We start from the raw sequence: 57,671 nt of genomic DNA on the forward strand, positions 1-57,671 counted from the left end.
CCACTAACATCATGGTGATCACGGCCTAATACCACAGGGCCAATTTCGCCGCTGTTAATGGCATCATTAAATGCTTTTGCTATTTCAATTCGACCTTGTGCATCAGCATAAAGAATTCGTGCTTGTGAACCAACCACTAACTTGTTTTGCTTGGCGTCTTTAATCCAAGTGATATTGTCTTGCATTTGTTGCTGAATCTCAGCAGGCGACTCTGCCATGATCTTAGTTAATACTTGTGCAGCAATCTCATCAGTTTTATCCAAATCTTCAGATTTACCAGAAGCACAAACCCAACGAAATGGTCCAAATCCATAGTCGAAACACATTGGTCCAAGAATATCCTGAACATATGAAGGGTATTTAAAGTCGATGCCATTTTCAGCCATTACATCGCCACCGGCGCGAGAAGCTTCCAGTAAGAAGGCGTTGCCGTAGTCGAAGAAGTACGTGCCACGAGCGGTATGCTTATTGACAGCATCGGCATGACGTTTCAATGTTTCCTGCACTTTAACTTTAAATAAGTCTGGCTCTTCACGAATTAATCGATTCGATTCTTCATAACTGATGTCTACCGGGTAATAACCGCCTGACCAAGGGTTATGCAATGAGGTTTGGTCTGAGCCTAAATGAACAAATATTTCTTGATCGTAGAAAGCTTCCCAAACATCGACAATATTCCCTATGTAAGCAATCGATACGACTTCTTTATTCGATTGAGCTTCTTTAACACGGGTGATAAGCGCATCCATGTTATCGATAAGTTCATCAACCCAACCTTGCTGATGACGCTTGGTTGCGGCTTTCGAGTTTACTTCAGCACATACGGTAATACACTTAGCGATGTTGCCGGCTTTTGGTTGTGCACCACTCATGCCGCCTAAACCTGCGGTAAGGAAAATTTTACCTTCAGATGTGTCACCTGTATTAAGTACCTTACGGAACGCATTCATCACGGTAATTGTTGTACCGTGAACAATACCTTGCGGACCAATATACATAAACGAACCAGCCGTCATCTGCCCGTATTGAGTAACACCTAAGGCGTTAAACTTTTCCCAGTCATCAGGCTGTGAGTAGTTAGGGATCATCATGCCATTAGTGACAACTACACGTGGTGCATCTTTTGAAGATGGGAATAAGCCCATCGGGTGACCAGAATATAAATGTAATGTTTGGTCACTTTCCATTTCACTTAAATACTTCATGGCTAACAGGTATTGTGCCCAGTTTTGGAAAACTGCACCATTGCCGCCATAAGTAATAAGTTCTTCTGGATGCTGTGCCACAGCAGGGTCTAGGTTGTTATCAACCATCAACATGATAGCAGCCGCTTGTTCACATTTAGCTGGGTAATCAGAGACCGAACGTGCCTTTAATTCATAAGTAGGCTTGAAGCGATACATATAAATACGGCCAAAGTCTTTTAATTCCTGAGCAAACTCTGCTGCTAATTCCTGATGCCATTCTTTTGGGAAGTAACGCAGTGCATTTCTAAGTGCTAGCTGTTTCTCGTCGCTACTAAGAATGTCTTTACGCTTAGGAGCACGGTTAGCATCTACCGGATAAGGTTTAGCTGCAGGTAATTCACTTGGAATGCCTTGCTTAATTTGTTGTTGAAAATTCATTACATTTTCCATTATCTCGGGCTCCTTAATTATTGATCAAAGCTAACTGTAAACGCTTGTGACTTAACCAGTGTTATCATGGCATCGATATCAGGTTTTAATAGTCGGTCTTCTTCAAGTTTGTCGACTTTGCTTCTGATAAGCGCGAAGTTTTTCTCAATCAAATCTGAACATTTATTTGGTCGTCTAAACTCAATTGCCTGAGCGGCATACATTAATTCAATTGCAAAGATTTTATCTACATTGCCTAAAATTTGATTAAGTTTTCTGCCTGATATGCTACCCATAGATACGTGATCTTCTTGACCCATCGACGTAGGTACACTGTCTGCCGAAGGTGGGAAACACAAAGATTTGTTTTCTGTTACTAAGGCCGCTGTCGCATATTGTGGGATCATCATTCCTGAGTTTAAGCCACCAGCTTTGGTTAACAGTCGTGGCAAACCATGCAAGCCTTCCAATAATAAGTAACAACGTCTGTCGGCAATATTACCCAATTCAGCGGCTGCAATTGATGCGTAATCTAACACCATAGCAAGAGGTTGACCGTGGAAGCTACCGCCAGAAATGGCTTCTTCACTACTGATAACAATTGGGTTATCAGTTACCGAGTTCATCTCGATTTCAGCCAACTCTTCTAAATGGTAATAAGCATTGCGCGATGCGCCATGAACCTGCGGAATGCACCTTAATGAATAAGGGTCTTGTACTCGGTCACACTCTTCGTGGTCAGCCATATTTTGTGAGTCTTTAAAAAAGCGTCTCATACGGGCTGCAACTTCCAAGTTGCCTTTAAATGCGCGGGTTTGATGAAGCTCTTCTCTAAATGGTGATTCACTGCCTTGCATGCCTTCGATGCTCATGGCACCTGTTAAGTCTGCTAAGTCCAATAAGTAACGCATTTTGGTTAATGCTGTGATGGCATGAGATAGAATAAATTGCGTACCATTGATAAGAGCCAAACCTTCTTTGGCATGCAAATCAAGAATTTCTAAACCATGTTTTTTAAGCAACTCGGCTGCTGGAACAATTTTATCGTCTTGCCCCTCTTCACTTTGCCAGAATTCACCTTCACCAATAAGTGGTAAGAACAAATGAGAAAGTGGCGCTAAATCGCCAGAGGCTCCTACTGATCCTTGCTCTGGAACAACAGGAATTAGGTCTAGTTCGATAAAAGCTAACATACGCTCAACGACTTCAAGACGGATACCTGAAAAACCACGACTTAAGGCATGGACTTTGGTGATCAACATTAGCTTTGAAATTGCTTTAGCAATTGGCTCACCTACACCTACTGCGTGGGTAATGAGTAGGTTTTTTTGTAATAGATGGGTTTCTGCAGGTGAAATTTGAGTATCACACAGAGGACCAAAACCCGTATTTATACCATATACAGGCTTATCTGAACTTGCCATTTTTTCGACATTTTGTCGACTTTTATTGATTTGATCTAATGCTTCTTGGCAAAGGGTTGCCTTGATACTACCGTCGGCTATGCCGTTCACAATATCAAGTTCTAGACGGTCGACACCATATTTAAACGTCACATTGTTCTCCTAAATATTCTCTTAAAATTTTAAATGTCCACCAAGGCGATACTTATCACCTGGTGAAGTCAAAATAGCTAAACTAACCACACCCTGAGATGACCAGGTGCGGCGCTTCACTTGTAAACATGGTTGTTCGCCTTTAATGGCCAACAACGCAGAAATTGTAGCTTCACTCAAAACTGCCTCAATTTGATGAGTTGCTTCGGTAAGCGGTGCTTCTTTACTTAAATACTCATGCGGAGTAATAACTGAGAAGTCTTGATTAATATAATCAGGCACTAAGGCAGCATTCACATAACGCTGCTCTAGCTGAATTGGTTGATCATCTTGCATATGCAAAATTTTTGAAAAATACGCATTATCACCAGCGGCAATATCCAACTCGATGGCAATCGCTGCATCGGCTGATAATTTTTCAATGCTGATAAGCCGTGCTGAGTAATGATGGCCTGCTTCTGTTACTTCTTCGGCAATATTACGAATTTCTAACAATGACGACTGAGATTTAAAGCTGGAAACAAAGGTTCCAGAGCCTTTCGAGCGATTTAATACACCTTCATCGGTTAACTCTTGTAATGCTCTGCGAGCAGTCATACGAGAAACGTCAAATTGTTCTGCCAATTCATTTTCTGAAGGAACGCGCTGATGCTCAGCCCAGTTTCCTGATTCAATTTGTTGAAAAATGAACTGTTTAATTTGTGTAAATTTAGGCGTTGTCATCATATTCCTTGAGATTTAAATTTGCTTAACTTGTATATACAATTAAAAGCGAAAGGTAATATCGCATAAAAAATCTGTATATACAAGTTGTCGGGCGAATTATTACAGCATTAAATAAATTATAAAAAGATGCATCCTTTTCAAACTTCGTACGTCTTTAGTTGTGAACATACTATTTTTTCAAAGCCTAAAGAGGTGCTAATATGAATACTGCAAATATTGATAATCAAACCAAACTAACAGCATGTAATTGTTGTAACTGTGAATGCTACTGCAAAGAGCAACAATGTAATTGCAATACATCTTGTCAGTCAGAACAAACAAAGTGCGAATGTAGTAACTGCACATGTACAACCAGCCAAGGTTGTTGTGGTTAACTTTTGATAATTTATGCAAGGTAGTAGCCGCCTATATAGGTGGCTACTAAAAGATCAAAACATGATAGAAACCATTTGGAAAAATTTTCATCAACAACTATTTAATTTTATAAATAGTAAAGTAAATGATCCCGCTACCGCAGAAGATATTTTGCAAGAAGTGTTCATTAAGGTTCATAAAAACATTGAGAATTTATCATCAACAGACAAACTGCAATCTTGGCTATACCAAATTTGCAGGCATGCAATTATTGACTATTATCGAGTCAAACGTCTTGATACTACTGATGAGAATTTAGAGCTTATTATTGCCCCGCAGCAAGATAACAATGATCAGGAACAACTTAATCGATGTATCAGAGCATTAATTGCAGATTTACCTGACAAAGTAAGCGATATCTTGATTGAAAGTGAATTGAAACAGAGTAAGCAACAAGCTATTGCTGACAAGCATGAGTTGAGTTTAGCTGCAGTAAAATCACGGATAAAGCGAGGTAGGGAACAGCTAAGAACTAAACTTCAAGCCTGTTGCGACTTTGAGTTTAAAGAACATGGGCCTGAAGCTGATTGTAAAAATAACTGTGGCTGTGAAGGTTAAATTTTAGCAATAGAGTAAATGTTAGTTGGCTCAGGTTAGTTGAAACCAGAGCCTACTGTTGAATAAAACTGATTTTACTGAGCTATTTTTACTCTAATTTTATTCTTGGCAATTCTTTTTTCGTGCAAACTTTTTAATGCAACAGCTGCTTCCTTTTCATCAGGCATTTCTACAAAAGCAAACCCTTTTGATTTTCCTGTTGCTTGATCTAATACTAAAGTACATTCAGTAACGTAGCCATGGGCAGTAAATAGCTGACGAATTTCTTGTTCGGTTGTTGAGCGTGATAGGTTACGAACTAAAAGTTTCATAATGATCCATGTGATAAATAAATATATGCTGAATTATCGCAACTAATTCTGAATATACCAAGTTATTGTTTTAAATTTGGCGTGTTTAGTCATTAAAGGAAGTTATATAAAATAAAGGATTTTTCAAATAAATGATGTAATACCAATCTGCATAAGGAATGAGTCACTCAGCGATACTAAAAGAGCTTTAGGCAAGGCTTTCATTTTGTACTGTGGTTATTCGACTGAAAAAATGTTTAACGAAGTTTAAAACTCTTTTAGCATCGCCCTTTGGGTGATTATCAAACCCACGATAACGGCCCTAAATTTAAAGAAGATAGAATAACTATCTGCTTCAAATTTAGATTGTTCTAGTGCGTTTGATAAACACTGAGTTGACTATATACTTATGCAGGTTGGTATAATATCGCCCCAATAAAAATCGTTTTAGGAATTTTGTACCTCATGCATAAAATCACTTATACCTTAGTGTTAATCTGTACCGTTGTGTTTAGCGGTAATTCGCTAGCAAACGTAAATACATATCTCACCGTTGAAGAAGTCAAAATAGGTAAAGCAAAAAAAGATCTTCCCCAAGTTACGAGTCAGTTTGATGTATTAATTAACCAATTCACTGCCGAACTTGTAAAAGTTGATAATGAAAAAAGTTTACATTCGCTAGCAAGTCAATTTGCCAATACGTTATGGCAGCAAGCCACAGCTCATATGCAAACCAATAAAACCTTTGATGACAGAGCGCTGTATTGGGGACGTTTACAAATGGCTAAGCAGTTAAGAGTATCTGCTGCGTTTTATCAACTTCCGGAAACGGCACAAACTAAACTGATGAGCGATTTTGAATTAGCCAGCCGTGGTTTAAGTGATGTGAAGTTCACAAAAAATACCGATAAAAAAATATTAGTTACCGGCTTTGACCCATTTTATTTGCACCGAAATATTGCTCAAAGTAATCCTTCGGGTATTGCGGCCATCAATTTAGATGGTGTAGTGATTGAACAAGGCGGTGTAACAGCTGAAATACAAACCTTAATTGTGCCGGTGCGTTTTGCCGATTTTGACCAAGGCATGATAGAAACGATGTTAACGCCTTACATTAAATCAGGTGACATCGATATGGTTACTACGATAAGTATGGGTCGTAAAGATTTCTACTTGGAGCGCTTTCCTGGACTTCGTCGCAGTTCAGTTGCACCTGGTAATTTAGGCGTTTACACCGGTGCAAACAGTAAGAATCCTTTAGTTCCTTTTTACCAAGGTAAACCTTTATCTGGTCCTGAATTCGTTGAGTTCAGTTTACCGGTTGCGGCAATGCAAAAAGCAACAGGTAAATATCAAGTTATTGATAACGCAGCAATTGAAACGTTACAAAAGGGTAATTTTGAAGCAAGTAGTTTAGCTGAATTGTCGAACCAAACTGCCGTGCAAGGCTCCGGTGGTGGTTATTTGTCGAATGAAATTTCGTATCGTAGTATTTTAATTCGCAATCAATTTAACCCTGACTTACCGGTAGGACATATACACACGCCACGTATTAAAGATTGGCAAAAAGAAGAAGTAAAAGCCATTGTTGAACAAATTGAACAAATGTTTCTTCATGCAATAGCTGATATTTAATAGAAACTTTACCTTCTTGTATATACAAGTATTGCTAGTCTTGAAGTTTTAAGCTACATTTCGCTTATTATTGCAGTTAATGGAAAACGATATGACCTTACCAAGCGCCAATTGGCAAATGCTATTTATTAATGTAAACATTGCGACTATGAGTCAAGGCGGTACTTCTTATGCCGCTATTGAGGATGGTGCATTGGCAATTAACGACGGTAAAATTGTTTGGCTAGGTAATAAAGAGCAACTTCCTGAATTTGATGAAAGTCACGTTGAAATAATTGATGGTAAAGGTCAATGGTTAAGTCCAGGCCTAATCGATTGTCATACTCATATTGTTTATGGCTCGCACCGCGCTAATGAGTTTGAACTGCGTTTACAAGGTGCAAGTTATGAAGAAATCGCGCAAAGTGGCGGTGGTATTGTTTCAACGGTAAAAGCGACTCGTGCAGCATCAGAAGATGAGTTGTTTGCAAGTGCTTACAAACGCCTTAATGCCTTGCATAAAGAAGGTGTAACCAGTTTAGAGATAAAATCAGGTTACGGTTTAGATTTAGAAACCGAAGTTAAAATGTTAAAAGTGGCAAATCGTTTAAGTGACAGCTTGCCGGTTACTGTGCAAAAAACATTTTTAGGCGCGCATGCATTACCGGTAGAATATAAAGACGATGCTGATGCATACATTAAACTTGTATGTGAGCAAATGATCCCTGAAGTTGCCAAGCAAAATTTAGCCGATGCCGTTGATGTATTTTGTGAAGGGATTGGTTTTTCATTAGCTCAAACTGAAGCTGTGTTTAGTGCTGCCAAAGCACATAATATAAGAGTGAAAGTACATGCTGAGCAGTTATCTGATCTGGGCGGTACTGAGCTGGCTGCAAAATATAATGCCTTATCAAGTGACCATCTGGAGTTTTTATCTGACGATGGCGTAAAAGCCATGCAAGCAAGTGGCATGGTTGCGGTGTTGTTACCTGGGGCATTTTATTTCTTAAGAGAAACCAAATTGCCACCAATTGAAATGCTACGTGCTAACAATGTACGAATAGCCATCGCCAGTGATGCAAACCCAGGTTCATCACCTATTAACTCTATTCAATTAATGCTGAACATGGCTTGTACATTATTTAGATTAACTCCAACTGAAGCATTAGCTGGGGTTACTTGTAATGCTGCAAGAGCATTAGGTATTGATGATAAAGTTGGCGAATTAGCGGTTGGTATGGATGCTGACATTGCCATGTGGGATATCGAACAACCGGCAGAGCTTTGTTATCAATATGGTGTTAATCCATTAATGGGTTTATACAAACTAGGCAAAAAAGTTTTATAAATAAACACACATTACTTACTTAAAATTTGTAAAATAGGGCAAGTTGTTCATCTTACGTTCAGCTTGCTTTTTTAATAATAATCACAATCATCATTTCAAAATTTGGACCCTTTATGTCAACGAAAAAATATATCTTTCCGGTTTTAGCGCTTTCATTAATCTTTTCAGGTTGTGCATCAACTTCTTCTAACGCTAGCAAAGGGGCAGCTATTGGCGCCATCACAGGCGCTGTTTTGGGTAAGTCTACCAGTAACCATAAAAACAAACGTGCCGTTTGGGGCGCAGCCATTGGTGCACTTGCTGGCGCCGCTATTGGTGATTATATGGATAAACAAGAAGAAGAGTTTCGCCAAGAGCTTGCGGGCTCAGGTATAAAGGTTGTGCGTGAAGGCGATAATTTGCGTTTGATAATGCCAGCCAACATTACGTTTGCATCGAGCCAATCTAATATCAACTCAAGTTTTCATACTACCTTAAATGATGTCGCTAAAGTGTTAGGTAAATACGATAAAACGCTATTAAAAATTGAAGGCCATACCGACAGCAGCGGCAGTGAAAGTTATAACCAAACACTGTCTGAAAAACGTGCTGAAAGTGTGAAGGTTTATTTGATGCATCAGGATATTTTAGCCAGTCGTTTACGTACTGTAGGCTTTGGTGAATCACGTTCTATTGTCAGCAATAATACGCCAGAAAATAGAGCGTTAAACCGTCGTGTAGAAGTAAAAATTATGCCTAACGAGGCTTAATGCCAACGCTGTAATATAATCAATGGGTCGATGTTTTCGGCCCATCTCTACCTATTTCAACAATTTATTTGTCTAGAATTAACGGCCCAACTCCATCTTCTGCGAGTATATCTTCTGGGTTATAAATTGGACATTTTGTCATAGACAAACACCCGCAACCAATACAACCCGTTAACGAGTCTCTCAACTTTTCCATGTAAGCAATACGCTGATTGAGTTGCTGTTGCCATTCTCGCGATAATCTGGCCCAGTCATCTTTATTTGGTGTGCGTTTATCAGGCAAAGTGGCAAAAACAGTTTTTATCTCTTCTAAGCTTACTCCCATTTTTTGAGCGGCTTTAATCACCGATATTCGCCTCAACACATCTCGTTTATATCTTCTTTGATTGCCTTGGTTACGCCAGCTTCTGATCAATCCTTTTTCTTCATAGAAATGTAACGTTGAAACTTTAACGCCACATCGCTTGGCAACACTACCGACAGCAAGATTTGCTTCTTCTAACATGCACACCTCTAACCAATTGGGATTTTTTTTCATATTAATGAAAAAAACGCTTTACCTCAAGTTTGGTTGAGGTTTTATGATGTGCTCAATTACTAAAAAGGAGCAACACTATGACTACTATTAAAGCCCAAGCAAGAAACCTTACATTGGATCAAAGAGATAATAAACATCCCTATATCAGCGCATTTTGTCATTTATTTATTCAAACAATGCATAACAAATAAGCCATTAATTCATACATACTAATAAGGAAAATCCATGTTGTATTTAGAACACCTGAATTTAGTTGTGCAAGATATTCCAAGCACATTAAAGTTTTATCAAGCTGCTTTTCCACACTGGCAAGTACGTGGTGGTGGGGAGGCGCTCTGGTACGGTAAGCCAAGAAACTGGCTACACTTTGGCGATGATTACCAATATCTGACATTTAATGATGATGGTGTTGGCGATAACCGAGATCTTAGCGGCCACCAAGTTGGTTTAGCCCATTTTGCTTTCGTAACAAGCAATTTAAGTGCTTTGATTGACCGCTTGAAAACATCTGGTTTTGACATTGCTAAAGATGGTGCAGATTCAGCCTATCGAAACAATGTATATTTTTTAGATCCTAATGGTTATGAAGTAGAGTTTGTTGAGTACTTAAGTGATATACCGAAAGAGCGCAACAGTTACGATGAATGATAAATTCTTGTTTGATTACTATAATATAAGTGATGGTTGGTTTTTAATTATCGAGGTGACTTATGTTTTTAAAACACAGAAACAATGGTGATATGGTGGATGTTAGCGATATTAGCGATTTGACCAATTTATTTCATCAACGTGTTTCAGGAAGATATCAAGCAGGTGAAGAGTTACAAGATCCTGAAGAGTTTAATAAAGCAGATTTAGTTTTTCTTTCAGGAGAAGAACTACCTCGTTGTTGGTTGGATCCTGATTATCGAAGTCAAAAATAATAGTATTATTTACATTAAAAGAGCCATGGCAGAATAAGGCCATGGCATCTTTATTAATCAATATCGAGAGCGTCTTGCGATAAGATGATACCGGTATTATCAGCGTAAATATGATCGTCAGGCAATATGGTTACGCCAGCAAAGTTTACTGCTAAGTCTGTTTCACCTACATCGGTATCTTCCGCGCCAACCGGGATTGAAACCATAGCTTGAATGCCAAGTTCAATCTCTTCAAGTAAATCAACGTCGCGTACACTGCCATAACAAATGATACCTTCCCAGCCATTCTTAGCTGCAGTTTCGGCGATATAAGAGTCGATTAAAGCACGTCTTGTTGAACCGCCACCGTCAATGACTAGCACTTTACCTGTGCCATCTTGTTCAACGATTTCACTTATGATGCCGTTAGATTCAAAACATTTAATGGTCACAACCGTACCACCAAAAGAGCTACGCCCACCATAATTACTTAACATTGGCTCTAAGACATCTATTGAGTCAGCATATAAATTACATAGTTCTGAGGTGTTGTATTCCATGATTTACTCCATCTTAGCCAATAGGTTAAGTAATTGAATTAATTCTAGTATAACCCTTAGGGATGAAGGAACAAGGAAAGTTTTTAAGTTGTTGTGAGTTAAATAAAATTAATTAGAAGTAATGGGGTTGTGGATGGAGAGTAAACCCTCCCTATCCGCCATTCGTGGCTCGGGAGGATAAGCACTTTCATGTGCAAAAAAAAAGCACCCTAAGGTGCTTTTTCATTCGGTTATTAAGTCGATTATTTAGACTTAAGAGCACCGAAACGTTTGTTGAATTTATCAACACGACCACCAGTTTCAGCAGCTTTTTGCTTACCAGTGTAGAACGGGTGACATGCAGAACATACGTCTAAGTAAATGTCTTTACCGCGTGTTGATTCAGTTTCAATAACGTTACCACATGAACAAGTTGCTTTCATGCTTGTGTAATTTGGGTGGATATTTTCTTTCATGGAAAACCTCTATTTTTTAAGGCCGTATCGCCGCTTGATCAATTGCCAAGTACCATACGAGTTACAATTTAAGTTGGCGGATCATACGGGATCAAGAGCGGATGTTCAACTAAAATAGTTAAAAAGTAGACAATTTATTACATTACTTTATGAATAATCTAAATTACTCAACTTCCAAGTAAACGTTAGATAATAATTAACTTGGCAAATTGCTTTTAACTCGTCAGAATAAATTAAAATAATATCAGTTAGACCAATACCTTGGATAATCAGTTAACCTACTTACAAATTGCCTTACCGATACCTATGCGGCAAAGCTTTACTTACTTGGTGCCACCGGCATTAGAGCAAGAAAACTTTGTAAAAGGTGATAGGGTGTTAGTGCCTTTTGGTCACCGTAACTTAATTGGTGTAGTGCTTGCTGTAAGCGACGAGTGTGATGTTCAAAGCAGTAAGCTTAAAGCTATTATTGAGCGGTTAAGTGAAGAGTCACGGTTATCAGAGCAACAGGTCGACTTTTTAAGTTTATGTGCGCGCTATTATCATCATCCTATTGGAGATGTCGTAACGCAGGCTTTGCCGGTATTGTTAAGACAAATTAAACCCGTTGATTTAAGTCCGCCAGCATGTTGGTTAAAAAATTCACGCTTAACGGATGATGAGTTTACTGCCATTGTCGATGGATTTAAAAAATCAGCAGCAAAACAAAAAGCTTTGCTTGAATTTATTTGTGAACATGATGAACTTACTTGGCCGGAAATACGAATGGCAGGGTATAGCAAAGCGCAATTAAATGCCTTACTTGGCAAAGAGCTTATTGTTGAGCAAGCGGTTAAACAAGAGCCTTTCGTTTGCAAAGAAAAATCGATAAATCATAGTGATAAGCCGCAACTCTCAGTTGAACAGTCACTTATTGTCAGTAGTATCAATCAGCAACTCGATAGTTTTTCATGCCATTTAATTGATGGTATTACCGGTAGCGGTAAAACAGAAGTGTACTTGCAAATTATTGAGCAAGTATTACTGCAAAATAAACAGGTATTAGTTCTTGTGCCTGAAATCGGCCTAACACCACAAACCTTATCTCGATTTGAAAAACGCTTTCGCGTGCCTGTGGTGTTGCATCATTCTGGGTTAAACGATAAAGAGCGTTTACAAACTTGGCATCAAACTAAGCAAGGTAGAGCGGCAATTATTATTGCAACTCGCTCAGGGGTGTTTACGCCATTAGTAAAACCTGGAATTATCATTATCGATGAAGAGCACGATGGCTCGTTAAAACAGCAGGAAGGGTTTCGTTATCACGCCAGAGATGTCGCGATATTACGAGCAAGGCAATTGAACATTCCTGTTGTACTTGGCACCGCAACACCTTCATTAGAAACATTACAAAATGCCTTATCTGGTAAATACCAATACCATCAGTTAACAAAGCGTGCAGGTAAAAGTAGCAAAGCAAGTATTTCACTGATTGACATGGCCAGAGAGCAAGTTGAATTTGGTTTATCAGGTACGCTTAAAAAAGCCATAGAAGATACACTGAAACGCGGCGAACAAGTGTTGATATTTTTAAACCGACGCGGTTTTGCCCCTGCCATTTCTTGTCAGGAGTGCAATTGGATATGTGAATGTCAACGGTGTAATAAACCATACACTTTGCACCAAGGACAAAACTTATTAGTTTGTCATCACTGTGGCAGTCAAAAGCGCATTACAAGGCAATGTGATAGTTGTGGCAGCGTTCGTCTTAAGCCATTAGGGCAAGGCACTGAACAGCTTGAGCAGCGTTTGGTAGAGTTGTTTCCTGATTATTCTTCGGTAAGGATTGATCGAGACAGTACCCGTCGTAAAGGAGAACTCGCTAAACTATTACAGCAAGTGAGTGATAAAGAGCATCAAATATTGGTCGGTACGCAAATGCTTGCAAAAGGTCATCACTTTCCTGATGTAACGTTAGTTGCGGTATTGGATGTAGATGGCGCATTATTTAGTTACGACTTTAGAGCGCCAGAGCATATGGCGCAATTGTTGGTGCAAGTTGCAGGCCGTGCTGGTCGAGAAAGTAAACCGGGTAAAGTTATGGTGCAAACTCAATACCCAGAACACCCGTTATTACAAGATTTAGTACAAAATGGTTATGAGCACTTTGCTCGCTACGCATTAATTGAGCGCGAACAGGCAATGATCCCACCATTTGCTTTTCAGGCATTATTTAGAGCGGAAGCCAATTACCCTAGTACGCCACAAGCGCTTTTGCGAGATGTAAGCCAGCAAGATTTTACTGGTTGTATGGTGAGTGGTCCAATAGCTGCAGCACAAGAAAAGAAAGCTGGCAAATATCGTTTTCATTTATTATTACAAGCCAAAGAACGTAAAGACTTACATCGCAGCGTACAGCAAATATTAACAAATATTAGCTGCCATGAATTAAACACTAAAGTACGGTGGAGTATTGATATTGATCCACAGGAACTGAGTTGGTAAGCATCAAAATGCAGTGTAGTGATAACTGTGCTGCACTGTTTCCTTATGATTGCAGAAACTAACACTGTACATTGTTGTCTGGATCGTTAGAATTAACTTTAGAAATACATATTTTCCCAAATTATAACAATTGTAGAGTGCTATGGCTCATCAAGATTATGTTGCTCGCCCCCGCGCAACCAAAAAAAAGAAAAACCCTTACAAGCCTAAGGCTAAAAAGCAGGCACAAAAAACATCGATGAAACCTTTGTTCATACTCGCCTTCATTGTGGTGTTGGTATCCGGTTTTGTGTTTAGCTTAAATTTCATGAGTGATAATGCTCCAGATGTTGAAGTGGCTGAAATTGAACTGTCAGAGCCAAAACCTGCTGTTATTGAAGATATCTTGCCCGAAATTCCTACCGAAAAATGGACCTATATGGACGACTTGCCTAATAAAGAAGTTGAAGTGGGCGATTATGAGGTTGAAGAGAAGGGGCCTTATCAAATGCAATGTGGCTCTTTTAGAAAGCTACAACAAGCGCAAGAGCTAAAAGCCAATATCGCGTTTGCCGGTTTAGGATCCGATATTCGAAAAACCAACGGTAAAAATGGTGTTTGGTATAAAGTTGTACTTGGGCCATTTGAACGTAAGCGCATGGCCGAAAGCGCCAAGCATAAGTTAAAGCGAAATAAGATCAATTATTGTCAAATATGGCTTTGGACTTGAAAAACTAATATCTGAACCCATCTATACTTTAAGATTCTTTCCGGGGTGTCTGTTTTGTCAATTTGACAAAAGACACCTCGTTTTATTTATAGAGGTTTAATGTGACTACTATCGTATCTGTAAGACGCAACGGTAAAGTATGTATTGGCGGCGATGGTCAAGTATCGTTGGGCAATACCGTGATGAAAGGTAATGCTAAAAAAGTTCGTCGTTTATATAATGACAAAGTACTAGCAGGATTTGCTGGCGGTACTGCTGATGCCTTCACCTTATTTGAGCGTTTTGAAAGTAAACTTGAAATGCACCAAGGCCATCTTACCAAATCGGCCGTTGAACTTGCCAAAGACTGGCGCAGTGATCGTGCCTTAAGAAAACTAGAAGCAATGCTGGTTGTTGCCGATGAAACGGCTTCTTTAATCATCACTGGAAACGGCGATGTTGTTCAGCCTGAGAATGACTTAATTGCTATTGGCTCTGGTGGTAATTACGCTCAAGCATCTGCTTTAGCGCTGTTGGAAAACACCGAATTATCAGCTCGAGATATTGTTGAAAAATCTTTAACAATTGCCGGTAATATCTGTGTATTTACCAACTTAACTCAAACCATCGACGAAATTTAAACTTATTACTATGATATTGGTTTTTGCTCGCTGTAATGGCCGGTATCAAAGAGGAATTTTCCATGTCTAATATGACTCCTCGTGAAATTGTTCACGAATTAGATTGCCATATCATTGGCCAAAATGATGCTAAAAAAGCGGTAGCTATTGCCCTTCGTAACCGCTGGCGTCGTATGCAACTTAATGAAGAGTTGCGTACTGAAGTTACTCCAAAAAATATTTTAATGATTGGCCCAACCGGTGTTGGTAAAACAGAAATTGCCCGTCGTTTAGCAAAACTTGCCAATGCCCCATTTATTAAAGTGGAAGCAACAAAGTTCACTGAAGTAGGATACGTTGGTAAAGAAGTTGAGACTATCATTCGCGATCTTGCCGATATGTCAGTTAAATTAACCAAAGAGTTAGAAATGACTCGTGTTAAGCACTTGGCTGAAGAAGCCGCTGAAGAACGTATTTTAGATGTGCTTATTCCTAACCCGAAAAACTCTTTCGGTGAAGATGAAACAACTGATAATTCATCAACTCGTCAAGTGTTCCGTAAGAAATTACGTGAAGGTAAGTTAGACGATAAAGAGATTGAAATTGATGTAGCACAGCAGCAAATTGGCATGGAAATCATGGCGCCTCCTGGTATGGAAGACATGACCAATCAATTGCAAAGCATGTTCCAAAACATGTCACAAGATAAAACCAAAAAACGCAAATTGAAAATTAAAGATGCGTTTAAAGCTTTACAAGAAGAAGAAGCCAGTAAAATGGTGAACCCGGAAGAGCTTAAAGAAAAAGCAATTAATGCCGTAGAGCAAAATGGTATCGTATTTATTGATGAAATCGATAAAATCTGTAAGCGTGGAGACACCTCAGGGCCAGACGTTTCTCGTGAAGGTGTTCAACGTGATTTACTGCCATTAGTTGAAGGTTCAACCGTGAGCACTAAGCATGGTATGGTGAAAACTGATCACATTTTATTTATCGCATCCGGCGCATTTCAAATGGCTAAACCAAGTGACTTAATTCCTGAGTTACAAGGTCGTTTACCAATTCGAGTAGAGCTTCGTGCATTAACTGTAGAAGATTTTGTTCGTATTTTAACCGAGCCAAACGCGTCATTAACCGAACAATATATCGCGCTGTTGGCCACTGAAGGGGTTAAAGTTGAATTTACCGAAGACGGTATTCAAGCGATTGCAAAAGCTGCATGGCAAGTAAATGAAACCACCGAAAACATTGGTGCTCGTCGTTTACATACTGTGATGGAACGTTTAATTGAAGAATTATCTTTCCAAGCGGATGCTAAATCAGGTGAAACAATTGTTATAAACAAAGACTATGTTGAAGCTAAGCTGGATATTCTTGTTAAAGATGAAGATTTAAGCCGCTTTATTCTATAATTGAATTTGTAACTATTAACTCTGGAGAGACCATGCAAATTACTCAGCTTGTCTTAAATGAACAGACAAACTTACTTACCTTAAGCTTTGCTGATAATTTCAGCCAAAGCCTAAGTTATGAATTTATGCGTGTATACTCTCCAAATGAACAAACGTCGAAAAAAGGCCAAGCGAAAGCCCCGGTAAGCCATAAAAAAATGGTCAAATTACTTGCCATTGAACCATTGGCTAAACACGGCTTTCGTTTAATTTTTGACGATCAACATAGTGCAATATACAGCGCTCAACTATTGCAAGAATATGCACATAATAAAGCTCGCCTTTGGCAAGAATATATTGATGCGTTAGCACTAACAGGTCATAGCCGTGAAGCAATGATCGATATTACCCAAATCCAATGATTCAGTTCACTAAGCTAAACTGTACACAGTGAGAGACCATGACTAACAACGATATTTTACGCCGCATTCGTTTTGTATTTAATTACGACGACAGCACTATGTTATCTATTTTTGCGCAAGCTGAATTGAAAGTGGATATTGAAAAATACCATCATTGGTTACGCAAAGAAGATGATGATAAATATATCAACTTAACAGATACGCAATTAGCGACGTTTTTAAATGGTTTAATTAATAAAAATCGCGGTAAACGTGAAGGTCCACAGCCAAAACCAGAATCTAGGTTAAACAATAATATTATTTTGCGTAAACTTAAAATTGCTTTAAATCTTAATGATGAAGATATGCTGGCGATTTTAGCCTTAGCCGATTTACGTATTGGTAAGTCTGAATTAAGTGCCTTTTTCAGAAAAGTTGGTCATAAACATTATCGTGAGTGTAAAGACCAAGTAATGCGTAACTTTTTACAAGGTATGCAAATTAAATACCGCGAAAACAACCCTTACTCATAACATCACTAGACATAATGACGTAAGGCAGCATCAATGAAGCGATTTCTCTATTTAGCCGTTGGGTTTGGTTTTGTTGCCTTAGCTATTATTGGTATTGTCTTACCGGTACTGCCAACAACCCCTTTTTTATTGGTTGCAGCAGCGTGCTTTGCTAAATCATCAACGCGTTGCCATAAATGGTTAATCAACAATAAATTATTTGGCCCAATAATTCATAACTGGCAAAAGAATCGATGTATTCCTAAAAAAGCTAAATCAATAGCTGTGCTTTCAATCGTTATTTTTGGAAGTTTCTCTGTATTCTTAGCGGTGCCTAATATTTATGGAAAACTAGCAACCTCTATATTATTGGCGATCGGTTTATACGTCGTCCTTTCAATTAAAACTTGTCCAAATCTGAAAAAATAATTTACTGCTCCTTTCTAGTCCTAGATGGCAATTTGATTTAATTCTCACTGAGTGAGAAATAACTCTATCTACTTGTTATAAATGTTATATATTAAAAAAATAATTATTTTTTAAACCTTTTTAATATTTACTGCATCTTACTTATTGAAAAACAAAATAGCCCTTTAGGATTTAAATAAATTGTCTGCAACAAGCACAGTGATAAATGCCGAAGATGTTTTTGCGCAAAAGCAGGAGCAAGAATGGATAACAAACGCCAAGGCCGGCGATCGTCACGCATTTAACCATTTGTATAAGTTACATATTGGCCGAGTTTATGCCTTATGTTTGCGTATGCTGTCCAGTCGTGACCAGGCTGATGATGTAGCGCAGGAAGTGTTTGTGCAAGTGTGGTTAAAAATAGAGAACTTTCGTGGTGATGCCAAGTTTTCTACCTGGTTACATTCGGTAGCAACCAATACCGTATTGACCCACATGCGTAAACAAAAAAGCTGGGTACAAAAAGTTTTTAGTATTGAAGAACAGCCGCAAGCTGAGCAAGCAGGTAATGAGATACAGGACTTATCTGACTTGGACAAAATGATTTTACGTTTACCCGAAAGAGCTCGAATTGTGTTTGTATTATTTGCCGTAGAAGGCTACAGACATGAAGAAATTGCAACAATGTTAAATATGGCGGTGGGCTCGAGTAAATCTCACTTCCACCGTGCCAGAACATTACTAAAAGAGTGGTTGTAACTATGAACAAGCCAATATCAGATCAAGAATTACAAACACAAATAGATAACCTTGCTAAAGATATAACGCCTGAACGTGATTTGTGGGCGGGAATTGAGCACGCTATTGAACATAACTCTCAGCAAGACAGTGTTCCTAAAAAAGCTAATTTTGCGCCTTATGCTTGGGCTGCTTCAGTTGCTTTAGCTGTAGTACTAACCTGGAATATTAATACCAATAAACCTGTGCAAGTAGCACAAGTAAGTGCGATAGATGTAATTCAGCAACAGTACAGCCAAGAAAAAAACAGCATGTTAGTTAGTTTTGGCGAACCAGACTTAAAAGCATTACCAATAGAAATTCAATCACAATTTGAAGAATTAGATTCAGCCAGGAAGTCATTGATAAATGCTTTGGCAGATGACCCAGATAATGCCGACTTGCTAAATTTATTAAAATGGACACAGCAACAAGAACTGAATTTAATTGAGCAATTGTATAGTCCCCAATGGCAGACAATTTAGTAGCAAACAATTTAACGGCAACTAGAGATAATTTACGTCAGTTATGACAAAGAGAAATGTATGAAGTTTTATAAAAACACCTCAAAGATCAGCTTAGCAATTTTAGCATTTTCATTAACACTTCCGGTGTTTGCTAAAGACGTCGATGAAAAGTTATCTGTGAGTAATAATGCCAACATTAGTATTGATAATTTACGTGGTGAAGTGGTCGTAAAAGGAACGGATACTAACGAAGTATGGGTCGTAGGTAAGCTTGATGAGAAAGCTACTGACTTTATCTTCAAAGCCGAGGGCGACAATGTCATTATTCAAGTAAAAATGCCGTCAAATATGAACAGCAGCTTTTGGGATAATGACGAACAAGAAACTGATCTCGTTATTGAAGTTCCACATGGCTCAAAAGTCCAATTTCAGGGAGTCTCTAGTGATATTACCATTAGCGACATTAGCAATGATGTTCAAGCAAGAACCGTAAGTGGCGATGTTACAGTAGACAACTTAGCTGCAGAACGTATTGATATTGAAAGTGTGAGTGGTGATGTAATGTCTAAATCGTTAACTGGCAGAATACACTTGTCGACAGTAAGTGGTGACATTAAAGACACCAATTCTTCAGGTAATGTCGAATATCATGCGGTAAGCGGTGATATTAAGGCCGAAAGTACGGCCAAAGAAGTGGTTGCCAATGTGATTTCAGGTGATTTAGAAATTAACTTAAATAATGTTGTCGATGCTGAACTTTCAAGCATTAGTGGTAATGTTGATGCTGAACTTGAACTGAGTGATGATGGCTTATTAAAAATGTCGACGGTAAGTGGTAACTTAAAACTTGCACTACAAAAAGGCGTCAATGCCGATATACGGGTAGACTCTCACGCAGGTGGTAGAATAACAAACCAATTAACTGACGATAAAGTAGAAAAGGCAAAATACGGGCCGCATTCTAAATTATCAACTCAAACTGGCTCAGGCAGTGCTTCGGTCAAAATGTCGACCGTATCAGGTAATGTAAAATTACGCTTTTAGCCGGGGCTTTTATACCGATTAAATAAATTTTTATACCCGTTACCATTCAAAGTGCAGGATTTCAGTGGGAGTTAAAAGCAATTTAGGTAAGGCATTAAATTTAGAGAATGGTTGTTCCATTGTTAAAATTAATAACGCGGCATAAATTGCATTTAAACCCATCGAAGAAGCTCTTGAGCAACCCCACTACTTCGTTGCAGCTATTTGTTAGGGAATAACCATTACTACATAACTGCGCCTTGTATTGGAATGGCTCAAGCGCTCTGAAACCTACATCTTGATTGGTAACGGGTATATTAATATAGTTTGAAAAGAGTTTAAGCTTTAGGTAACCAACTAATTTTAAACTATATTTTTTTACCTTAATAAATATCCCATCCTCTTTTAACGTATATATTTACAAAATAATTTTCTTTTTTCGCCAATAAAACCCGCATTTTACGGTCTAATACTATGAAGACAATGAATTGCGGGGGCGAATATGAGTATTTTCAAGCATTATCAGAGCCGCTACGACTTAGCTAAAGAAGAAGAGCTAACGTTAACTGAATTTCTTGAGCTTTGTCGTAATGACAAATTAACCTATGCTAATGCAGCAGAGCGGTTATTGGCTGCTATAGGCGAGCCAGAATTAATTGATACTTCGCAAGATTTAGTTTTAAGTCGGCTATTCTCAAACCGTGTGATCACTCGTTACCCAGCTTTTGCTGACTTTTTTGGTATGGAAGAAGCCATTGAGCAAATAGTGTCTTATCTAACTCATGCATCACAAGGGCTAGAAGAAAAGAAACAAGTACTGTATCTATTAGGACCTGTAGGTGGCGGTAAATCTTCATTAGCAGAAAAGCTGAAAGAGCTAATGCAGCAAATACCTATTTACGTACTCAGCGCTAATGGTGAGCGTAGCCCGGTAAATGATCACCCATTCTGCTTATTTGACCCTGAGGCGGATGGTAAAATTCTCACCGAAGAATACAAAATTCCACCTCGATATCTAAACACAATTATGTCGCCTTGGATCGTGAAACGTTTGCATGAGTTTAACGGTGATATCTCAAAATTTAAGGTGGTTAAATTACACCCTTCTATAATCGATCAAATTGCCATTGCCAAAACTGAGCCAGGCGATGACAACAATCAGGATATTTCATCACTTGTTGGTAAAGTTGATATCAGGCAACTAGAACACTTTGCTCAAAATGATGCTGATGCTTACAGCTATTCAGGTGCTTTATGTCGAGCCAACCAGGGATTGATGGAATTTGTAGAGATGTTTAAAGCACCAATTAAGGTATTACACCCGTTATTAACAGCAACCCAAGAAGGTAATTACAACTCTACTGAAGGGTTGTCTGCATTACCGTTTTCAGGGGTGTTGTTGGCTCATTCAAATGAATCAGAATGGATAACCTTTAAAAATAATAAAAACAATGAAGCGTTTCTCGACAGAGTTTACATCGTTAAAATCCCGTATTGTCTAAGAGTGTCAGAGGAAGTGAAGATTTATCAAAAACTACTCGACAACAGTGAGTTAAGTGATGCGCAATGTGCGCCGTCCACACTAAATATTTTGGCGCAGTTTTCGATTTTATCTCGCTTAGTGGTGCCAGAAAATTCAAGCATTTATTCGAAAATGAAGGTTTATAACGGCGAATCATTAAAGGATACCGATCCGAAAGCAAAATCATACCAAGAGTATCGAGATTTTGCCGGTGTTGATGAAGGGATGTCGGGTGTATCGACTCGGTTCGCCTTTAAAATTCTTGCGCGAGTATTTAATTTTGATCATCTAGAAATAGCAGCAAATCCCGTTCATTTATTTTATGTACTTGAGCAACAAATTGAGCGAGAGCAATTAGCGAAAGAAACAGCGGATTCGTATTTAGAGTTTATAAAAGGGTATTTGATCCCAGAATATATAGAGTTTATTGGAAAAGAGATCCAAACCGCATACCTTGAATCTTATTCTGAGTACGGGCAAAACATTTTCGACCGATATGTTGTTTATGCAGATTTTTGGATACAGGACCAAGAATACCGAGACACGGATACCGGACAAATCCTCAATCGTTCAACCTTGAACAATGAGTTGGAAAAAATTGAAAAACCAGCAGGTATCTCTAACCCTAAAGATTTTCGTAATGAAATTGTTAACTTTGTTCTACGAGCGAAAGCGAATAATAACGGCAAAAATCCGCTGTGGACCAGTTATGAAAAACTTCGCACAGTAATCGAGAAAAAAATGTTCTCTAACACTGAGGACTTGCTACCTGTAATTTCATTTAACACAAAATCATCGTCACAGGACCAACAAAAACACGATGAGTTTGTACAACGAATGATCACCAAAGGTTATACGGCTAAACAAGTACGACTATTGTCTGAATGGTACTTACGAGTTAGGAAATCATCTTAATGGCAGGGGGAATGAATAATGGCTGTTTTTATCGACAAACGTTTGAATGCAAAAAACAAATCTATGGTCAATCGCCAAAGGTTTGTACGTCGTTATAAAAGCCAAATTAAGCGTTCTTTAGCCGAATCCATTAATCGTCGTAAAGTTACTGATCATCAATCTGATGAAGATGTCAGCATTTCCAAAAAAGACTTAACAGAACCTAGCTTTAAGCAAGGAGAGGGAGGCATTAAAGAGCGTATTTATCCCGGTAATGATCAGTTTAGTGAGGGAGATAAAATACCAAGGCCCAATGCACCTAAAGGCAAAGGAACTGGCGAGAGTGGAGCAAGCGATACTGGCGAAGGTGAGGATGATTTTATTTTTTCAATTTCGGCAGATGAATATCTACATTTACTGTTTGACGATTTAGAGTTACCTAACTTGCAATTTAACCAAATTGATAAATTAATTGACTACAAAACAGTACGCTCTGGGTTTTGTAACGAGGGCGCTATTGCCAATATTGATATTGTGAAGTCATTACAAGGCTCTATCGCAAGACGAATGGCAATGACGAGTGATAAGCGTAAACAAATTAAACATTGTCAGCAACAGTTTGCATTGCTGGAACAACAGGGAAGTCAAAAAACAGCAGAAAAAACTCGGTTAACAGAAGAAATTACAGCGCTGAAAAACAAAATAGCCAAAGTACCATTTATTGACACGTTTGATTTGCGTTATCGAAATTATGATAAACAAGCGATCCCTTCTTCAAAGGCAGTGATGTTTTGCTTAATGGATGTTTCCGGCTCTATGGTACAAGCCACTAAAGACATGGCGAAACGCTTTTATATTTTGCTGTATCTATTTTTAACACGAAATTATAAAACCATTGATGTGGTGTATATCATTCACCATACCCAAGCCACAGAGGTTGATGAGCAAGATTTTTTTTATTCAAAGGAAACTGGCGGAACCATCATTTCAAGCGCACTGAAATTACTCTATGAAATTATCAAAAAACGCTATAACTCTAAAGACTGGAATATCTATGTAGCACAAGCTTCAGACGGTGATAATTGGCAGGATGATACACCCAAGTGCTATCAATTATTAGCTGAGAAAATACTACCGATAATTCGATTTTATAGTTATATAGAGATTAATAACAATGAGTCAAAATCATTATGGCTGGAGTATCAAAGACTTATTGATAAATATCCAAATTTCACCATGAGGCAAATTACTGAAGTAGCAGACATTTACCCGGTATTTAGGGATTTATTTAAAAAGACAGCAAGTATAAATGCTGCTTGGGGGCAATATGGCCATTGATTTTAACTTTGAAAAATTACCCGATTGTGCCGAGTGGACCTTTGACTACCTGGAAAAATATAAGCAGCAGATAAAGCGGGTCGCAAATTTTTATCAACTGGATACTTATCCTAATCAGATTGAAATGATCACCTCGGAGCAAATGATGGATGCTTACGCCAGCATCGGTATGCCTATTGGATATAATCATTGGAGCTTTGGTAAGCGGTTTTTACAAACTCAACAAAACTATATGCGCGGTCATATGGGGCTAGCTTACGAAATAGTAATTAACTCGAATCCTTGCATTACTTATTTGATGGAAGAAAATACCCTAACCATGCAGGCTTTGGTTATGGCACACGCAAGCTATGGGCATAATTCTTTTTTTAAAGGGAATTATTTATTCCGTACTTGGACCGAGGCGGACTCCATTATTGATTACTTATTGTTTGCAAAAAACTATATCCATGAATGTGAACAAATACATGGCATAAATGAAGTAGAAGCTACTCTGGATGCATGTCATGCATTAATGAGTCATGGTGTAGATCGCTATAAAAGACCACAAAAGATGTCGTTAGCAAAAGAGTTAGAGCAACAACAAGAGCGAGAGAGGTATTTGCAATCACAAGTGGATCAATTATGGCAAAAGCTCGATAGCAATAACACAGAACGAGCTAAAATGAGATCCAATGAATTGATTTTTCCTGAATCTCCACAGGAAAATATATTATATTTTATTGAAAAAAATGCCCCTTTGCTTGCCCCGTGGCAAAGGGAAATTGTACGAATCGTTCGAAAAACCGCTCAATACTTCTATCCGCAAAAACAAACGCAAGTAATGAATGAAGGCTGGGCTTGCTTTTGGCATTACACCATTATTAATCACCTATTTGATGAAGGCTTACTGACGAATAAATTTATGCTCGAGTTTCTACATCACCATTCAAATGTGATCAATCAGCCGGCTTATAATTCGCCACAATATTCAGGTATAAACCCATATGCCTTGGGGTTTAACATGTTTTCAGATATACGCCGTATTTGCGAGCATCCTAGTGAGGAAGATAAAGAGTGGTTTCCAGAGCTTGCCGGTAGTAATTGGCTTGATGCGGTTACATCAGCGATGCAAAATTACAAGGATGAAAGTTTTATCAGTCAGTACCTTTCCCCGCACTTAATACGAGAGTTTAAATTCTTTGAACTTTGCGACGATGAAGACAAAAGTCACATAGAAGTGAGTGCGATACACAATGAAAAAGGCTATCAGAAAATTCGCAGCGCATTGGCTAAACAATACGATTTGAGTCATATCGAAGCCAATATTCAAATTATTAATGCAGATATTGAAGGGGATCGTTCGTTAACTTTGGAATATATTCCGCACAACAATGTTAAATTAGCTGACAATAAAGACGAAGTTATAAAACACTTACATTACCTTTGGCAGTTTGATGTAAATTTAGTAACGCAAGATAAAGAAATGCGCACTAAAATATTAAGCCATTGTCCACAGGACCCTGAACATTAAATTAGTTTATTGGTTAATTTTCTAAACTAAGTAAGTTTCTCTTCAATTATTTTCATTAATAGCTTATCTTGAACTGTTAAATTAGCGATAATAGCATTCATACAAATACCAAATATATTTTCGATGTGGGACTCAAGTAATAATGGCTCAACAGCAAGATTTCAAAAAAGACTTCAAGAAAGACTTTAAAAAAGCAAATGATAAACAGGTTGATCAGCTAAAAATTGCTCCTCATTCATTAGAAGCCGAGCAGTCGGTGTTAGGTGGTTTATTACTTGATAATAACTCATGGGATAATGTTGCTGAGCGTGTTGTTAGTAATGACTTCTATTCACGTGCCCATCGTATTATTTTTGAAAGCATTGGTGAGTTGATCGAAAAAGGCAACCCAGTCGATCTTATTACATTATCTGAAGGATTAGAGAACCAACAACAAATCGATGATGTTGGTGGCTTTGTGTACCTTGCAGAGATGATGAAAAACACTCCAAGTGCGGCCAATATATGTGCCTATGCCGATATCGTTCGTGAGCGTGCTGTTACTCGTGAATTAATTAAAGTTGCTCATGAAATCGCTGATGCAGGTTATGACCCTCAAGGTAGACCAAGCAGTGAATTACTGGATTTTGCCGAATCAAAAGTTTTCCAAATAGCCGAACAGCGTGCAAGTAAATCAGAAGGCCCTGAAAATATTCATACGGTTATGGAAAAGACCGTTGATAAAATCGAAAAACTTTACGGCCAACCACATGGTGGTGTAACAGGCGTTTCTACCGGTTTTTCTGATCTTGATAAAATGACCGCTGGTTTACAGCCGTCAGATCTGATCATCGTTGCTGCTCGTCCTTCAATGGGTAAAACAACGTTTGCGATGAACTTGGCTGAAAACGCGGCAATGATGCAAGATAAGCCTGCACTTATATTTTCACTAGAGATGCCTTCCGATCAAATTATGATGCGTATGCTTGCATCTCTTGGGCGTATTGACCAAACCAAAATTCGTACCGGTCAACTTGGTGATGAAGATTGGGCTCGCCTTTCATCAACAATGGGATTGTTGATGGAAAAAGGTAAAATGTTTGTTGATGATGCCGCAGGTCTTACCCCAACAGAAGTTCGCTCTCGTGCCAGACGTGTTGCTCGTGATAATGGTGGTATTTCAATGATCATGATTGATTACCTTCAGCTGATGCGAGTGCCACAATTTAGTGATAACCGTACTTTGGAAATTGCTGAAATATCACGTTCATTAAAAGCGTTAGCGAAAGAATTACAAGTACCGGTTGTTGCGCTATCACAGCTAAACCGTAGTCTTGAGCAACGTGCAGATAAAAGGCCGGTAAACTCAGACTTACGTGAATCTGGCTCAATTGAGCAAGATGCTGATTTGATCATGTTTATCTATCGTGATGAAGTTTATAACGATGATTCTGCCGACAAAGGAACGGCTGAAATAATTTTAGGTAAACAACGTAATGGTCCAATTGGACGGGTGCGATTAACGTTCCAAGGTCAATTTTCTCGTTTTGATAACTTTGCCGGCCCTGGCGGAATTATGGATGAAGATTAGCATTAAGCTAATTTTAAAAATAATTAAGAGCAGCTTATGTAGCTGCTTTTTTTTTACTTCAGGGACGAAGGAATGCAAACTGCCAAGAGGTGAATTTAGTAATAAAGCACCAAAACAGCAAAGATTTAAATACAGCAAATTGGTATTCTTTTGATCCCGGACTATATTAATTAATAGGCTTTAAATATGCTGAAAACAGGCCGTATCAGCATTTGAGCTGTTAAACTATTAGAAATCAAAGGGATAGTGTGATGGGAAGCGATACTAGTACGGTCACTGTGTTGTATTATGACCAAAACGACATGACGTCTATTTGTTCAGATGTACTAAATAACCTTGAAGTACAAACAGATGATAGAGTAATTTTTCCAAGTTCATACCGAGATGATAAAATAATTATTGCGGTGTTAGATGGTGATTGCCAGGTTCGTAATTCATTGGGTGATAGAGCGATATACTCTTAATCTTTATTTACAGTGAATAAATAGAAATACATCGTTAAAAACTAACTCATAACGTATTTAATCTGTACTATTGGCAGATTTTACATTTGCCGTGTGCCTCCACGACCTGCTTATTAATTGTAAATCCACTAGCGTCAGCCATTGCTCTTAACGCTAAATCTAAATTATTTGATTGAATTTCTTCAACATGTCCACAATTATCACAAATTAACAGTTGTACCGGGTGGTTACATTCACTGAAGTGATCACATAACAAAAACGAATTGATAGATTCTATTTTATGTACAAAGCCTTGTGCGGCTAGAAAATCTAATGCGCGGTAAACTGTCGCTGGTTTTGCTCCTGGATCTACTGCTTTAAGCTTTTCCAATAAATCGTAAGCACCAATTGCACCATCATTTTCTGCAAGTAATAAAAATACTTGTTCACGCGCTGTTGTTAAGCGAGCGCCTGATTTTTGGCAAGTTAATCTGGCTTGTTGTAAAAGCTGTTGAGCATTCATTTTCATTCAATAATTTTATATTTTTTTATAGTGTATCACAGCTTATATATTGTTTTACGTTAGATATAAAGTTAATCACGGTTTTGTTTAATAAGCAGTTTTACATTATAATTCAGCATAATTTTTAGTACCGAAATTATTGCAAATTTCCAGAGTTATTCAACACTATGTTTTCAGAGAAACTTTCCGTCGCCCCAATGCTTGATTGGACCGATAAACATTGTCGTTATTTTTTACGTCAATTATCTAGTCATACTGTGATGTATACCGAGATGGTAACCACAGGCGCTATTTTATTTGGTAAAGGTGATTACCTATCTTACAACCAAGAAGAGCACCCATTAGTTCTGCAGCTTGGCGGTAGTGACCCAAAAGCCCTTGCCGAATGTGCAAAAATGGCAGAGCAACAGGGCTATGATGCGATTAATATAAATGTTGGTTGTCCGTCTGATCGTGTTCAAAATGGTCGCTTTGGTGCTTGTTTAATGGCAGAGCCAGAACTGGTAGCTGAATGCGTGCAAAGCATGCAAAACGTTGTTGATGTTCCTATTACGGTTAAATCGAGAATTGGTATTGATGATTTGGATAGCTATGAATTTCTACATAACTTTGTCGATATTGTTGGTAAAGCTGGTTGTAAGCATTTTATCGTGCATGCTCGTAAAGCGTGGTTAAGCGGTTTAAGCCCAAAACAAAATCGTGAAGTACCGCCGCTAGATTATTCTCGTGTGTACCAGATAAAACAAGATTTTAATCACCTTGATATTTCAATCAATGGTGGCATTAAAACATTGGCCGAAAGCGTAGATCATTTAACTCATATTGATGGCGTAATGATAGGGCGTGAAATATATCAAAACCCGTATATGTTAAGTCAGGCAGATCAAATTATTTTTGCAGATGAAAAGCCAATAATAACTCGGGAAGAAATTGTTGATGTTATGTGTGAGTACATTGATCGAAATGTCGCAAATGGGGGGCGAGTATGGCATGTAGTAAGGCATATGCTTGGCTTATGTAATGGCTTACCAGGGGCACGTAAGTATCGTCGCTATTTAAGTGAAAACGCAGGGCGAGAAGGTGCAAACTCAAATGTGTTACGAGAAGCCTTTGCGTTAACCGGAAATACCAGCTCTACCTCTATTTAGCCTGAACTCTGCATAAACAGCACCAAACGAATACTTCCTCATTTGCTCAATTAAGTCTGCAAATGGGGATTTTTTTTGGTTGATACTCTAAATGTTAAATATTTGTTATAAAAACTAAACCTTTTTCTTACCTATTGCGACTAACTAATAACATCATAATTTTTTGGGGGAATAAAATGTTCAGTTTGGTCGAAATGTTTTTAATGCTTTTACTACCGGTACTTTGCTTAATCGGTTGCTCAGTGGTGGTCAGTTTAATTGAAGAGCCTACTCAAACTGGCGAGAATGAAAGCTTCCTGCAAGTTTAAACTTCTGACTATTACCTTTCAATACAACTATTTACCTTCTTCCTAAAGCTCCTATGAGCTTCTATATCTACTCTTGCGTACCTGTGTTCCACCAGAACATCAGATCTAGATGCTGTTTTTTAACTAAATAATTACAGTTGGTTAAATTAACCAATTAGGTGGTTAAAAACACCAAACAGTAAGCTGTTAAATAAATGTTAATTTAGTTGTTGGCTAGCAATGAGTATTTAAAACCCTTTAAAAACAAGTGTTTAAAAAATAATTTCAACTTGGCACGGCACTTGTATTGTATAAATCATTATTAGCAAAATTTACAACCATCACTAATCACTAACGAGTTGTTAGTAAAGTAAATAAGGATTGAAACATGAACACGTTAACTACTAAAGCATCAGTATTCGCAGCATTAATGGCAGCAAGTGCAATGGCAGCAACATCTGCTAAAGCTGAAGAACTTGTGTCACTTGAGAGCGCCATTGAAATGATGGTATCTCAACAATCTAAAGCTGTGTTTTATCAAGTAACTCAACAAGTAGCCAATAGCATCGAGCAAGAAGTTGGCAACTTTACATTAGATTCAATGTTCGCTTCAGAAAAGGGTTTACCGACAGTAAGCATTTCTGAAACAACAAAACTTAACGATGAAGAAGATTCACCAGAAGAATAAGGAGCAACATCATGGGTATGTTTTCAAGATTAACCGATATCATTAACGCCAATATTAATAGCTTATTAGAAAAAGCAGAGAATCCAGAAAAATTAATTCGTTTAATCATTCAGGAGATGGAAGAAACTTTAGTTGAAGTTCGCTCTCAAGCTGCTAAGAGCATTGCAGAAAAGAAAACTCTAACTCGTAAACTGCGTAGTTTAGAATCGAAAATTTCTGATTGGAATAGCAAAGCTGAACTCGCATTAACAAAGGGTCGTGAAGATCTAGCTCGAAGTGCTTTAGTTGAAAAACAAAAATGTGAACAAGAGCTGGAGTCACTACAACAAGAAATGATCAGCATTGATGAAATGTTAAATGGTGTACAGGATGATTGCAGCCGCTTACAAGAAAAATTAGCTGAAGCAAAACGTCGACAAGAGTCTTTTACGTTACGTCAAAAATCTGCAGAAGTTAGATTGAAAGCTCGTCAAACAATTGACACGGGTAACATTGATAATGCGATTGCAAAATTTGAGCGTTACCAACAAAAAGTTGATGAAGTTGAAGCACAAGTTGAAGCTTATGACCTTGGTAAAAATCAAAGTTTAGAGAGTCAATTTGCAGAGCTTGAAAATCAAGATTTGATTGAAGAGCAATTACAACAAATGAAGAAGAAAGTAGTTAACGGCTAAGGTCGTTAACTTCCTTAAACCAAAACAGGAAAGGTAAAGTAGGAATAAATTATGTTTCCATTTTCAATAATTTTTACGTTATGGCTTGTGCCGGTAGTAACTTTTTTTATCGGCGCTGGCGTATTTAGTATCGCCAGATACGTACAAGCATAAATATTTTTAAATATTAATAAAGTTTACTTGTTAGGAGTAAGTTATGAATACCAATAAATACCGTGTAGAAAGCCCGCTAAGCAAAGATTTAGTTAATAAAAAAATCTGTGGTGTTTGTGCCGGTCTAGCACGCCATTTTGAATTACCTAAATTTGGTGTTAGAGCTGCAGTAGTTGTGGTCGGTTTTATTATGCCAATGGCTACAGTTGTTGCTTATTTTGTAGCAGCATTATTAATGCCAAATCGTCATTAATAACCTCAAATTAAATTGTGTTAGTTAAGGAATAAACATGACATTTTTTAAATCATTGTTATTAGCTGTATTTGCAACATTATTACTTACTTATGCTTTTGGCATTAGTTTAATCGAGTTGTTTAACCTCAGCTTTTATATGGACAACCACGAAGTAGAGCCATTAAAGGTGATTAGTTTATCTGCGATTGTTGCCGTGCTTTTAGTTGTTGCAGCGTTAGCAATAGTATTGAGTGTTTTTGGGACAATTATTTTTACCATTTTATTAGTCTGTGGAGGCGTATTAATGGTTGGAGTTGGTATCTTCTGGCCAATTATTTTAATTGCTGTTGTTATCTGGGCATGCACTCGACAAAAAACGGCTATCAATTAAATGGTTTATTTCGGCAATGTTAATGCGGATTTACATTTATTTAATGATTTTCAATAAATTTTATTGTCGAATCTGTTGAAATAGGCGATTATTCAGCTAATTAGATCAAATTGGTTAGCTAGTATGAAATTTCGTTTTTGCACCACAATATTCTTATCTTTAATTATTTCATTCACATCATTAGCTGCAGACATCAATATTAGTGAACAGTATGTTCGGGAAACCATACCGGGTACAAGCATTAGTTCTGCGTATATGAAGATAGGAAACCAATCTAATCAACCTGTGACTTTAACCAATATAACTTCTTCTATAAGTGACAGAATAGAAATGCATGAACATATAATGACAGAAGATATGATGAAAATGCAGCAAGTCGATTCTATAGTTATAAAAGCAAACGACAGTGTCGTTTTACAACCTCACGGTTATCATATTATGGTGTTCAATTTGGAACAACCATTACAAGCTGATACTGAAATGACTATGACGTTACATTTTGATAATAAAGAAAATGTTACTATTGCGGTGCCAGTACAAGGGCTTAAGCAACTAAACAAAAAACGTCATCAACACTAAAGGACAAATTATGACTTTTAATTTCTCGTTTAAATCTATCACTATAGCGTCAATTATTGTGGTATTTCTTTTTTATATTTTGGGTGTGTTTTGGAGTTTTGAACCAAGCCCTTTTGATGTTCGAGAACAAGCCGTCAACGATGCTAAGGTTGCAAATGTAAAGCCAGTGGTCGGTTATACAACAACGACTACTTTAATTCGAGTTGCAGAAAAGCTGCAAGATAAACCAGGAGGGTATTTATCTAATGATATGACCCCACCTTCGGTCTTTTTAGATAATATCCCCGCTTGGGAATTTGGTGTGCTGGAAATGGTTCGTGATATGTCGTTAGTTATGCGTCAATCATTTAGCCGATCGCAATCACAGTCACTTGAAAATAAGCACTTAAAAGGTGCACAGCCAAAATTTAATATTGATGCCTATACATGGGCAATCCCAAGCGCAGAAGGCGAATACAGTTCTGCCATTGATGATTTGTATGCTTATCGACAAGATTTAGCAGATCCGCTTGTTCAAGATGCGCAATTTTATGCGCGTGCAGATAACCTTCGTGATTATTTACGTGAAGTCGAAAAGCGCTTAGGCAGTTACTCACAACGGTTAAGTGCCAGTGTTGGTCGTAACCAGTTGAATACCGATTTAGCAGGCGATAAAGATGCCGTACAGTCAACATTTTCAGCATCTGCTGTTATTGTAAAAACAAGTTGGTGGAAAATAGACGATGTATTTTATGAGTCACGCGGCGCTTGTTGGGCATTGTTGCATATGTTGCAAGCAATCGAAGTTGATTTTGCTGATGTGTTAGAAAATAAAAACGCCACTGTAAGTGTGAGTCAAATAATCAGAGAGTTAGAATCTACTCAAGCGACCGTCTGGAGTCCAATGATTTTAAATGGTAGTGGCTTTGGAATTGGTGCCAATCACTCTTTGGTAATGGCCAATTATATTTCCAGAGCGAATGCGGCATTAATCGATTTGAGAGAGTTATTAAGTCAAGGCTAATCAAAAATATAAAGTATAAAAATCTAAAATAGGATAATAATAAAATGAATAAAACAGCTGCGTTAATTAGCTCGCTAATGTTGTTAACAAGTACTACAGCTGCCGCCGATGCAATCGGTGTTTATGTTGGTGCTCAGGGGTGGGATATGGCTGCAGAAGGTAGCCATGGTGAAAACAACGATTTAGTTGAATATAACTTTAAAGATGAGTCGCAAGGTAGGTTTTACCTAGCTTTTGAACATCCAATTCCGTTTATTCCTAACATTAAAATTGCTCATTCAGAGTTAATGACAAAGGGCTTAGAAGTTGATACAAACAGCGAATTTGCAAACCTAGTTGTTGAAGGTTCTGAAGTCGACTTTACATACACTGATTACACGCTTTACTACGAACTGTTTGATAATGGTTTATTCTCTTTTGACTTAGGGTTAACGGCCAAAGATTTCGAAGGTGAACTCTTAACTAGCGACGTTACGGGCTTGGACGAAGATTCTGTCGATGAAATTATTCCAATGGCCTATGCGTATGCACAGGTTGCATTTCCGGGGACCGGGTTGAGTGTTTTTGCTGAAGGTAATTTTTTAAGCATAGATGACCACACCTTAGTTGATTATCAAGCTGGTATCGCGTACGCATTAATTGATAACATGCTTATCGATGTTAATCTTTCTGCAGGTTACCGTAAGGTAGATCTAGAGTTAGATGACCTTGATAATGTGTATGCTGATCTAGAATTTGACGGTGCATTTGCCGGTGTAGAAGTTCACTTCTAATAAACCTGCTGTACATCTTTATAATAAAAAACGCCTGAACAGCGAAGCTGTTCAGGCGTTTTTGTTTGAGGAAAGGCTAGACTTCCACCTTGCTGAATTCGTTTCAGAATCTAAACCTTAGATCAAATGACTATTTTCGCTCTAACTTATAACGATTCAGCCTAATGAACTGATATTCTATTTTGGAATAAAAAATCGTTATCTATTCTTTTATGTTTTTCTTAAGCCTGTATATCCTTTAGCCATTGTAAGATTAATGTAACTCAGGATAAACGCCATGTTGGTAAAAGCCAATAATGATATACAAGCAAGTTTAGGTAGTGATCAGCTGCTACAGCTGCAGCAAGTCATTCATCAATACTCGCCTTTACAGCTTGCGTGGGCAAGTGGCTATTTAGCGGCTAAAAGCGAAAGCCCAGTAAGTGAATTAATGCCGCAGGCAAGTGCTAGCCCTGCAGGTAAGTTAACCATTCTTTTTGGCTCTCAGACAGGAAATGCCAAAGCAGTTGCTGAGCAGGTACATAGCGATGCGATAAGCCAAGGTATTAATGCAAGTTTAGTTAACATGGCTGATTACAAACCAAAATCGTTAAAATCAGAAACTCACATATTAATTGTTACTAGCACCAATGGCGAAGGTGAAGCACCAGATGATGCTATGGCCTTACATGAGTTTTTAGATTCCAAAAGAGCGCCTAAATTGGATTCATTACAGTATTCTGTTTTAGCTCTTGGTGATTCGAGTTATGAATATTTTTGTCAAACAGGGAAAGATTTTGACGAAAGATTAGCAAAACTTGGCGCTAATCGTATCAGTGAACGTATCGATTGTGATGTCGATTACATTGCCCAAGCTAAAGCTTGGCAAGAACAAAATTTGAAAATAGTTGCCGAAAGTTTAGTTTCTAGCTCTGCTGAAGTGGTGCAATTACCACTTGGGAATGCTGCTGTATCGGCAAACGTAAGTGCCTATAGTAAGGAAAACCCGTTTTTAGCTACAGTAGTTGCTAACCAGAAAATTACTGGTCGTGACTCGAACAAAACTGTTCAGCACATTGAAATTGATCTTGAAGGCTCTGGTATTAGCTATCAACCCGGAGACGCTCTAGGAGTATGGCCGGTTAATGATGAAAATTTAATAGCACAAATAGCTAACGCGCTAACCTTAGATTTAGCTGAGCTAGTTACAGTAAATGCTGACAAAATTACTTTGCAACTTGCTTTACAAGAAAAGCTTGAAGTGACTGGTTTAAGTAAAGTCGTCATTACTAAATGGGCAGAGCTAGCAAATAACCAAGCATTATTTGAGTTACTCTCTGATGGTGACTCCTTACGCGAATTTATCAATAACAAACAACTTATCGATTTAATTAGTACCTATTCTGCTACCGTTTCAGCGCAAGCTTTGGTTGATAGTCTGGCTGCGTTAACACCGCGTTTATATTCAATTGCATCTAGCCAAGAAGAAGTTGAAGACGAAGTTCATTTAACTGTTGGTTTAGTTGAGTACGCTGAACAAGTAAACGGCGCTGATGAACGTCGCTTAGGCAGTGCATCAGGATTTTTAATTGAACGTTTGCAAGAAGACGATCAAGTAAAAGTATTCATCGAGCATAACAATAACTTCCGTTTACCTGAAAATACCGACACGCCAATTATTATGGTTGGTCCAGGTACTGGCGTAGCGCCATTTCGAGCTTTTTTACAGCACCGTGAAGCACAAGAAGCAAATGGTGAAAACTGGTTAGTGTTTGGTGATCAAACATTTACGCAAGACTTTTTATATCAAGTTGAGTGGCAAAGTTACCTTAAATCAGGTGTGTTATCTCGTTTAGATGTGGCATTTTCAAGAGACCAAGCTGAAAAGGTTTACGTACAACACAAGTTAAAAGCTAATGGCAAAGAAGTATTTGCCTGGTTAGAAAATGGCGCGCACTTTTATATTTGTGGCGACATGTCTCGCATGGCAAAGGATGTACATCAGACTTTAGTTGAGATTGTTAGCGAGCACGGTAATAAAACTGTTGAACAAGCCGAAGATTATTTAAAGCAATTACGCATTAATAAGCGTTACCAGAAGGATGTATATTAATGTCTAATTTAGCCGATAAAATTGAACAAAACCCAAATGTGGTACAAGGCACATTAGCGGTAAATGAACGTATAAAAGGTGAAAGTAATCACCTTCGTGGCACTATTGCTAACGATCTTAATGATGAAATTACTGGCGGCTTTACCAGTGATAATTTTCAACTGATCCGTTTTCATGGCATGTATCAGCAAGATGATCGTGACATTCGCGCCGAACGTGCGAAACAAAAGTTAGAACCTCTACATAACGTAATGTTAAGAGCCAGAATGCCTGGCGGCATTATAACGCCGACCCAATGGTTGGCGATTGATGCTTTTGCTGATGATCATACTTCTTATGGCAGCATCCGTTTGACCACGCGCCAAACGTTTCAATTCCACGGAGTATTAAAGCCAAACATTAAGCTTATGCATCAAACATTAAATAAAATTGGCATTGATTCAATCGCAACTGCGGGTGATGTTAATCGTAACGTGTTGTGTACTTCTAACCCGGTAGAATCAAACCTTCATCAAGAAGCGTATCAATGGGCAACAAAAATTAGTGAGCACTTATTACCAAAAACCAGAGCTTATGCTGAAATTTGGTTAGATGGTGAGAAGGTTGAAGAAAGCACAGCTGATGAAGTAGAACCTATTTTAGGAAGCAATTACTTACCTAGAAAGTTTAAAACAACGGTAGTTATTCCACCAGATAACGACATCGATGTGCATGCAAATGACTTAAACTTTGTCGCGATCAGTGATGGGGAAAAGTTAATTGGATTTAATGTACTTGTTGGTGGCGGTTTAGCCATGACTTTTGGTGATGATTCAACTTATCCTCGCCGCGCCGATGATTTTGGTTTTATCTCATTAAAAGATACCTTGGCTGTAGCCGAAGCGGTTGTAACCACGCAGCGTGATTGGGGTAATCGAGTTAATCGTAAAAATGCGAAAACTAAATACACCTTAGACCGAGTAGGTATTGATACCTTTAAAGCTGAAGTAGAGCAACGCGCTGGAGTTAGTTTCGAACAATCTAAACCTTATGAGTTTACCAACCGCGGCGATAAAATTGGCTGGGTTGCAGGTATCGATAATAAGCATCATTTAACGTTGTTTATTGAAAATGGTCGTATAAAAGATACATCAGAGGCAAAACTTAAGAGTGGTGTAAAAGCGATTGCAGAAATCCACCATGGTGATTTTCGAATGACCGCCAATCAAAACTTAATTGTTGCTGGTGTAGCCGAAGAGCAAAAAGCTGTTATTGAAAGTATTGCTATCGAACATGGTTTAATTGATACGAAACAATCGAGTCAACGTCAAAATTCTATGGCGTGTGTGGCTTTTCCAACGTGTCCGTTAGCTATGGCAGAAGCTGAACGCTTTTTGCCAAGTTACGTAACAGATATCGAAGGCCTGTTAGTCAAACATAATATAAGTGACGAACATATTATTTTTCGAGTAACGGGTTGTCCTAATGGTTGTGGCCGAGCAATGCTTGCTGAAGTTGGCTTGGTAGGGCGTGGACCCGATAAATACAATATGTATTTAGGTGGTAATGTTGCAGGTACTCGCGTACCAAAACTATACCAAGACAATATCAGTTCAGCACAAGTGTTAACCCACTTAGATGAACTAATTGGCTTATGGGTAGAAAAACGCACTGAGCAAGAATGTTTTGGCGACTTTGTCATACGTGAAGGCGTTGTTAAAGAAGTGAAAGTAAGCAAACGGGATTTTCATGGCTAACTTAGCAGTCAATAATCGATTTCCAGCATCTTTACCAGATTCATTATTGCAAAGTTGGAATGAACAGCTTGAGCAAATGAGCGCGAGTGAACGTGTTGCATGGGCATTTGAACACTTGCCTAATAATTTTGCACTAACCTCAAGCTTTGGTATTCAATCGGCGGTAATGCTGCATATGATGACTCAAATAAAACCTGATATACCTGTGCTATTAACGGATACAGGATATTTATTTGCAGAAACATATCGCTTTATTGATGAATTAACCGAACGCTTGAATTTAAATTTAAAAGTCTTTCGTGCAGACATTTCTCCTGCGTGGCAACGAGCAAGGCATGGTGAGCAATGGCAACAAGGTGAAGCAGAGTTAAAGCAATATAACTTAACTAATAAAGTAACGCCGCTAGAAAATGGCTTGGATGAGATTGGTGCGAATACTTGGTTTTCAGGTGTAAGGCGTAGCCAAACAGATCATCGAAAATCACTGCCGGTATTACAAGTTATACGTGGTCGTTTTAAGCTACACCCAATTATTGATTGGACAAACAAAGATGTTCATCAATATTTAACCGAGCATAATTTGCCATATCACCCGTTATGGGAGCAAGGGTATGTTTCTGTAGGTGATGAGCATTCGACTTTACCATTGTCAGCGCAAATGGATGAGCAAGATACTCGCTTCAACGGCATGCAACGTGAGTGTGGACTGCATACTGATGGTGACGGTATTTAAATTAATAGGGCTCAGAAATGAAAAGGGGTCAGTACTTTTTAAATAGTACTGACCCCTTTGTTGTTTGTAGAGTTAGTTTATAACACTGGCGCAATAACCAAAGACACAATGGCCATAACGTTAATTAAAATGTTCATTGATGGGCCTGAAGTATCTTTAAACGGGTCACCAACGGTATCACCAACAACTGTTGCTGAGTGAGTATCACTGCCTTTACCGCCAAGGTTACCTTTTTCAACGTATTTTTTCGCGTTATCCCAAGCACCACCAGCGTTAGCCATCATTAGTGCCATTAGTACACAACCTAATAACGCACCGCCTAACATACCACCAAGTGCTTCAGGACTAATACCAAAACCAACAATAACCGGTACGCTTACTGCGATAACACCAGGTAAGATCATTTTCTTCAACGCTGCGGTCGTTGCTATATCAACACAACGAGCTGTATCTGGATCAGCTTTGCCTTCAAGTAATCCGTCTATTTCTTTAAATTGACGACGGATCTCATGGATCATTTCAAATGCGGCATCGCCAACAGCGGTCATTGTTAATGAAGCAATTAAGAATGGCACCATACCACCAATAAATAAGCCGATAAGTACCTGAGGATCGCCTAAATGTAGGCTGAAGTCCGGAATTTTAAGCGTCATAGTTTCAACATAAGCGGCAATAATTGCCAATGCTGCCAACGCTGCAGCGCCAATAGCAAACCCTTTACCTATGGCAGCTGTTGTGTTGCCTAACTCATCTAATGAATCGGTAATTTGGCGAGTTTCTTCGCCAAGGCCTGCCATTTCGGCAATACCACCTGCATTATCTGCAACAGGGCCATAAGCGTCAATAGCCATTGTGATACCTACGGTCGCTAACATGCCAACTGCAGCAATACCGACTCCGTACAAACCGGCCATTTGCGTCGAAGCAAAAATAATGGCACAAATAGTTAATATCGGTACAACAACAGACTCCATACCTACCGAGAGCCCGGTGATCATTACTGTTGCGGGGCCTGTTTCACCGGCTTTAGCTATTTTTGTAACTGGCGTACTCGAGGTATAATACTCGGTTACTAAGCCGATAATTATTCCACCAATCGCACCAGCCAATACTGCACCCCAAACTTGGGTGCTAATGCCTAAGAATTCAATAGTAAAATAAGAAGCAATAATAAACAGGACTGCCGCAGCAATGGTACCGGTGCGTAGTGCAAGTTCAGCTTTACTGCCAGACATAGATTTAACTAATAGAATGCCAAGTACTGAACAAACCAAACCAACTGACGCTAGCATCAACGGTAACGCCATAAGCGCTGCACGATCTCCAAGCGCTGCTACTGCCATGGTTGATGCGATTGCGATTGAAGCAATCATTGAACCACAGTAAGACTCAAATATATCTGAACCCATACCGGCTACATCACCAACATTATCACCTACATTATCAGCAATAACACCCGGATTTCTTGGGTCATCCTCTGGAATTCCCGCTTCAATCTTACCAACTAAGTCTGCACCAACATCAGCACTTTTTGTAAATATGCCACCGCCCACACGTGAGAACAAGGCAACAGAAGAAGCACCCATGCCAAAGCCATGAATATAATGAGTTGTGGTTGGATCGCCACCAAAATACCAATAAAGCGTGCCCAGCCCGATTAAGCCTAAGGATGCAACACACAGTCCCATTACCGAACCTCCAAAAAAGGCAACGGTTAATGCCGGAGCAGCGCCTTTTTCATGGGCAGCATTGGTTGTTCTTACATTCGCTTTTGTAGCGGTAAACATACCGATATAACCAGCCAGAGCCGAAGATACTGCACCGACAAAAAATGCCAAAGCGGTATTCGGATCAACGAACAGGTAAAGCAAAACTAATAAAACACCGGCAAATACAAAGAGCATTTTATATTCACGATGCATAAATACCATGGCGCCGAGGTGGATTTGGTCAGCAATTTTCTTAAGCGCATCCCCTCCGGCATCATACGATTTGATTATATTATAAAGAATGAAAGCAAAAATAAGGCCTGCTACACCAAGAACTGGTGGCAAGTAAAACAAGTTATCCATAAAATCCCCATTTATTATTGTTATTGGCCACAAAAATCATATTTATGGCAATTTTAATTATTTATTCGATTTACGTGTTAAAAACACTACCGTATAGACATCAAAACAATGCGGTGGAGTACAACAAAAACACTTTTTATATAGAAGCAATATTTACATTACTCCTACCAATAATAAAAGTGTAGCTAAAGTTGTTAAAAAATAGTTAATTTTTGAATGGCTTACAGGAAAATTTATGGTTATTAGACTAAAGTTTTCAATTATTTGCTGAGAAAACGTCGAATTTAAATTAAAAGTCGTTATAATAGCGCCCTTTAAATATTGTACTTAAGTGGGAAGAGCCATGAGCCTTAATAGTGTACCAGCTGGTAAGAACTTACCAGAAGAAATAAACGTTATCATTGAAATACCAGCACATGCTGATCCGGTAAAATACGAAGTAGATAAAGAATCAGGTGCAATGTTTGTTGACCGTTTCATGTCAACTTGTATGCACTACCCAACTAACTACGGTTACGTACCACACACTTTATCACTAGACGGTGACCCGGTAGACGTATTAGTACCGACACCTTTCCCATTAATCGCGGGCTCTGTTATTCGTTGTCGTCCTATTGGCGTACTTAACATGACTGATGAATCTGGTGAAGATGCAAAAATTTTAGCGGTACCTGTTGATAAATTATCAACTATTTACCGTGGTATTAATGAAGCAACGCAAATGCCAGAGCTGTTATTAAACCAAATTTCTCACTTCTTTGAGCATTACAAAGATCTTGAGCCAAACAAATGGGTTAAAATTGAAGGCTGGTCAGATGCACAGGCTGCAAAAGATGAAATTACTTCAAGTGTTGCTCGTTACGAAGAAACGGATGATAAACCAGCTTTCTAATTGCTCGTTTATGTATCTGTAAAACAAAAAACCGCTTCGGCGGTTTTTTTGTTTTTAAAGGATTACGTAGGCAATAAAACGATGGATTTAAACGCTTGTTTGAAAAAATGGTTGCTTTGCTCAATTAGACAAGGCAAACTCAAGCATCTATAAATATACCCGTTAAGATATTTTACTATTCATTTTTATTATATTTTTGGATCTAAATATTTTGCAAACCTCATTAAAACGAAGGAGTTTCGGCATGATTTATCAAGGCAATGGCCTTTCTGCCCAATTACTTGACGATGGCATCGTTGAGTTATGTTTCGATTCTAAAGGATCAGTAAACGCATTAAATATTGCAACATTAGAAGAATATAAAAGCGCCATCATTGCTATTGGTGAATGTATCGATGCAAAAGGTGTTGTTGTTACATCAGCTAAATCAACGTTTATTGTTGGTGCAGATATCACTGAATTTACCGAATTATTTAAAACTCCTGACGATAAAATTGCTGGCGTATTTAAAAATAGCAGTGACATTTTCGACATGTTTGAAGATCTCAATATGCCAACCATTGCCGCCATTAATGGTTTTGCATTAGGTGGTGGTTGTGAAGTTACTCTAGTGTGTGACTACCGAGTTGCCGATACAACCGCAAGTGTTGGTTTACCTGAAGTTAAATTAGGACTTATTCCTGGTTTTGGTGGTACGGTTCGTTTACCTCGTGTTATTGGTATCGACAATGCGCTTGAATGGATGACCGGAGGCAAGCCTTACAAAGCTGCGAAAGCATTGGAATTTGGTGCTGTAGATGCCGTAGTTGCACCAGAGAACCTTAAATCAGCGGCAATTGAAATGCTAAAAGATGCCATCGCTGGAAAATTTGACTGGCAAGCTAAACGACAAGAGAAGTTAGAGCCAGTTGCATTAACACCAATTGAGCATGCGATGAGCTTTAATACTGCTAAAGGTATGATTTTCGCTAAAGCCGGTAAGCACTATCCTGCACCTATGATTTTAGCTAACTTGCTTGAAGAGTCTGTTAAGTTAGATAGAACCCAGGCAATGCTGCTAGAAAATGCTGCATTTGGCCAAGTTGCTAAAACTGATGCCTGTGCTGCACAAGTTGGCTTATTCCTATCTGATCAGGTCGTAAAAGGTAAAGCTAAAAAAGCTGCTAAAATCGCCACTAAAAAGGTTGAAAGAGCCGCTGTATTAGGTGCCGGTATTATGGGCGGTGGTATTGCATACCAATCTGCTTATAAAGGCACGCCTATTGTTATGAAAGATATTAATAATGCTGCCCTTGATTTAGGTTTAAACACGGCCGCAGGAATATTAACTAAGTCAGTCGACAAAGGTAGAATGACCGCCAAGAAAATGGCGCAAACTTTAAATAACATCACGCCAACATTAACTTACGACAGCATCAAAGATGTTGATATTGTTGTTGAAGCGGTAGTTGAAAATCCTAATGTAAAAGCTGCAGTATTAAAAGAAGTAGAAGCTAATGTTAGTGATGATGCCATTATCACGTCAAATACTTCGACGATATCTATCGATTTACTCGCACAAAGCATCGAAAAACCTGAGCGTTTTTGTGGCATGCATTTCTTTAATCCGGTAAATAAAATGCCGTTAGTTGAAGTTATCCGTGGTAAAGACACTTCTGATGAAACGGTTGCTGCCGTTGTAGCTTACGCTGCAAAAATGGGCAAGTCGCCAATTGTAGTAAATGATTGTCCTGGTTTTTATATTAACCGCGTATTATTCCCTTACTTTTCAGGTTTTGCTCAACTAGTACTTGAAGGTGCTAATTATGAAAAAGTAGATAAGGTAATGGAGAAACAGTTTGGTTGGCCAATGGGACCTGCATATCTATTAGATGTTGTAGGTATAGATACCGCTGATCACTGTACTGATGTTATGGCTGCTGGTTTCCCAACTCGTATGGCAAAAATTAGTAATGACCCATCAAGTGTTTTATATAACGAAAAACTACTAGGTCAAAAAACTGGATCTGGCTTTTATGAGTACTCAAAAGATAAACGAGGACGTCCACAAAAAGCAGTAAACGCAAAGGCGTTAGAATTATTTAGCCCGATTTGTGCTGCAGAAACTGAATTTACTAATGATGAAATTATTGCACGAGTGATGATCCCTTTGGTTAATGAAACAGTGAGATGTTTAGAAGAAGGTGTAGTTGCAACTGCAGCCGAAGCTGATATGGGCTTGATATATGGATTAGGCTTCCCTCCATTTAGAGGCGGTCCAATTCGTTATTTAGAAACTGTTGGCTTAGAAGCTTTCATTGAGACAGCAGACAAGTATGCTCATTTAGGCGAAATTTACCAAGTAACCGATGGTCTTCGAGAAATGGCTGCTTCTGGCAAGTCATACTTTAACACCAACGTTAACACAGCTAAGTAGAGCGGAGAATTATTATGAATGAAGTAGTTATTATCGATTGTATTCGCTCTCCTATGGGGCGTTCAAAGGGCGGCATGTTCCGCAATGTTCGTGCAGAGCAATTATCTGCAAGTTTAATGAAACAAATTTTAAAGCGTAACCCAAAATTAGATCCTAATGACATTGAAGATGTTATCTGGGGTTGTGTTAAGCAAACTAAAGAGCAAGGTTTTAATATTGCCAGAAATGCAGCATTACTTGCTAACCTGCCAAAACAAATTGGTGGCGTAACGGTAAACCGTTTATGTGGTTCATCTATGGAAGCGTTGCATAACGCCAGTACTAGCATTATGGCAGGCCAAGGTGATGTCTTCTTAATTGGTGGTGTCGAACATATGGGCCACGTACCAATGATGTACGATGTTGATTTTGCCCCTAGCTTATCAAAACACATTGCTAAAGCATCGGGTAATATGGGACTAACGGCTGAGCTGTTAGGTCGTCAACATGGTATCACTCGAGAAATGCAGGATGAATTTGCTGCTAGATCTCATCAACGTGCTCATGCAGCCCAAGTTGAAGGTCGTTGGGATAATGAAATAGTGCCAGTAGAAGGGCACGATGAAAATGGTACATTAAAAGTTTTTACACAAGATGAAGTTATTCGTCCTGAATGTACAGCTGAAAGTTTATCTAAGCTTCGCCCTGTTTTCGATCCGGTGAATGGCACAGTAACTGCTGCATCCTCGTCTGCTATCTCTGATGGTGCCAGTGCGATGTTAGTTATGTCTGCCAGTAAAGCAAAAGAACTTGGCTTAACACCTAGAGTAAAAATTCGTGGCATGGGCGTATCAGGTTGCGATCCTGCTACTATGGGCTTTGGTCCAGTTCCTGCAACGAAAAAAGCATTACAGCGTGCAGGCCTAACTACTGCCGATATCGACTTGGCTGAGTTCAATGAAGCATTTGCAGCACAAGCGTTATCATGTATTAAATCACTAGATATGATGGATGTGCTTGATGATAAAATTAACCTTAATGGTGGCGCTATTGCATTAGGTCACCCATTAGGTTGTTCTGGAACTCGTATTTCCGGCACGTTAGTAAACCTTATGGAAGCAAAGGATGCCAATATAGGCTTAGCGACTATGTGTATTGGCTTAGGGCAAGGTATTGCAACAGTATTCGAACGTGTTTAATTAGAATATTGTTTAAAAATATAAAAAAGGGAAGCATTTGCTTCCCTTTTTAATTCAGGGAGAATTAACTTAGAATTACCAAGGATGGTTTAAATTCTGTTTATTTCAAGGATGAATCTACAGAATTAATGTTCATGGTTTAAAGCTACTAATTCAGCGCCACCTTTAATTGCTGCATCTGTTGCTTGTTTTTCACTTAGCCCTGATTTAACGGCATTATCAATAATGGCTCTAACATGCTCTTTGTCTAAAGACTTAACAGCAATTTCTACCACTTCATCACTTTGATCCGGAAAATTATTAAAAGCATTATCAAGTAATGAGATGAACTTTTCGGGTAACTCTTCAAATGCCATTGTTATATAGCTGATGAAATCATTTGGATACTTTTTAGCAGAAGCGTTGACAATACTTGATGCCATTACTGGTTTAGTATTTAACGCCATTCTAAAAATTGCATCTTTATCTTCAGGGTGCAGCTTAGTTGCGACTAGTACAATATCGTCGGCATAAGCAGGCTCTGCATTAATCGCTGTTTTAATTATTTGTTCACAAGCGGCCACTTCATGTTCTAAAGCTAATTTAATAACATCTTCACTATAATTTGGATTGACGTGTAATGCGCCTCTAATGATCTGTTTATATTGCTCTGGATATTTGGTAAATGCGGTATCTAGTATTATTTCTTCACCGGCTGGGTAACTTTTTAATAAACTGCTTACACTTCTTTCTACTGAAATATTTTTGTCTACATGCTTCTCAAGCAGTCGTCCAAGGAATTTTTCTTTAGATTGCAGGTCTCCAGCTAAAGCAGGAGTGCTTGTTAGCAATAGAGTTAGGGTCATTAATAGCGCTTTCATTGTATGTTCACTTATATTAGCAAATCTATAGCTTTTTAAGCCTTATAGTTTTTAGTACATATATCTAACTATAAGTTCAATATATAAGCAATAGTCCATTTGAGTAAAGATAGTGTTAAATATCACAACGGAATGTGAAATCGATTCTTTGAATTAGTGAAATATTGCAAATTAGTTAACGTATTGTTTATAAAATAAGCGAACAAACAGTTATTTCAATTTAATTGCAAAAAGGTGTTGACGGCGGCGCAAAAATCCCTAAAATGCGCATCCACTTCCACAGGGAATCTCAACAAGTTACGGCAACGTTACTGCAGAGCAACCAGCGGCAAGTGGTGTAGATGGTTTGTACTCATTAAGGTAAGTTTTACCGAGTTACAAACAACAACAATTAAATTCGAAAATATTGAAATTAACTGTTGACATCAACACTGGATGACGTACAATGCGCATCCACTTCAGGCAAGGCTACTAGCCGGTTTGAAGCAAAGGAGACTAACGAATGCGATTAGCTCTTCGTTCAAATAGAACGGTTCTTTAACAATTAGTTATCATGCAATTTGTGTGGGCACTCACATTAAGATTGATTTACAACATAGATACTTCGGTATCAAAAATCACTTAATGATGATGAACACACAAACAAATTAATTATCTTTATTTAGCGATGAAGTTAATTAGTACGTTTTAGTTTAACCAGCTTCTGGTTAGACGAAACATTCAGAATTCATTGAGTAGCATCGCTTGTCGATGCATATGTAACAACTTTTTAATTGAAGAGTTTGATCATGGCTCAGATTGAACGCTGGCGGCAGGCTTAACACATGCAAGTCGAGCGGAAACGAAGGGTAGCTTGCTACTCTGGCGTCGAGCGGCGGACGGGTGAGTAATGCTTGGGAATATGCCTTTAGGTGGGGGACAACAGTTGGAAACGACTGCTAATACCGCATAATGTCTACGGACCAAAGGGGGGGATCTTCGGACCTCTCGCCTATAGATTAGCCCAAGTGAGATTAGCTAGTTGGTAAGGTAAAGGCTTACCAAGGCGACGATCTCTAGCTGGTTTGAGAGGATGATCAGCCACACTGGGACTGAGACACGGCCCAGACTCCTACGGGAGGCAGCAGTGGGGAATATTGCACAATGGGGGAAACCCTGATGCAGCCATGCCGCGTGTGTGAAGAAGGCCTTCGGGTTGTAAAGCACTTTCAGTTGTGAGGAAAGGTTAGTAGTTAATAACTGCTAGCTGTGACGTTAGCAACAGAAGAAGCACCGGCTAACTCCGTGCCAGCAGCCGCGGTAATACGGAGGGTGCGAGCGTTAATCGGAATTACTGGGCGTAAAGCGTGCGTAGGCGGTTTGTTAAGCAAGATGTGAAAGCCCAGGGCTCAACCTTGGAACTGCATTTTGAACTGGCAAGCTAGAGTATTGTAGAGGGTGGTGGAATTTCCAGTGTAGCGGTGAAATGCGTAGAGATTGGAAGGAACATCAGTGGCGAAGGCGGCCACCTGGACAAATACTGACGCTGAGGCACGAAAGCGTGGGGAGCAAACAGGATTAGATACCCTGGTAGTCCACGCCGTAAACGATGTCAACTAGCTGTCTGTAGACTTGATCTGTGGGTAGCGCAGCTAACGCGATAAGTTGACCGCCTGGGGAGTACGGCCGCAAGGTTAAAACTCAAATGAATTGACGGGGGCCCGCACAAGCGGTGGAGCATGTGGTTTAATTCGATGCAACGCGAAGAACCTTACCATCCCTTGACATCCAGAGAATTTTCTAGAGATAGATTAGTGCCTTCGGGAACTCTGAGACAGGTGCTGCATGGCTGTCGTCAGCTCGTGTTGTGAAATGTTGGGTTAAGTCCCGCAACGAGCGCAACCCCTATCCTTATTTGCCAGCGAGTAGTGTCGGGAACTCTAAGGAGACTGCCGGTGATAAACCGGAGGAAGGTGGGGACGACGTCAAGTCATCATGGCCCTTACGGGATGGGCTACACACGTGCTACAATGGCAGATACAGAGGGCAGCAAGACCGCGAGGTGGAGCGAATCCCAGAAAGTCTGTCGTAGTCCGGATCGGAGTCTGCAACTCGACTCCGTGAAGTCGGAATCGCTAGTAATCGTGGATCAGAATGCCACGGTGAATACGTTCCCGGGCCTTGTACACACCGCCCGTCACACCATGGGAGTAGGTTGCAAAAGAAGTAGCTAGTTTAACCTTCGGGGGGACGGTTACCACTTTGTGATTTATGACTGGGGTGAAGTCGTAACAAGGTAACCCTAGGGGAACCTGGGGTTGGATCACCTCCTTACCTTAAGTAGACAACTTAATGAGAGCTTAGGCTCTGCGAGTGTTCACACAAATTACATGATAACGAAAGTAAAGAATAAGAAATCAAAGGTAAGCACAGCTTACCTTTGGTTTTTTACCAAAATCTGCACCGAATGCGTGTGTTGATTAACTCTTTAACAATTTGGAAAGCTGATATTAAACCCGGTAATTCATGTTTATGACCTCCAATCATAAACGTTCAATGAATTACCACGATAAACAACTTGTTGTTTATCAACCGAGCTGTTTTATACAACAGCTCAACATTATTAATGGCAACTCTTATCGTGTTGTCATTAGTTCTTACTCAAGGCTCACAGTTTACTGTGGGTTTGACATGAAGATGTCAACATTCTTATGAATGCGTGAAAATGTCAGACCTATAACTTAGTTCGGATTAGTCTCCGGACATTCTTGAAGTTGCAAGACTTTTTGGGGTTGTATGGTTAAGTGACTAAGCGTATGTGGTGGATGCCTTGGCAGTTAGAGGCGATGAAGGACGTGTTAATCTGCGAAAAGCTGTGTTAAGCCGATAAAAGGCGTTATAGGCACAGATGTCCGAATGGGGGAACCCACCCAACGTAAGTTGGGTATCTTTTAGTGAATACATAGCTAATTGAGGCGAACCGGGAGAACTGAAACATCTAAGTACCCCGAGGAAAAGAAATCAACCGAGATTTCGTTAGTAGCGGCGAGCGAACGCGAATCAGCCCTTAAGCTATTTGGGCGTTAGTGGAATGTTCTGGAAAGGACAGCGATACAGGGTGATAGCCCCGTACACAAAAACAACCTAATAGTGAAATCGAGTAGGTCGGGACACGAGAAATCTTGACTGAATATGGGGGGACCATCCTCCAAGGCTAAATACTCCTAACTGACCGATAGTGAACCAGTACCGTGAGGGAAAGGCGAAAAGAACCCCTGTGAGGGGAGTGAAATAGAACCTGAAACCGCATACGTACAAGCAGTGGAAGCCGGATTTAGTCCGGTGCCTGCGTACCTTTTGTATAATGGGTCAGCGACTTATGTTCTGTAGCAAGGTTAACCGATTAGGGGAGCCGTAGCGAAAGCGAGTGTTAACTGCGCGTTTAGTTGCAGGGCATAGACCCGAAACCCGGCGATCTACCCATGGGCAGGTTGAAGGTTGAGTAACATCAACTGGAGGACCGAACACACGTATGTTGAAAAATGCGGTGATGACTTGTGGGTCGGAGTGAAAGGCTAATCAAGCCGGGAGATAGCTGGTTCTCCCCGAAATCTATTTAGGTAGAGCCTCGCACGAACACCATTGGGGGTAGAGCACTGTTAAGGCTAGGGGGTCATCCCGACTTACCAACCCTTTGCAAACTCCGAATACCAATGAGTGATATGCGGGAGACACACTACGGGTGCTAACGTCCGTTGTGGAAAGGGAAACAACCCAGACCGCCAGCTAAGGTCCCAAAGTCATAGTTAAGTGGGAAACGATGTGGAAAGGCATAGACAGCTAGGAGGTTGGCTTAGAAGCAGCCATCCTTTAAAGAAAGCGTAATAGCTCACTAGTCGAGTCGGTCTGCGCGGAAGATGTAACGGGGCTAAACTATGCACCGAAGCTGCGGATTTGAACTTAGGTTCAAGTGGTAGGGGAGCGTTCTGTAAGCCGTTGAAGGTGAATCGTAAGGTTTGCTGGAGGTATCAGAAGTGCGAATGCTGACATGAGTAACGATAAGGGGAGTGAAAAACTCCCCCGCCGAAAGACCAAGGTTTCCTGTCCCATGTTAATCAGGGCAGGGTAAGTCGGCCCCTAAGGCGAGGCGGAAACGCGTAGTCGATGGGAAACAGATTAATATTTCTGTACTTCTATATATTGCGAAGGAGGGACGGAGAAGGCTAAGCAAGCATGGCGCTGGTTGTCCATGTGAAAGTATGTAGGCTGAAGAATTAGGTAAATCCGGTTCTTCTTAAGGCTGAGATACGAGACGAGATTCTACGGAATTGAAGTTGTTGATGCCATACTTCCAGGAAAAGCTTCTAAGCTTCAGATATATAGGAACCGTACCCCAAACCGACACAGGTGGTTAGGTAGAGAATACTAAGGCGCTTGAGAGAACTCGGGTGAAGGAACTAGGCAAAATAGTACCGTAACTTCGGGAGAAGGTACGCTCTCTAGTGTGAATCCCTTGCGGAGTAAGCACAGGAGAGTCGAAGTAACCAGGTGGCTGGAACTGTTTATTAAAAACACAGCACTGTGCAAAATCGAAAGATGACGTATACGGTGTGACGCCTGCCCGGTGCCGGAAGGTTAATTGATTGGGTTAGCTCTGCGAAGCTCATGATCGAAGCCCCGGTAAACGGCGGCCGTAACTATAACGGTCCTAAGGTAGCGAAATTCCTTGTCGGGTAAGTTCCGACCTGCACGAATGGCGTAATCATGGCCACACTGTCTCCACCCGAGACTCAGTGAAATTGAATTTGCGGTTAAGATGCCGTATACCCGCGGCTAGACGGAAAGACCCCGTGAACCTTTACTATAGCTTGACAGTGAACATTGCTCCTACATGTGTAGGATAGGTGGGAGGCTTTGAAACCGCGTCGCTAGATGTGGTGGAGCCAATCTTGAAATACCACCCTTGTATGCGTGATGTTCTAACCTAGGGCCCTTATCGGGCTTGGGGACACTGTCTGGTGGGTAGTTTGACTGGGGCGGTCTCCTCCCAAAGAGTAACGGAGGAGCACGAAGGTTGGCTAAGTATGGTCGGACATCATACGGTTAGTGCAATGGCATAAGCCAGCTTAACTGCGAGACAGACACGTCGAGCAGGTACGAAAGTAGGTCATAGTGATCCGGTGGTTCTGTATGGAAGGGCCATCGCTCAACGGATAAAAGGTACTCCGGGGATAACAGGCTGATACCGCCCAAGAGTTCATATCGACGGCGGTGTTTGGCACCTCGATGTCGGCTCATCACATCCTGGGGCTGAAGTCGGTCCCAAGGGTATGGCTGTTCGCCATTTAAAGTGGTACGCGAGCTGGGTTTAGAACGTCGTGAGACAGTTCGGTCCCTATCTGCCGTGGGCGTTTGAGAATTGAAGAGGGCTGCTCCTAGTACGAGAGGACCGGAGTGGACGAACCTCTGGTGTTCGGGTTGTCACGCCAGTGGCATTGCCCGGTAGCTACGTTCGGAACTGATAACCGCTGAAAGCATCTAAGCGGGAAGCAGGCTTTGAGATGAGTTCTCACTGGGACTTTAAGTCCCCTAAAGGGTCGTTGGAGACTACAACGTTGATAGGTCAGGTGTGTAAGTGCTGTGAGGCATTGAGCTAACTGATACTAATTGCCCGTGAGGCTTAACCATACAACACCCAAGCAGTTTTGCTTGAGTTTGTATGGTCTGATGAAAATCACGCATTAAAGAATACGACTTGAGTAAGTCATTAATACAGCTTTCTAAATACGTTAGAACTCTGATGCACAATAAGCGTCAGGAGACCCTGAAACAAGTTCAGGGTGTTTCTAACGAAACAGTTTTTGTCTGGCGACAATAGCACTGTGGAACCACCTGATCCCATGCCGAACTCAGAAGTGAAACGCAGTTGCGCCGATGGTAGTGTGGGAGTTCCCATGTGAGAGTAGGTCATCGCCAGGCTCCTAATTCAAAAAGCCCGTCTTATGACGGGCTTTTTACTCTAAATTTTAAGATAAATTATTTTAATAAAGCTAATTTACCTTAACGTTTAGTCAAATGATTAACGTAACCGCTTTTGTCTAGCGACAATAGCACTGTGGAACCACCTGATCCCATGCCGAACTCAGAAGTGAAACGCAGTTGCGCCGATGGTAGTGTGGGAGTTCCCATGTGAGAGTAGGTCATCGCTAGGCTCCTAATTAAGAGAAAGGCTATCCTAACAGGTAGCCTTTTTTGCTTTCTGTTATTTGAAAAATGAACCACCTGATCCCATGCGCTAATACCAAAACTTGCAGAAGTGAAACGCAGTTGCGCCGATGGTAGTGTGGGAGTTCCCATGTGAGAGTAGGTCATCGCTAGGCTCCTAATTGAAAATGAAAAGGGCATCCGTAAGGGGGCCCTTTTTCTTTGTCTTGCATATTATTAACCGCACATACATTATCCCGTATATACGGACGCCGTTTCCATTTTAAGCAGAGCATGTGTTACCAATCACGCGTTCACACGATCCCGAAGGGGAGTTCCTGCTCTCAACAAGTTGCTCCCGAAAATGAAACACGAAACATGTTTCGTCAAAAACGTTTCATTTCCCCCATGTGAGAGTACGACTGCATGGATGCAGGAGGTAGAGCGAAGCAGGATGCCAGAGCCGAGGTCTACAAAATATTGCTCCTGCAATTTTGCTATATAGGCCATCCATGGCCAAAACCGCCAGGCTCCTAATTCCGAAAAGCCCTTCGCTAACGCTAAGGGCTTTTTTCGTTTAGGAGATTTAAAATATTCTTCGAAAAAATATGACGTCATTCCAAACGAGTGGAACGAGATTTGGAACCTCCTGCCGCGAATCGTGCTTTAAAAATTTATACTTTTATACCTACAACACGCTGAAGGAGGTCCCCGATGTCGCTAAAGCTCCTCGAGGATGACGTGGTTTAAGTTAATAAGTACTGTGAATGCTCAAATATCTTTCGAAAAAGTACACCGTCATCCTGTGCGAGCTTAAGCGAGACACGGGACTTCCTATATTCACAAAGTGCTTTTAAACAAGAAATGACGTGGTTTAATTTATAGAGTTAAACCTTAATTTCAGCGTTTAAGAAAGTCACTTCGAGTTGTAAGTAACATAATAGTAGTTTTGAAATATTCTGATAAAAGCCTGAGTTATTGGTATTTTTCATTTGCTCTATAAATTTTGGCAGCCAATTCATTAAATTATTATTAATAAATTGCAGTTGGCTATCATAAGCTTCACTAATGTCAGTGCTGTTTAAAGTTGCCAAAATCAAGTTACCTAAATAATCCAGTTGAATGGCAATATGATCAGCAGGTTCATTAAATTCTTTGTTTACACTTAGACCTTGTTGTTTAAGTAGAGCGATCATCTCATCATGTGCTTTTTGAAACATTAAACCATTGTCTGATAAATACACTGAAGCATAAGGTGGTGCGCCCTTTTTTGAGTCCATTAAAAATAATTGGCTGAATTCAACTGCACACTCTAAATGTGGATGGGGTTTGTTTTTTAACAACTGCAAACTCTGTTGAATAGATTTTATTGCTTCGGTTAGTTTATCTTCTGTTGCAAGCTGGTTAAGTAGGATAGCGCCTTGTTCATTAATATAAGAATTAAACTGTTGCTCGTTTAATTCATTACTCAAAACGGTAGAAAACCACCATAAAATACTTGCTCTGGTTTCAATTAATTCTTTATCTATCATTAACCCATCCCAGTTGGTTGGTTAAACGCTGTAACTTCAGGTGCTTTACCTTTGAACTTTTCTACTTCAACTAAGCAAGTAAATGCACTACATGCTTGTGCAAGTTGTGATGTACCTACATCCATTGTTAAGGTGTTAGGGTCGCCATAAGTATCTAAAGATCCAATTGTTTCATCAACGGGGCCATACCATGCGCCTTCGTAGATTCGAGCAACACCACTAGGGTAGTTATCAGACACTCTGGCACCAGCAAGCAACTGCCCTCGTTCATTAAATACTCTAACTAAGTCACCATCTTTAATGCCTCTAGTTTTTGCATCACCAGGGCTTAAGTAAATAGGCTCCCTGCCTTGAACTGAGTATGTTTCGCGATATTCAGTAGATTCACACATCTGTGAATGTAACCTTTGATCTGGGTGACACGACTGTAGTGCTACAGGGTATTTATCTGAACCAGGCCCGCCATGGGAACGCTCTAGTTTCTCCATCCAAGCAGGATGGCCCTTACAGTCATCATAGCCAAACCGGTCTATTTTTCGAGAAAATATTTCAATGAAACCAGAAGGAGTGCCTAAAGAGTTAAGTTCAGGGTCTTTTCTGAAATCTTCTTGCCTTGTCCATGCAGGACCTTTACCAAAATCAACAAAACCATCTTGCCAAAATTTATCAAATTCAGGCATTTCGAACTTGCCTTTATTCGCTGCTACACAGCCATCATAAAGCTCTTTAACCCATTCCATCTCTGTTTTATTTCTACTGTATTCACGATGTTTACCCATACGTTTACTAAATTCGGTAAAGATCTCAAAATCAGTTTTAGATTGGTATAACGGATCGACGAGCTTTTGCATGGCAATAACCCCTCGGGCAGAGTAACTGCCATATAAATCTAGATCATTACGTTCGTATTGAGTACAAGCTGGTAAAACTATATCTGAGAATCGACAAGTTGCTGTCCAGTTATAGTCTACTGTCACAACTGTCTGCAACTTATGAAAAGCTTTTTTCATCTTGTTTTTATCTTGATGATGGTGCCAAGGGTTATTACCTGAAAATACTGCCATATGAACATCAGGGTAAGTAATTTTAGAGCCATTTGCTTCAATAGTTTTTCCTGGATTAAGGATCATATCCACCCATCTTGCGACAGGAATTGTGGCACTTGCTCCTTTAAAGTCATCACTTTTATGTTTTATATGCTCATCTGAGTCAGGGATACCTGGAAATGCACCTGGACCTGCTGCACCGCTAGAAGATACGCCAATACCAGAATAGTGATGCGCGTAACTAACGCCACCTCCAGGGAGACCAATGTAGCCTAACATAGCGGCAAGAACAGCACCCATCCAGTACGGTTGCTCGCCATGTTGTTGCCGTTGAATACACCAACCAAATAATAGCTGAGTTCTATTGCCAGCCATGTCTCTTGCAAGCTGCTTTATATCTTCAGCTTTCATGCCACAAATACTACTTGCCCATTCTGGTGTTTTCTCTAATTTGTCTGTAGCTGTGCCGAGTAAATAAGGGACAAACTCTTCAAAGCCTAAACAGTAAGTTTCAATAAACTCTTTGTCATGTAGATCTTCAGTGTATAAGGTGTGGGCGAGAGCAAGCATTAAAGCGACATCAGTTTGCGGGTTTACATATTGATGCTCACAATTTAAGTAGTTTTGGCTTTTACTTTTCACCGGATCAATACTGATCACGCGAATTTCTTTTTTCGCTATTTTGTCTTTGAGTTTCTCTAAATACTCGTATGATTCATGGGTTTCACAGTTCCAACCAACCTGTAGGTTTTTATGGATATCTTGTGCCCAAAGCACAACAATCTTACTTTCATTTAAAATGTTCTCCCATGACGTGCCCTGTGCATAAACCTCTGTGGTACCCAGAACATAAGGCATAATTGTTTGGCCTGCACCTGTAGAGTAGTCACCAACCTTTCGCACATAATTGCCATGCATCGCCATAGATCTAAATAAATGATTACCGCAAGAGTGTACCTGACCTGTAGCTCGCCAGCCCGTATGACCAGCATATAATCCTGAAGGGCCATAAGTCGTTTGAATACGTTCTAACTCTTCATAAAACATGTCGAGCGCTTCATCCCAAGTAACACGAATAAAGCGAAAATCGCCGCGCTGCGTGGTATCACTCTTATGTCTTTTTAAATAAAAGTCATAACGAACCATCGGGTAACGTACACGTGACGGGCTGTATATTATGCCTTTAATTCCATTTAGCATGTCCGTTGGGTATTTATCTAATTCAAATGCTTTAACTTCTTGAACTTTACCCCCTAAAACTCTTGCTCTAAATGCGCCCCAATGAGAGCCTGTTATTTTCCACGTGCCTTCGGGAGAGTTACCTGCAGCCTGTGCAATAGACAACAGGCTAGGGCCAATTAAACCCGCAGTACTAGTTACCATTATGCCTTTTAAAAACGAGCGTCTTGAAATTGCCATATTAGTCCCCTTACTGCTTAGTGAGCTTTGTTAAAATCTGAAGAATGCTTTTGCAAATACTTAAGCACTAGTGCTTGAGTATCACCGTCGAGGTTTACAAATGACAACATACCATTGAACATGCCAGGCCAAGTGTTCGAATCGAAATGGTTTACAGCCGGCTGTGAATGACAAACACTACAGGTTTTATCGTAAGTTGATTTTGCAAAAAACCATAAATCGTCAGTTGACTCAGCCAAGGATTCTGGTCTCATCCACACATTAACTTTAATTTCTTGCCATGGCAGTCCGGTTAAATCATCTTCTTTTTCTTCGCCAGTCACCGTAACAAAATTTTCTGATTGAGCAACTTCAGGTGTTAAGTATCCTGAGTTTATATTCATTGCAAAATCTTCGTATAAAACACGACCAAAACCTTTGTTTTTACGCCAAACACTCAGTTCAACCTTCATTGCATCGCCCGTATTTTCTATGATAGTAACTTTAGTAGCTGCATTTAGTTCGCCAGCATCTTTAGTTAACCCTTCATCTTCAAACAAGGCTAACTGACGTACACTGTAGTAACTTTCACCCTCGTCAAAGCTATTTGTCGCCATTGCTTCCAACTCTGCTAACATGCCTTCACCTGAATCCATATTTTCAGGGAGATCATGGGCGATGCCTTTATGACAATCTATACAGCTTTGATCTCGTTCTGCCGCCATTTTCATTTGCACTTTTGCGCGCTCACTCATAGCAGTGAAATCCATCGAGTCATAATTATGACAATTTTTACATTCCAGAGAATTGTTTGAGGTAAATCGGTCCCATTCGTTTTGAGCTAAGCGCCCACGCTGTGCAATAAATTTTTCACGAGTATTGATTGTGCCAAATATTTTTCCCCACACTTCTTTAGACGCTTGCATCTTACGCGCCATTTTATCTGTCCAATTATGTGGTACATGACAATCAGGACAAGTAGCCCTAACACCTGCATGATTAGACCAATGAACAGTGCCTTTCAATTCTTGATAAACATTGTCTTCCATTTCATGACAACTAATACAAAACTTTTCTGTATTAGTTGCTTCGAGAGCGGTATTAAAACCACCCCAAAAAATTACTCCAGCAATAAAGCCGCCAAACGCTAACGTACCTAAGCTGTAATGCACACTTGGTTTTTTGATAATAGAAAAAAATTCTTTTACTTTAATAAGCATAATAGTTCCTAGAAATTCTTAATTGCAATGGGCATTTAAAACATTAACCGTGCCCAGGAGGACCTAAAATAAGTTGTGACATCCAAATAATAAAACCATAACCTCCGGCAGCTAAGGTTGTAAGAATTGGAAAAAAGAAAATGATAATGACTAAAAAGGCCTTAAATTCTTCAGCTTGTGTATTAGCCGTTTCAACAGGTGATTCTGAAAGGGGTTCTTGCTCCACCACAATATAACCTCAAGTTTTTAAATATTATTTTAAAGTGTAGTAGAGAGAATCGTGAATACACAAAATGAATTGGTATTTTTGATATTATTGATGAATAGTTAAGCCCGTTGCACGGTATTATTCACCTGCATTGTTGGTGCTAGAATGTTAGCTTTCCTAAACTCTTCATTTACTCGCAAAGTTATATCGGTCTCCAACGCTTTTTCATACTTGGTGTCCAACACATACACTTTTACGGTCAGTTTATAAGCGA

General features: G+C 39.5%; 51 protein-coding genes and 4 rRNA genes (2 of these 55 only partly in view). 40 read left to right on the forward strand and 15 right to left on the reverse strand.

All coding sequences use genetic code 11. The annotated features are described in order from the left end of the window. The 3 genes in view from RI845_RS03390 to hutC are tightly spaced (at most 29 nt apart) and all read right to left on the reverse strand, a layout consistent with a single transcriptional unit that may run on beyond the window. Positions 1-1,625 carry the 5' portion of a urocanate hydratase gene (locus RI845_RS03390; RefSeq protein WP_348388353.1) on the reverse strand. The gene continues 376 nt to the left of window position 1, outside the view, so 1,625 of the gene's 2,001 nt are visible here — the first part of the coding sequence; it begins with the start codon at positions 1,623-1,625; the stop codon falls past the left edge of the window. Between the two features lie 29 nt (positions 1,626-1,654). Then, positions 1,655-3,172 carry a histidine ammonia-lyase gene (gene hutH / locus RI845_RS03395; RefSeq protein ID WP_348388354.1) on the reverse strand — a complete coding sequence of 506 codons (1,518 nt, stop codon included), beginning with the start codon at positions 3,170-3,172 and terminating at the stop codon, positions 1,655-1,657. Positions 3,173-3,193: 21 nt separating this feature from the next. Then, positions 3,194-3,895: a histidine utilization repressor gene (gene hutC, locus RI845_RS03400; protein WP_348388355.1), complete on the reverse strand. Its 702-nt coding sequence runs from the start codon at positions 3,893-3,895 to the stop codon at positions 3,194-3,196. A gap of 438 nt (positions 3,896-4,333) precedes the next feature. On the opposite strand from hutC, the gene sigZ reads away from it, so the two are divergent. After that, positions 4,334-4,870: an RNA polymerase sigma factor SigZ gene (gene sigZ, locus RI845_RS03405; RefSeq protein ID WP_348388356.1), complete on the forward strand. Its 537-nt coding sequence runs from the start codon at positions 4,334-4,336 to the stop codon at positions 4,868-4,870. A 74-nt stretch (positions 4,871-4,944) separates the two neighbouring features. Here sigZ and RI845_RS03410 read toward each other — a convergent pair whose 3' ends face one another. Further along, on the reverse strand, positions 4,945-5,181 hold the full coding sequence (locus tag RI845_RS03410) for an RNA recognition motif domain-containing protein (RefSeq protein ID WP_348388357.1): 237 nt from the start codon (positions 5,179-5,181) through the stop codon (positions 4,945-4,947). A 444-nt stretch (positions 5,182-5,625) separates the two neighbouring features. Here RI845_RS03410 and RI845_RS03415 point away from each other — a divergent pair, with 444 nt between their 5' ends. The 3 genes from RI845_RS03415 to RI845_RS03425 all read left to right on the forward strand — a co-directional run bounded on the left by RI845_RS03415 (position 5,626) and on the right by RI845_RS03425 (position 8,871). Further along, positions 5,626-6,795 carry a pyroglutamyl-peptidase I family protein gene (locus tag RI845_RS03415; protein WP_348388358.1) on the forward strand — a complete coding sequence of 390 codons (1,170 nt, stop codon included), beginning with the start codon at positions 5,626-5,628 and terminating at the stop codon, positions 6,793-6,795. 91 nt (positions 6,796-6,886) lie between these two features. Beyond that, positions 6,887-8,122, forward strand: a complete 1,236-nt coding sequence (gene hutI / locus RI845_RS03420) for an imidazolonepropionase (protein WP_348388359.1) — start codon at positions 6,887-6,889, stop codon at positions 8,120-8,122. A 113-nt stretch (positions 8,123-8,235) separates the two neighbouring features. Beyond that, positions 8,236-8,871, forward strand: coding sequence for an OmpA family protein (locus RI845_RS03425; RefSeq protein WP_348388360.1), 636 nt, complete (start codon positions 8,236-8,238; stop codon positions 8,869-8,871). A gap of 64 nt (positions 8,872-8,935) precedes the next feature. On the opposite strand, the gene soxR is transcribed toward RI845_RS03425, so the two are convergent. Beyond that, positions 8,936-9,409 (reverse strand): redox-sensitive transcriptional activator SoxR, encoded by a 474-nt coding sequence (soxR, locus tag RI845_RS03430; protein ID WP_348388361.1) that lies wholly within the window; start codon positions 9,407-9,409, stop codon positions 8,936-8,938. A gap of 225 nt (positions 9,410-9,634) precedes the next feature. On the opposite strand from soxR, the gene RI845_RS03435 reads away from it, so the two are divergent. Continuing rightward, positions 9,635-10,057: a VOC family protein gene (locus tag RI845_RS03435; protein WP_348388362.1), complete on the forward strand. Its 423-nt coding sequence runs from the start codon at positions 9,635-9,637 to the stop codon at positions 10,055-10,057. 62 nt (positions 10,058-10,119) lie between these two features. Further along, positions 10,120-10,332, forward strand: a complete 213-nt coding sequence (locus tag RI845_RS03440) for an acetyltransferase (RefSeq protein WP_348388363.1) — start codon at positions 10,120-10,122, stop codon at positions 10,330-10,332. Between the two features lie 53 nt (positions 10,333-10,385). Here the strand turns inward: RI845_RS03440 and rraA are convergent, their stop codons facing one another. Further along, entirely contained in the window at positions 10,386-10,871 is a 486-nt protein-coding gene (gene rraA / locus RI845_RS03445; RefSeq protein WP_348388364.1) for a ribonuclease E activity regulator RraA, read from the reverse strand. 242 nt (positions 10,872-11,113) lie between these two features. Beyond that, the gene (gene rpmE / locus RI845_RS03450) at positions 11,114-11,326 is read right to left on the reverse strand and encodes a 50S ribosomal protein L31 (protein WP_348388365.1); all 213 of its coding nucleotides are present in this window, start codon (positions 11,324-11,326) and stop codon (positions 11,114-11,116) included. Between the two features lie 261 nt (positions 11,327-11,587). Here rpmE and priA point away from each other — a divergent pair, with 261 nt between their 5' ends. The 15 genes from priA (at position 11,588) to RI845_RS03525 (ending at position 27,398) form a co-directional block, all read left to right on the forward strand. Then, positions 11,588-13,810 carry a primosomal protein N' gene (priA, locus tag RI845_RS03455; protein WP_348388366.1) on the forward strand — a complete coding sequence of 741 codons (2,223 nt, stop codon included), beginning with the start codon at positions 11,588-11,590 and terminating at the stop codon, positions 13,808-13,810. 142 nt (positions 13,811-13,952) lie between these two features. Continuing rightward, the gene (locus RI845_RS03460; RefSeq protein ID WP_348388367.1) at positions 13,953-14,519 is read left to right on the forward strand and encodes an SPOR domain-containing protein; all 567 of its coding nucleotides are present in this window, start codon (positions 13,953-13,955) and stop codon (positions 14,517-14,519) included. Between the two features lie 101 nt (positions 14,520-14,620). Then, a complete protein-coding gene (hslV, locus tag RI845_RS03465; protein WP_348388368.1) occupies positions 14,621-15,139 on the forward strand; it encodes an ATP-dependent protease subunit HslV in 519 nt (172 codons plus the stop codon). A gap of 62 nt (positions 15,140-15,201) precedes the next feature. Next, on the forward strand, positions 15,202-16,530 hold the full coding sequence (hslU, locus tag RI845_RS03470) for an HslU--HslV peptidase ATPase subunit (protein WP_348388369.1): 1,329 nt from the start codon (positions 15,202-15,204) through the stop codon (positions 16,528-16,530). Between the two features lie 32 nt (positions 16,531-16,562). Further along, positions 16,563-16,931, forward strand: coding sequence for a gamma-butyrobetaine hydroxylase-like domain-containing protein (locus RI845_RS03475; RefSeq protein WP_348388370.1), 369 nt, complete (start codon positions 16,563-16,565; stop codon positions 16,929-16,931). Positions 16,932-16,969: 38 nt separating this feature from the next. After that, the gene (locus RI845_RS03480; protein ID WP_348388371.1) at positions 16,970-17,443 is read left to right on the forward strand and encodes a YehS family protein; all 474 of its coding nucleotides are present in this window, start codon (positions 16,970-16,972) and stop codon (positions 17,441-17,443) included. A 33-nt stretch (positions 17,444-17,476) separates the two neighbouring features. Continuing rightward, the gene (locus RI845_RS03485; RefSeq protein ID WP_348388372.1) at positions 17,477-17,851 is read left to right on the forward strand and encodes a YbaN family protein; all 375 of its coding nucleotides are present in this window, start codon (positions 17,477-17,479) and stop codon (positions 17,849-17,851) included. Positions 17,852-18,031: 180 nt separating this feature from the next. Then, positions 18,032-18,589 carry an RNA polymerase sigma factor gene (locus RI845_RS03490; RefSeq protein ID WP_405054088.1) on the forward strand — a complete coding sequence of 186 codons (558 nt, stop codon included), beginning with the start codon at positions 18,032-18,034 and terminating at the stop codon, positions 18,587-18,589. A gap of 2 nt (positions 18,590-18,591) precedes the next feature. Next, positions 18,592-19,092 (forward strand): hypothetical protein, encoded by a 501-nt coding sequence (locus tag RI845_RS03495; RefSeq protein ID WP_348388373.1) that lies wholly within the window; start codon positions 18,592-18,594, stop codon positions 19,090-19,092. A gap of 60 nt (positions 19,093-19,152) precedes the next feature. Beyond that, a complete protein-coding gene (locus RI845_RS03500) occupies positions 19,153-20,118 on the forward strand; it encodes a DUF4097 family beta strand repeat-containing protein (protein ID WP_348388374.1) in 966 nt (321 codons plus the stop codon). 481 nt (positions 20,119-20,599) lie between these two features. Then, the gene (locus RI845_RS03505; protein ID WP_348388375.1) at positions 20,600-22,534 is read left to right on the forward strand and encodes a PrkA family serine protein kinase; all 1,935 of its coding nucleotides are present in this window, start codon (positions 20,600-20,602) and stop codon (positions 22,532-22,534) included. Between the two features lie 18 nt (positions 22,535-22,552). Beyond that, positions 22,553-23,851, forward strand: a complete 1,299-nt coding sequence (locus RI845_RS03510) for a YeaH/YhbH family protein (RefSeq protein WP_348388376.1) — start codon at positions 22,553-22,555, stop codon at positions 23,849-23,851. Then, the gene (locus RI845_RS03515) at positions 23,841-25,364 is read left to right on the forward strand and encodes a SpoVR family protein (protein WP_348388377.1); all 1,524 of its coding nucleotides are present in this window, start codon (positions 23,841-23,843) and stop codon (positions 25,362-25,364) included. The genes RI845_RS03510 and RI845_RS03515 overlap by 11 nt, the downstream gene beginning before the upstream one ends. 142 nt (positions 25,365-25,506) lie before the next feature. Further along, the gene (gene dnaB, locus RI845_RS03520; protein WP_348388378.1) at positions 25,507-26,934 is read left to right on the forward strand and encodes a replicative DNA helicase; all 1,428 of its coding nucleotides are present in this window, start codon (positions 25,507-25,509) and stop codon (positions 26,932-26,934) included. 251 nt (positions 26,935-27,185) lie between these two features. Further along, on the forward strand, positions 27,186-27,398 hold the full coding sequence (locus tag RI845_RS03525; protein ID WP_348388379.1) for a DUF2375 family protein: 213 nt from the start codon (positions 27,186-27,188) through the stop codon (positions 27,396-27,398). A gap of 67 nt (positions 27,399-27,465) precedes the next feature. On the opposite strand, the gene RI845_RS03530 is transcribed toward RI845_RS03525, so the two are convergent. After that, a complete protein-coding gene (locus tag RI845_RS03530) occupies positions 27,466-27,900 on the reverse strand; it encodes a transcriptional repressor (protein ID WP_348389490.1) in 435 nt (144 codons plus the stop codon). A 167-nt stretch (positions 27,901-28,067) separates the two neighbouring features. On the opposite strand from RI845_RS03530, the gene dusA reads away from it, so the two are divergent. The 12 genes from dusA to RI845_RS03590 all read left to right on the forward strand — a co-directional run bounded on the left by dusA (position 28,068) and on the right by RI845_RS03590 (position 38,392). Next, on the forward strand, positions 28,068-29,048 hold the full coding sequence (gene dusA, locus RI845_RS03535) for a tRNA dihydrouridine(20/20a) synthase DusA (protein ID WP_348388380.1): 981 nt from the start codon (positions 28,068-28,070) through the stop codon (positions 29,046-29,048). A 176-nt stretch (positions 29,049-29,224) separates the two neighbouring features. Then, on the forward strand, positions 29,225-29,356 hold the full coding sequence (locus RI845_RS03540; protein WP_348388381.1) for a hypothetical protein: 132 nt from the start codon (positions 29,225-29,227) through the stop codon (positions 29,354-29,356). A 367-nt stretch (positions 29,357-29,723) separates the two neighbouring features. Further along, complete coding sequence (locus tag RI845_RS03545) at positions 29,724-30,023, forward strand: hypothetical protein (protein WP_348388382.1); 300 nt, start codon at positions 29,724-29,726, stop codon at positions 30,021-30,023. A gap of 11 nt (positions 30,024-30,034) precedes the next feature. Further along, entirely contained in the window at positions 30,035-30,697 is a 663-nt protein-coding gene (gene pspA / locus RI845_RS03550; RefSeq protein ID WP_348388383.1) for a phage shock protein PspA, read from the forward strand. Positions 30,698-30,893: 196 nt separating this feature from the next. Beyond that, positions 30,894-31,103, forward strand: a complete 210-nt coding sequence (locus RI845_RS03555) for a PspC domain-containing protein (RefSeq protein ID WP_348388384.1) — start codon at positions 30,894-30,896, stop codon at positions 31,101-31,103. A 37-nt stretch (positions 31,104-31,140) separates the two neighbouring features. Beyond that, positions 31,141-31,476: a hypothetical protein gene (locus RI845_RS03560; protein ID WP_348388385.1), complete on the forward strand. Its 336-nt coding sequence runs from the start codon at positions 31,141-31,143 to the stop codon at positions 31,474-31,476. A gap of 123 nt (positions 31,477-31,599) precedes the next feature. Then, positions 31,600-32,055 (forward strand): copper chaperone PCu(A)C, encoded by a 456-nt coding sequence (locus RI845_RS03565; protein WP_348388386.1) that lies wholly within the window; start codon positions 31,600-31,602, stop codon positions 32,053-32,055. A 10-nt stretch (positions 32,056-32,065) separates the two neighbouring features. Further along, entirely contained in the window at positions 32,066-33,058 is a 993-nt protein-coding gene (locus RI845_RS03570; protein WP_348388387.1) for a DUF2333 family protein, read from the forward strand. A gap of 44 nt (positions 33,059-33,102) precedes the next feature. Beyond that, positions 33,103-33,831 (forward strand): TIGR04219 family outer membrane beta-barrel protein, encoded by a 729-nt coding sequence (locus tag RI845_RS03575; RefSeq protein ID WP_348388388.1) that lies wholly within the window; start codon positions 33,103-33,105, stop codon positions 33,829-33,831. Positions 33,832-34,108: 277 nt separating this feature from the next. Beyond that, positions 34,109-35,923, forward strand: a complete 1,815-nt coding sequence (locus RI845_RS03580; protein WP_348388389.1) for an assimilatory sulfite reductase (NADPH) flavoprotein subunit — start codon at positions 34,109-34,111, stop codon at positions 35,921-35,923. Then, positions 35,923-37,659 (forward strand): assimilatory sulfite reductase (NADPH) hemoprotein subunit, encoded by a 1,737-nt coding sequence (gene cysI, locus RI845_RS03585; protein WP_348388390.1) that lies wholly within the window; start codon positions 35,923-35,925, stop codon positions 37,657-37,659. The genes RI845_RS03580 and cysI overlap by 1 nt, the downstream gene beginning before the upstream one ends. Further along, entirely contained in the window at positions 37,652-38,392 is a 741-nt protein-coding gene (locus RI845_RS03590; protein WP_348388391.1) for a phosphoadenylyl-sulfate reductase, read from the forward strand. Before cysI ends, RI845_RS03590 begins: the two co-directional genes overlap by 8 nt. A 77-nt stretch (positions 38,393-38,469) precedes the next feature. Here RI845_RS03590 and RI845_RS03595 read toward each other — a convergent pair whose 3' ends face one another. Next, complete coding sequence (locus RI845_RS03595) at positions 38,470-40,464, reverse strand: sodium-translocating pyrophosphatase (RefSeq protein ID WP_348388392.1); 1,995 nt, start codon at positions 40,462-40,464, stop codon at positions 38,470-38,472. A gap of 343 nt (positions 40,465-40,807) precedes the next feature. Here RI845_RS03595 and ppa point away from each other — a divergent pair, with 343 nt between their 5' ends. The 3 genes from ppa to fadA all read left to right on the forward strand — a co-directional run bounded on the left by ppa (position 40,808) and on the right by fadA (position 44,950). Beyond that, a complete protein-coding gene (ppa, locus tag RI845_RS03600) occupies positions 40,808-41,356 on the forward strand; it encodes an inorganic diphosphatase (RefSeq protein ID WP_348388393.1) in 549 nt (182 codons plus the stop codon). A gap of 244 nt (positions 41,357-41,600) precedes the next feature. Continuing rightward, on the forward strand, positions 41,601-43,772 hold the full coding sequence (fadB, locus tag RI845_RS03605; RefSeq protein WP_348388394.1) for a fatty acid oxidation complex subunit alpha FadB: 2,172 nt from the start codon (positions 41,601-41,603) through the stop codon (positions 43,770-43,772). A 14-nt stretch (positions 43,773-43,786) separates the two neighbouring features. Continuing rightward, entirely contained in the window at positions 43,787-44,950 is a 1,164-nt protein-coding gene (gene fadA / locus RI845_RS03610; RefSeq protein ID WP_348388395.1) for an acetyl-CoA C-acyltransferase FadA, read from the forward strand. Between the two features lie 125 nt (positions 44,951-45,075). Here fadA and RI845_RS03615 read toward each other — a convergent pair whose 3' ends face one another. Further along, on the reverse strand, positions 45,076-45,795 hold the full coding sequence (locus tag RI845_RS03615; protein WP_348388396.1) for a hypothetical protein: 720 nt from the start codon (positions 45,793-45,795) through the stop codon (positions 45,076-45,078). Between the two features lie 785 nt (positions 45,796-46,580). On the opposite strand from RI845_RS03615, the gene RI845_RS03620 reads away from it, so the two are divergent. From RI845_RS03620 to rrf (RI845_RS03635), 4 genes are all read left to right on the forward strand, one after another. Beyond that, positions 46,581-48,123 (forward strand): 16S ribosomal RNA (locus RI845_RS03620). A gap of 464 nt (positions 48,124-48,587) precedes the next feature. Next, a 23S ribosomal RNA gene (locus RI845_RS03625) occupies positions 48,588-51,477 on the forward strand. 176 nt (positions 51,478-51,653) lie between these two features. Continuing rightward, positions 51,654-51,768 (forward strand): 5S ribosomal RNA (gene rrf, locus RI845_RS03630). Between the two features lie 118 nt (positions 51,769-51,886). Beyond that, positions 51,887-52,001: ribosomal RNA gene (rrf, locus tag RI845_RS03635) — 5S ribosomal RNA — on the forward strand. Together the 16S, 23S and 5S rRNA genes form the textbook arrangement of a ribosomal RNA operon. 879 nt (positions 52,002-52,880) lie before the next feature. On the opposite strand, the gene torD is transcribed toward rrf (RI845_RS03635), so the two are convergent. The 5 genes from torD to RI845_RS03660 form a co-directional block, all read right to left on the reverse strand. Continuing rightward, positions 52,881-53,525, reverse strand: a complete 645-nt coding sequence (torD, locus tag RI845_RS03640) for a molecular chaperone TorD (RefSeq protein WP_348388397.1) — start codon at positions 53,523-53,525, stop codon at positions 52,881-52,883. After that, a complete protein-coding gene (gene torA, locus RI845_RS03645) occupies positions 53,525-55,990 on the reverse strand; it encodes a trimethylamine-N-oxide reductase TorA (protein ID WP_348388398.1) in 2,466 nt (821 codons plus the stop codon). Before torA ends, torD begins: the two co-directional genes overlap by 1 nt. A gap of 17 nt (positions 55,991-56,007) precedes the next feature. Further along, positions 56,008-57,189, reverse strand: a complete 1,182-nt coding sequence (gene torC, locus RI845_RS03650) for a pentaheme c-type cytochrome TorC (RefSeq protein ID WP_348388399.1) — start codon at positions 57,187-57,189, stop codon at positions 56,008-56,010. A gap of 43 nt (positions 57,190-57,232) precedes the next feature. Continuing rightward, positions 57,233-57,415 (reverse strand): periplasmic nitrate reductase, NapE protein, encoded by a 183-nt coding sequence (locus RI845_RS03655; RefSeq protein ID WP_348388400.1) that lies wholly within the window; start codon positions 57,413-57,415, stop codon positions 57,233-57,235. A gap of 101 nt (positions 57,416-57,516) precedes the next feature. Then, on the reverse strand, positions 57,517-57,671 hold the end of the coding sequence (locus RI845_RS03660) for a mechanosensitive ion channel family protein (RefSeq protein WP_348388401.1). 769 nt of this gene lie beyond the right edge of the window; 155 of the gene's 924 nt are visible here — the last part of the coding sequence; its start codon lies beyond the right edge, outside the window; the stop codon is at positions 57,517-57,519.

Source organism: Thalassotalea nanhaiensis (genome assembly GCF_031583575.1).
GTDB classification, from domain to species: domain Bacteria; phylum Pseudomonadota; class Gammaproteobacteria; order Enterobacterales; family Alteromonadaceae; genus Thalassotalea_A; species Thalassotalea_A nanhaiensis.

Coding starts and splice junctions, on each gene's coding strand:
- RI845_RS03440 (WP_348388363.1), top strand. CDS start 10,120: ATGTTTTTAAAACACAGAAACAATGGTGATATGGTGGATGTTAGCGAT.
- cysI (WP_348388390.1), top strand. CDS start 35,923: ATGTCTAATTTAGCCGATAAAATTGAACAAAACCCAAATGTGGTACAA.
- RI845_RS03540 (WP_348388381.1), top strand. CDS start 29,225: ATGTTCAGTTTGGTCGAAATGTTTTTAATGCTTTTACTACCGGTACTT.
- RI845_RS03495 (WP_348388373.1), top strand. CDS start 18,592: ATGAACAAGCCAATATCAGATCAAGAATTACAAACACAAATAGATAAC.
- torC (WP_348388399.1), bottom strand. CDS start 57,189: ATGCTTATTAAAGTAAAAGAATTTTTTTCTATTATCAAAAAACCAAGT.
- RI845_RS03460 (WP_348388367.1), top strand. CDS start 13,953: ATGGCTCATCAAGATTATGTTGCTCGCCCCCGCGCAACCAAAAAAAAG.
- hslU (WP_348388369.1), top strand. CDS start 15,202: ATGTCTAATATGACTCCTCGTGAAATTGTTCACGAATTAGATTGCCAT.
- rraA (WP_348388364.1), bottom strand. CDS start 10,871: ATGGAATACAACACCTCAGAACTATGTAATTTATATGCTGACTCAATA.
- dnaB (WP_348388378.1), top strand. CDS start 25,507: ATGGCTCAACAGCAAGATTTCAAAAAAGACTTCAAGAAAGACTTTAAA.
- RI845_RS03485 (WP_348388372.1), top strand. CDS start 17,477: ATGAAGCGATTTCTCTATTTAGCCGTTGGGTTTGGTTTTGTTGCCTTA.
- torA (WP_348388398.1), bottom strand. CDS start 55,990: ATGGCAATTTCAAGACGCTCGTTTTTAAAAGGCATAATGGTAACTAGT.
- RI845_RS03590 (WP_348388391.1), top strand. CDS start 37,652: ATGGCTAACTTAGCAGTCAATAATCGATTTCCAGCATCTTTACCAGAT.
- RI845_RS03505 (WP_348388375.1), top strand. CDS start 20,600: ATGAGTATTTTCAAGCATTATCAGAGCCGCTACGACTTAGCTAAAGAA.
- RI845_RS03525 (WP_348388379.1), top strand. CDS start 27,186: ATGGGAAGCGATACTAGTACGGTCACTGTGTTGTATTATGACCAAAAC.
- RI845_RS03425 (WP_348388360.1), top strand. CDS start 8,236: ATGTCAACGAAAAAATATATCTTTCCGGTTTTAGCGCTTTCATTAATC.
- dusA (WP_348388380.1), top strand. CDS start 28,068: ATGTTTTCAGAGAAACTTTCCGTCGCCCCAATGCTTGATTGGACCGAT.
- RI845_RS03595 (WP_348388392.1), bottom strand. CDS start 40,464: ATGGATAACTTGTTTTACTTGCCACCAGTTCTTGGTGTAGCAGGCCTT.
- hutC (WP_348388355.1), bottom strand. CDS start 3,895: ATGACAACGCCTAAATTTACACAAATTAAACAGTTCATTTTTCAACAA.
- RI845_RS03615 (WP_348388396.1), bottom strand. CDS start 45,795: ATGACCCTAACTCTATTGCTAACAAGCACTCCTGCTTTAGCTGGAGAC.
- RI845_RS03530 (WP_348389490.1), bottom strand. CDS start 27,900: ATGAATGCTCAACAGCTTTTACAACAAGCCAGATTAACTTGCCAAAAA.
- fadB (WP_348388394.1), top strand. CDS start 41,601: ATGATTTATCAAGGCAATGGCCTTTCTGCCCAATTACTTGACGATGGC.
- RI845_RS03565 (WP_348388386.1), top strand. CDS start 31,600: ATGAAATTTCGTTTTTGCACCACAATATTCTTATCTTTAATTATTTCA.
- pspA (WP_348388383.1), top strand. CDS start 30,035: ATGGGTATGTTTTCAAGATTAACCGATATCATTAACGCCAATATTAAT.
- fadA (WP_348388395.1), top strand. CDS start 43,787: ATGAATGAAGTAGTTATTATCGATTGTATTCGCTCTCCTATGGGGCGT.
- RI845_RS03570 (WP_348388387.1), top strand. CDS start 32,066: ATGACTTTTAATTTCTCGTTTAAATCTATCACTATAGCGTCAATTATT.
- RI845_RS03415 (WP_348388358.1), top strand. CDS start 5,626: ATGCATAAAATCACTTATACCTTAGTGTTAATCTGTACCGTTGTGTTT.
- RI845_RS03435 (WP_348388362.1), top strand. CDS start 9,635: ATGTTGTATTTAGAACACCTGAATTTAGTTGTGCAAGATATTCCAAGC.
- RI845_RS03410 (WP_348388357.1), bottom strand. CDS start 5,181: ATGAAACTTTTAGTTCGTAACCTATCACGCTCAACAACCGAACAAGAA.
- RI845_RS03560 (WP_348388385.1), top strand. CDS start 31,141: ATGACATTTTTTAAATCATTGTTATTAGCTGTATTTGCAACATTATTA.
- RI845_RS03500 (WP_348388374.1), top strand. CDS start 19,153: ATGAAGTTTTATAAAAACACCTCAAAGATCAGCTTAGCAATTTTAGCA.
- rpmE (WP_348388365.1), bottom strand. CDS start 11,326: ATGAAAGAAAATATCCACCCAAATTACACAAGCATGAAAGCAACTTGT.
- RI845_RS03475 (WP_348388370.1), top strand. CDS start 16,563: ATGCAAATTACTCAGCTTGTCTTAAATGAACAGACAAACTTACTTACC.
- ppa (WP_348388393.1), top strand. CDS start 40,808: ATGAGCCTTAATAGTGTACCAGCTGGTAAGAACTTACCAGAAGAAATA.
- sigZ (WP_348388356.1), top strand. CDS start 4,334: ATGATAGAAACCATTTGGAAAAATTTTCATCAACAACTATTTAATTTT.
- hutI (WP_348388359.1), top strand. CDS start 6,887: ATGACCTTACCAAGCGCCAATTGGCAAATGCTATTTATTAATGTAAAC.
- torD (WP_348388397.1), bottom strand. CDS start 53,525: ATGATAGATAAAGAATTAATTGAAACCAGAGCAAGTATTTTATGGTGG.
- RI845_RS03575 (WP_348388388.1), top strand. CDS start 33,103: ATGAATAAAACAGCTGCGTTAATTAGCTCGCTAATGTTGTTAACAAGT.
- RI845_RS03510 (WP_348388376.1), top strand. CDS start 22,553: ATGGCTGTTTTTATCGACAAACGTTTGAATGCAAAAAACAAATCTATG.
- soxR (WP_348388361.1), bottom strand. CDS start 9,409: ATGAAAAAAAATCCCAATTGGTTAGAGGTGTGCATGTTAGAAGAAGCA.
- RI845_RS03580 (WP_348388389.1), top strand. CDS start 34,109: ATGTTGGTAAAAGCCAATAATGATATACAAGCAAGTTTAGGTAGTGAT.
- RI845_RS03545 (WP_348388382.1), top strand. CDS start 29,724: ATGAACACGTTAACTACTAAAGCATCAGTATTCGCAGCATTAATGGCA.
- RI845_RS03555 (WP_348388384.1), top strand. CDS start 30,894: ATGAATACCAATAAATACCGTGTAGAAAGCCCGCTAAGCAAAGATTTA.
- RI845_RS03515 (WP_348388377.1), top strand. CDS start 23,841: ATGGCCATTGATTTTAACTTTGAAAAATTACCCGATTGTGCCGAGTGG.
- RI845_RS03480 (WP_348388371.1), top strand. CDS start 16,970: ATGACTAACAACGATATTTTACGCCGCATTCGTTTTGTATTTAATTAC.